45 protein-coding genes and 3 pseudogenes (1 of these 48 running past the window's edge) are annotated in these 57,671 nt (G+C 73.8%); 30 read left to right on the forward strand and 18 right to left on the reverse strand.

The features are described 5' to 3' along the window. Nucleotides 1-757: 757 nt before the first annotated feature. From TOK_RS03640 to TOK_RS03665, 6 genes are all read left to right on the forward strand, one after another. Nucleotides 758-1,327 carry a single-stranded DNA-binding protein gene (locus tag TOK_RS03640; protein ID WP_098956355.1) on the forward strand — a complete coding sequence of 190 codons (570 nt, stop codon included), beginning with the start codon at nucleotides 758-760 and terminating at the stop codon, nucleotides 1,325-1,327. Between the two features lie 91 nt (nucleotides 1,328-1,418). Beyond that, nucleotides 1,419-3,095, forward strand: coding sequence for an energy-dependent translational throttle protein EttA (ettA, locus tag TOK_RS03645; RefSeq protein WP_098956356.1), 1,677 nt, complete (start codon nucleotides 1,419-1,421; stop codon nucleotides 3,093-3,095). Nucleotides 3,096-3,178: 83 nt separating this feature from the next. After that, entirely contained in the window at nucleotides 3,179-8,083 is a 4,905-nt protein-coding gene (locus TOK_RS03650; RefSeq protein WP_098956357.1) for a hypothetical protein, read from the forward strand. Between the two features lie 135 nt (nucleotides 8,084-8,218). Next, complete coding sequence (locus TOK_RS03655; protein ID WP_098956358.1) at nucleotides 8,219-12,973, forward strand: NAD-glutamate dehydrogenase; 4,755 nt, start codon at nucleotides 8,219-8,221, stop codon at nucleotides 12,971-12,973. A gap of 31 nt (nucleotides 12,974-13,004) precedes the next feature. Further along, nucleotides 13,005-13,427 carry a thioesterase family protein gene (locus tag TOK_RS03660; RefSeq protein WP_098956359.1) on the forward strand — a complete coding sequence of 141 codons (423 nt, stop codon included), beginning with the start codon at nucleotides 13,005-13,007 and terminating at the stop codon, nucleotides 13,425-13,427. Further along, nucleotides 13,424-14,077, forward strand: a complete 654-nt coding sequence (locus TOK_RS03665) for a hypothetical protein (protein WP_098956447.1) — start codon at nucleotides 13,424-13,426, stop codon at nucleotides 14,075-14,077. The genes TOK_RS03660 and TOK_RS03665 overlap by 4 nt, the downstream gene beginning before the upstream one ends. Before the next feature lie 90 nt (nucleotides 14,078-14,167). On the opposite strand, the gene TOK_RS03670 is transcribed toward TOK_RS03665, so the two are convergent. From TOK_RS03670 to TOK_RS03695, 6 genes are all read right to left on the reverse strand, one after another. Continuing rightward, complete coding sequence (locus TOK_RS03670; protein WP_098956448.1) at nucleotides 14,168-15,727, reverse strand: glycoside hydrolase family 13 protein; 1,560 nt, start codon at nucleotides 15,725-15,727, stop codon at nucleotides 14,168-14,170. 78 nt (nucleotides 15,728-15,805) lie between these two features. Further along, nucleotides 15,806-16,186 carry a globin gene (locus tag TOK_RS03675; RefSeq protein ID WP_098956360.1) on the reverse strand — a complete coding sequence of 127 codons (381 nt, stop codon included), beginning with the start codon at nucleotides 16,184-16,186 and terminating at the stop codon, nucleotides 15,806-15,808. Between the two features lie 27 nt (nucleotides 16,187-16,213). Beyond that, nucleotides 16,214-17,233: a mechanosensitive ion channel family protein gene (locus tag TOK_RS03680; protein ID WP_098956361.1), complete on the reverse strand. Its 1,020-nt coding sequence runs from the start codon at nucleotides 17,231-17,233 to the stop codon at nucleotides 16,214-16,216. After that, nucleotides 17,230-19,359: a prolyl oligopeptidase family protein gene (locus tag TOK_RS03685; protein WP_098956362.1), complete on the reverse strand. Its 2,130-nt coding sequence runs from the start codon at nucleotides 19,357-19,359 to the stop codon at nucleotides 17,230-17,232. Before TOK_RS03685 ends, TOK_RS03680 begins: the two co-directional genes overlap by 4 nt. A gap of 145 nt (nucleotides 19,360-19,504) precedes the next feature. Beyond that, complete coding sequence (locus TOK_RS03690) at nucleotides 19,505-20,191, reverse strand: pyridoxamine 5'-phosphate oxidase family protein (RefSeq protein ID WP_098956363.1); 687 nt, start codon at nucleotides 20,189-20,191, stop codon at nucleotides 19,505-19,507. A 59-nt stretch (nucleotides 20,192-20,250) separates the two neighbouring features. After that, on the reverse strand, nucleotides 20,251-20,865 hold the full coding sequence (locus TOK_RS03695; RefSeq protein WP_098956364.1) for an isochorismatase family protein: 615 nt from the start codon (nucleotides 20,863-20,865) through the stop codon (nucleotides 20,251-20,253). 69 nt (nucleotides 20,866-20,934) lie between these two features. Here TOK_RS03695 and TOK_RS03700 point away from each other — a divergent pair, with 69 nt between their 5' ends. The 6 genes and pseudogenes from TOK_RS03700 to TOK_RS03715 all read left to right on the forward strand — a co-directional run bounded on the left by TOK_RS03700 (nucleotide 20,935) and on the right by TOK_RS03715 (nucleotide 25,098). Next, nucleotides 20,935-21,828 carry an oxaloacetate decarboxylase gene (locus TOK_RS03700; RefSeq protein WP_098956365.1) on the forward strand — a complete coding sequence of 298 codons (894 nt, stop codon included), beginning with the start codon at nucleotides 20,935-20,937 and terminating at the stop codon, nucleotides 21,826-21,828. 102 nt (nucleotides 21,829-21,930) lie between these two features. Further along, nucleotides 21,931-22,038 (forward strand): annotated as a pseudogene (locus TOK_RS33755) (acyl-CoA dehydrogenase family protein); the annotation flags it as partial. A gap of 134 nt (nucleotides 22,039-22,172) precedes the next feature. After that, a pseudogene (locus TOK_RS33760) lies at nucleotides 22,173-22,247 on the forward strand (hypothetical protein); the annotation flags it as partial. A gap of 108 nt (nucleotides 22,248-22,355) precedes the next feature. Beyond that, on the forward strand, nucleotides 22,356-22,841 hold the full coding sequence (locus TOK_RS33765; protein WP_253258161.1) for an AMP-binding protein: 486 nt from the start codon (nucleotides 22,356-22,358) through the stop codon (nucleotides 22,839-22,841). Next, a complete protein-coding gene (locus TOK_RS33770; RefSeq protein ID WP_253258171.1) occupies nucleotides 22,841-23,983 on the forward strand; it encodes an acyl-CoA synthetase in 1,143 nt (380 codons plus the stop codon). The genes TOK_RS33765 and TOK_RS33770 overlap by 1 nt, the downstream gene beginning before the upstream one ends. A 17-nt stretch (nucleotides 23,984-24,000) precedes the next feature. Then, on the forward strand, nucleotides 24,001-25,098 hold the full coding sequence (locus tag TOK_RS03715) for a D-alanine--D-alanine ligase family protein (RefSeq protein ID WP_098956366.1): 1,098 nt from the start codon (nucleotides 24,001-24,003) through the stop codon (nucleotides 25,096-25,098). Nucleotides 25,099-25,201: 103 nt separating this feature from the next. Here the strand turns inward: TOK_RS03715 and TOK_RS03720 are convergent, their stop codons facing one another. Together TOK_RS03720 and TOK_RS03725 are read right to left on the reverse strand one after the other, a co-directional pair. Beyond that, entirely contained in the window at nucleotides 25,202-25,786 is a 585-nt protein-coding gene (locus TOK_RS03720; RefSeq protein WP_098956367.1) for a DUF3515 domain-containing protein, read from the reverse strand. Nucleotides 25,787-25,790: 4 nt separating this feature from the next. Next, nucleotides 25,791-26,027 carry an Lrp/AsnC ligand binding domain-containing protein gene (locus tag TOK_RS03725; protein ID WP_098956368.1) on the reverse strand — a complete coding sequence of 79 codons (237 nt, stop codon included), beginning with the start codon at nucleotides 26,025-26,027 and terminating at the stop codon, nucleotides 25,791-25,793. 155 nt (nucleotides 26,028-26,182) lie between these two features. Between TOK_RS03725 and TOK_RS03730 the strand changes: the two genes are divergently transcribed. Further along, entirely contained in the window at nucleotides 26,183-27,133 is a 951-nt protein-coding gene (locus tag TOK_RS03730; RefSeq protein ID WP_098956369.1) for a thiamine-phosphate kinase, read from the forward strand. Between the two features lie 33 nt (nucleotides 27,134-27,166). Here the strand turns inward: TOK_RS03730 and TOK_RS03735 are convergent, their stop codons facing one another. The 8 genes and pseudogenes from TOK_RS03735 to TOK_RS03770 form a co-directional block, all read right to left on the reverse strand. Beyond that, nucleotides 27,167-28,456: a (Fe-S)-binding protein gene (locus TOK_RS03735; RefSeq protein WP_098956370.1), complete on the reverse strand. Its 1,290-nt coding sequence runs from the start codon at nucleotides 28,454-28,456 to the stop codon at nucleotides 27,167-27,169. Then, nucleotides 28,453-29,634: an FAD-binding oxidoreductase gene (locus TOK_RS03740; RefSeq protein WP_098956371.1), complete on the reverse strand. Its 1,182-nt coding sequence runs from the start codon at nucleotides 29,632-29,634 to the stop codon at nucleotides 28,453-28,455. The genes TOK_RS03735 and TOK_RS03740 overlap by 4 nt, the downstream gene beginning before the upstream one ends. A gap of 3 nt (nucleotides 29,635-29,637) precedes the next feature. Next, nucleotides 29,638-31,089: an FAD-binding oxidoreductase gene (locus TOK_RS03745; protein ID WP_098956449.1), complete on the reverse strand. Its 1,452-nt coding sequence runs from the start codon at nucleotides 31,087-31,089 to the stop codon at nucleotides 29,638-29,640. 90 nt (nucleotides 31,090-31,179) lie between these two features. Next, on the reverse strand, nucleotides 31,180-31,881 hold the full coding sequence (locus TOK_RS03750) for a GntR family transcriptional regulator (RefSeq protein WP_098956450.1): 702 nt from the start codon (nucleotides 31,879-31,881) through the stop codon (nucleotides 31,180-31,182). 60 nt (nucleotides 31,882-31,941) lie between these two features. Next, nucleotides 31,942-32,154 (reverse strand): annotated as a pseudogene (locus TOK_RS03755) (DinB family protein); the annotation flags it as partial. 52 nt (nucleotides 32,155-32,206) lie between these two features. Beyond that, nucleotides 32,207-33,592: a (Fe-S)-binding protein gene (locus TOK_RS03760; protein WP_098956372.1), complete on the reverse strand. Its 1,386-nt coding sequence runs from the start codon at nucleotides 33,590-33,592 to the stop codon at nucleotides 32,207-32,209. Next, complete coding sequence (locus TOK_RS03765) at nucleotides 33,589-34,731, reverse strand: FAD-binding oxidoreductase (RefSeq protein WP_098956373.1); 1,143 nt, start codon at nucleotides 34,729-34,731, stop codon at nucleotides 33,589-33,591. The genes TOK_RS03760 and TOK_RS03765 overlap by 4 nt, the downstream gene beginning before the upstream one ends. A 29-nt stretch (nucleotides 34,732-34,760) precedes the next feature. Next, nucleotides 34,761-36,215: an FAD-linked oxidase C-terminal domain-containing protein gene (locus TOK_RS03770; RefSeq protein WP_098956374.1), complete on the reverse strand. Its 1,455-nt coding sequence runs from the start codon at nucleotides 36,213-36,215 to the stop codon at nucleotides 34,761-34,763. Between the two features lie 263 nt (nucleotides 36,216-36,478). Here TOK_RS03770 and TOK_RS03775 point away from each other — a divergent pair, with 263 nt between their 5' ends. The 10 genes from TOK_RS03775 to TOK_RS03820 all read left to right on the forward strand — a co-directional run bounded on the left by TOK_RS03775 (nucleotide 36,479) and on the right by TOK_RS03820 (nucleotide 46,387). Beyond that, a complete protein-coding gene (locus TOK_RS03775; RefSeq protein WP_098956375.1) occupies nucleotides 36,479-38,671 on the forward strand; it encodes a malate synthase G in 2,193 nt (730 codons plus the stop codon). A gap of 289 nt (nucleotides 38,672-38,960) precedes the next feature. Continuing rightward, the gene (gene mbhE, locus TOK_RS03780; RefSeq protein ID WP_253258162.1) at nucleotides 38,961-41,327 is read left to right on the forward strand and encodes a hydrogen gas-evolving membrane-bound hydrogenase subunit E; all 2,367 of its coding nucleotides are present in this window, start codon (nucleotides 38,961-38,963) and stop codon (nucleotides 41,325-41,327) included. Next, nucleotides 41,324-41,887: an MnhB domain-containing protein gene (locus TOK_RS03785; RefSeq protein WP_098956376.1), complete on the forward strand. Its 564-nt coding sequence runs from the start codon at nucleotides 41,324-41,326 to the stop codon at nucleotides 41,885-41,887. The genes mbhE and TOK_RS03785 overlap by 4 nt, the downstream gene beginning before the upstream one ends. Continuing rightward, a complete protein-coding gene (locus tag TOK_RS03790; RefSeq protein ID WP_256387953.1) occupies nucleotides 41,884-42,366 on the forward strand; it encodes a Na(+)/H(+) antiporter subunit C in 483 nt (160 codons plus the stop codon). The genes TOK_RS03785 and TOK_RS03790 overlap by 4 nt, the downstream gene beginning before the upstream one ends. Before the next feature lie 8 nt (nucleotides 42,367-42,374). Beyond that, nucleotides 42,375-43,901: a Na+/H+ antiporter subunit D gene (locus TOK_RS03795; RefSeq protein ID WP_098956452.1), complete on the forward strand. Its 1,527-nt coding sequence runs from the start codon at nucleotides 42,375-42,377 to the stop codon at nucleotides 43,899-43,901. Next, on the forward strand, nucleotides 43,898-44,443 hold the full coding sequence (locus TOK_RS03800; protein WP_098956377.1) for a Na+/H+ antiporter subunit E: 546 nt from the start codon (nucleotides 43,898-43,900) through the stop codon (nucleotides 44,441-44,443). The genes TOK_RS03795 and TOK_RS03800 overlap by 4 nt, the downstream gene beginning before the upstream one ends. Next, the gene (locus tag TOK_RS03805) at nucleotides 44,440-44,706 is read left to right on the forward strand and encodes a monovalent cation/H+ antiporter complex subunit F (protein ID WP_098956378.1); all 267 of its coding nucleotides are present in this window, start codon (nucleotides 44,440-44,442) and stop codon (nucleotides 44,704-44,706) included. The genes TOK_RS03800 and TOK_RS03805 overlap by 4 nt, the downstream gene beginning before the upstream one ends. Next, nucleotides 44,703-45,173: a monovalent cation/H(+) antiporter subunit G gene (gene mnhG / locus TOK_RS03810; protein WP_098956379.1), complete on the forward strand. Its 471-nt coding sequence runs from the start codon at nucleotides 44,703-44,705 to the stop codon at nucleotides 45,171-45,173. The genes TOK_RS03805 and mnhG overlap by 4 nt, the downstream gene beginning before the upstream one ends. Nucleotides 45,174-45,182: 9 nt before the next feature. Beyond that, the gene (locus tag TOK_RS03815; RefSeq protein WP_098956380.1) at nucleotides 45,183-45,707 is read left to right on the forward strand and encodes a gamma carbonic anhydrase family protein; all 525 of its coding nucleotides are present in this window, start codon (nucleotides 45,183-45,185) and stop codon (nucleotides 45,705-45,707) included. Then, the gene (locus tag TOK_RS03820; protein WP_098956381.1) at nucleotides 45,707-46,387 is read left to right on the forward strand and encodes a uracil-DNA glycosylase; all 681 of its coding nucleotides are present in this window, start codon (nucleotides 45,707-45,709) and stop codon (nucleotides 46,385-46,387) included. Before TOK_RS03815 ends, TOK_RS03820 begins: the two co-directional genes overlap by 1 nt. Before the next feature lie 175 nt (nucleotides 46,388-46,562). Here the strand turns inward: TOK_RS03820 and rpmB are convergent, their stop codons facing one another. After that, on the reverse strand, nucleotides 46,563-46,754 hold the full coding sequence (gene rpmB / locus TOK_RS03825) for a 50S ribosomal protein L28 (RefSeq protein WP_098956454.1): 192 nt from the start codon (nucleotides 46,752-46,754) through the stop codon (nucleotides 46,563-46,565). A 147-nt stretch (nucleotides 46,755-46,901) separates the two neighbouring features. On the opposite strand from rpmB, the gene TOK_RS03830 reads away from it, so the two are divergent. Then, complete coding sequence (locus TOK_RS03830) at nucleotides 46,902-48,557, forward strand: DAK2 domain-containing protein (RefSeq protein ID WP_253258172.1); 1,656 nt, start codon at nucleotides 46,902-46,904, stop codon at nucleotides 48,555-48,557. A gap of 47 nt (nucleotides 48,558-48,604) precedes the next feature. Next, complete coding sequence (gene recG / locus TOK_RS03835) at nucleotides 48,605-50,791, forward strand: ATP-dependent DNA helicase RecG (RefSeq protein ID WP_172457394.1); 2,187 nt, start codon at nucleotides 48,605-48,607, stop codon at nucleotides 50,789-50,791. 17 nt (nucleotides 50,792-50,808) lie between these two features. On the opposite strand, the gene TOK_RS03840 is transcribed toward recG, so the two are convergent. Beyond that, nucleotides 50,809-51,510 (reverse strand): DUF2786 domain-containing protein, encoded by a 702-nt coding sequence (locus TOK_RS03840; RefSeq protein WP_098956384.1) that lies wholly within the window; start codon nucleotides 51,508-51,510, stop codon nucleotides 50,809-50,811. Nucleotides 51,511-52,041: 531 nt separating this feature from the next. On the opposite strand from TOK_RS03840, the gene TOK_RS03845 reads away from it, so the two are divergent. From TOK_RS03845 to TOK_RS03865, 5 genes are all read left to right on the forward strand, one after another. Next, entirely contained in the window at nucleotides 52,042-55,419 is a 3,378-nt protein-coding gene (locus TOK_RS03845; RefSeq protein ID WP_098956385.1) for a pyruvate carboxylase, read from the forward strand. A 7-nt stretch (nucleotides 55,420-55,426) separates the two neighbouring features. Further along, a complete protein-coding gene (gene rsmD, locus TOK_RS03850; RefSeq protein ID WP_098956386.1) occupies nucleotides 55,427-55,990 on the forward strand; it encodes a 16S rRNA (guanine(966)-N(2))-methyltransferase RsmD in 564 nt (187 codons plus the stop codon). 22 nt (nucleotides 55,991-56,012) lie between these two features. Further along, the gene (gene coaD / locus TOK_RS03855; RefSeq protein WP_098956387.1) at nucleotides 56,013-56,495 is read left to right on the forward strand and encodes a pantetheine-phosphate adenylyltransferase; all 483 of its coding nucleotides are present in this window, start codon (nucleotides 56,013-56,015) and stop codon (nucleotides 56,493-56,495) included. Between the two features lie 135 nt (nucleotides 56,496-56,630). Next, nucleotides 56,631-57,389, forward strand: coding sequence for an ATP synthase F0 subunit B (locus TOK_RS03860; RefSeq protein ID WP_172457391.1), 759 nt, complete (start codon nucleotides 56,631-56,633; stop codon nucleotides 57,387-57,389). 79 nt (nucleotides 57,390-57,468) lie between these two features. After that, nucleotides 57,469-57,671, forward strand: the beginning of a protein-coding gene (locus TOK_RS03865) for a DUF177 domain-containing protein (RefSeq protein WP_098956389.1). Its footprint extends 379 nt past the window's final position; the window shows 203 of its 582 coding nt (coding positions 1-203); it begins with the start codon at nucleotides 57,469-57,471; the stop codon falls past the right edge of the window.

Consider the following 57,671-nt stretch of genomic DNA (forward strand, 5'->3'; position numbering starts at 1 on the left):
TGAAATTCAGGGGAATGGTTTCGGACTTCGGTCCGGAACCATTCCCCTTTTTTTTTTGTGCCCATTTTCAGGGCTACTGATCATTCGCGGCGGTCCGAGAGTGTGCGGGTCTCATGTTGGGCGTGCCGGCGGCGGGTTGGGTGGTTCGCATCGAACCGACGCCGCTTTGCCGCATCATCGACACCCGAGCCGGTTTGCGACATGGTGAGGCCGCGCAGCGGGTAGCCCGGGTGCCGGAATCGACTGTCGTCGACCGCTCGGCGTTGCGCAGGTCGCAGCGGACGACAAACCGACCCGCAAGTCGCTCGATCAGCTCGTCTTCCCCAGAAACGACAGGTCGTGCCGAGAAGCAGCCGCGCAGGGTCGCCCGGCGTGCCTGAGGTGACGTCGGACAGCGCGACGTCACCGACCGGAACGGGAGTCTCCCCGCGGGGAGACCGCGCGAGGCGGTGCGAGGTGCGACTCGTCGTTCTCGCCGGTGACGCCGGCGGGGCCCGATCGGTCGGTGGTGCCCGGAGGTGGATGGGATGCGTTGCCGCCGTTGGGTGATCGATCGTGGGACGGACCCCGGGCAGCGTCGTGGTCCCGGGCCGGGGAGGGCATACCGGGACGACAGTTCGGGCGTCGCCGGTTCGGGTTCGCCGCAGGTTGTCCACAACGATGTCAGCTGTCCCCAGATCGCGCCGGCGGACGCCCGGGGCCGCCCCCGCTCGCGATGATCGTTCCCAGACACCCGGTCCGAACAGGGAGAACAACGGTGAACGAGATCTACACGACCATCGTGGGCAACGTGGCATCGACGCCGATGCGCCGACGGACGGCAGACGGCACCGACCTGGCCAGCTTCCGGCTGGCCAGCAACGTCCGGCGCTTCGACCGCGACGCCGGCGAGTGGGTGACCTCGGGGACGTCGTACGTGACGGTCACCGCGTGGCGCCGGCTGGGCGTGAACGTCGGTGCGTCGTTCGTGAAGGGCGACCCGGTGGTGGTCTACGGCCGCCTGTCGACGCGTGAGTACACCACGAAGGAGGGCGACAGCCGGATCGACGTCGAGATCGACGCGAACGCGATCGGCCCTGACCTGTCGCGCTGCACCGCCGCGGTGTCGCGTCCGCGACCGCAGTCCGGAGTGCCCGGTTCCGATGCGGCGCAGGACCTCCCCGCCCCGAGAGACGGGGACGCGTCGGACGAGGAGGTCGACGGTGAGCTCGACGAAGAGCTGAGGATTGCGATCGCGGACGACGTCGAGGCGCACGCCGACGGCGCCCCGACGGAGGTCTCCGACGACCCGTGGAGCCTCGCTGCACAGCCCGCGACGGTCGGCTGACCTGGTTCCGGCCGGCATCCGGGCGGTGCCTCGTGCCCGCCCGGGTGCACCGGACAACGGCGTCGTCAGGAGCGTTACTACCATCGGGCTCGTGCCGGAGTTCATCTACACCATGAAGAACGTGCGCAAGGCGCACGGAGACAAGGTCATCCTCGACAACGCCTCGATCAGCTTCTATCCAGGGGCGAAGATCGGTGTGGTGGGCCCCAACGGCGCGGGCAAGTCCAGCGTGCTGAAGATCATGGCGGGTCTGGACCAGCCGAACAACGGCGAGGCCTTCCTCGCCCCTGGGGCCACCGTCGGAATCCTCCAGCAGGAGCCACCGCTCAACGAGGAGAAGACCGTCCTCGGGAACGTGGAGGAGGGCGTCGGCGATACGAAGGTCAAGCTCGACCGCTTCAACGCGATCGCCGAGCAGATGGCCACCGACTACTCCGACGAGCTGATGGAGGAGATGGGCAAGCTCCAGGAGGAGCTCGACCACGCCGACGCGTGGGACCTCGACTCCCAGCTAGACCAGGCCATGGACGCGCTGCGCTGCCCGCCGGGCGACCTCCCCGTCACCAACCTCTCAGGCGGTGAGCGCCGCCGCGTCGCGCTCTGCAAGCTGCTGCTGTCCAAGCCCGACCTCCTCCTGCTCGACGAGCCCACCAACCACCTCGACGCCGAGAGCGTGCTGTGGCTGGAGCAGTTCCTGAGCTCCTACCCCGGCGCCGTCCTGGCCGTCACGCACGACCGCTACTTCCTCGACAACGTCGCTCAGTGGATCCTCGAGATCGACCGCGGCCGCACCTACCCCTACGAGGGCAACTACTCGACCTATCTGGAGAAGAAGGCCGAGCGGCTCGCCGTCCAGGGCAAGAAGGACCAGAAGCTCGAGAAGCGGCTCAAGGACGAGCTGGCCTGGGTGCGGTCCAACCCGAAGGCGCGCCAGGCCAAGTCCCGGTCGCGGCTCGACCGCTACGAGGAGATGGCTGCCGAGGCCGAGCGGCACCGCAAGCTCGACTTCGAGGAGATTCAGATCCCGCCCGGCCCGCGTCTGGGCAGCACGGTCGTCGACGTCTCGCACCTCGACAAGGGTTTCGACGGCCGCCAGCTGATCAAGGACCTGTCGTTCACGCTCCCGCGCAACGGCATCGTCGGGGTCATCGGCCCCAACGGCGTCGGTAAGACGACGCTGTTCAAGACGATCGTCGGGCTGGAGCACCCGGACTCGGGTGAGGTCAAGGTCGGCGAGACCGTCTCGCTGTCCTACGTCGACCAGAACCGCGGCGGGATCGACCCGAAGAAGAACGTGTGGGAGGTCGTGTCCGACGGGCTCGACTACATCCAGGTCGGTCAGGTCGAGATGCCGTCCCGGGCGTACGTGGCGGCGTTCGGGTTCAAGGGGCCGGATCAGCAGAAGCCGGCCGGGGTCCTCTCCGGTGGCGAGCGCAACCGCCTCAACCTGGCGCTCACGCTCAAGATCGGCGGCAACCTGATCCTGCTCGACGAGCCCACCAACGACCTCGACGTCGAGACCCTGGGGTCGCTGGAGAACGCTCTCGAGCAGTTCCCCGGGTGCGCCGTGGTCATCTCCCACGACCGGTGGTTCCTCGACCGAGTCGTGACCCACATCCTCGCCTGGGAGGGGACGGACGAGAACCCGGCGTCCTGGTTCTGGTTCGAAGGAAACTTCGAGGCCTACGAGAAGAACAAGGTCGACCGGCTCGGAGCGGAGGCGGCGCGTCCGCATCGCGTGACGCACCGTAAGCTGACTCGTGACTGAGAGCGATCCCGCGTCGGCGCGGTGATCTTCGTAAGGCGTGCCGGTCGGTCCCCGGGGTGCCTCGTTCCGCGGGAGGCTGCTGCGTGTCGACGGTCAGGTCCGGACGTGGGACGGACACCTCGGATCCGGCTCAGGCGCTGCTCGTCGCCGCGGCCGGATCGCGGTGGTCCCGTCCGGACCTGACGGCCACGTTCGGCCGTCTCGCGGCCGAGCAGGCCCGCGACGATGCGACGTGGGTCCTCGCCGCGGGGTGGACGCTGCACGGGCGTGCAGCCATCGGCGACGCCCGCGACGAAGCTGCCGCGGTGCTCACACAGCTCGAGGGCGGCGTCCGGCGCGACTTGGCTCGGGGCGCCGACGGTGCACGGCTACGGGCCGAGCTCGCCGGGGTCGCCCGCGACCACGGTTCGGCGGGCGTCGCGCGGCTCCTGCTCGACGGGTTGCTGCGCGACGCCTCGACTCCCGTCGACGTCCGGTTCGACGCGCTGGTGGCGCGCGCACGGGCGTCGCTGTCCGACGGGCCGGACAGGCTCGAGCAGCTGCTCAGCCCTATCGACGCCGTGGCACGCGAGGTCGCGGGCAACGCCGCCGCGGCGACCGCGGAGCTGTTGCGGGCCGCGGCCGAGCGGGCGCACTCGCGCCACCACATCGCCGCCGACCGCGCCCGAGCCGCCATGGGCCTGCTGGGCTGGCGCCGCGACCGTCCCACCGAGGCGACCGAGTCCGACCACCTCACCGCCGCGCTGGCGACCCAGTGGATCGGCGCCCTCCTCGACGCCGGAGCGATACGTGAGGCCCGGGCTGCCGCCGACGAGGTCGCGCCCCGGCTCGACGTCGACGGCCTCGCGAGCCGCCAGCTCGCGCAGCTGCGGCTGACGTGCGCGCGGGCGACGTCGCGTCCGTCCGGCACCATCGACGCACTGGAGCGGGCCGCAGCCGATGCCGGCGCGGCCGGTGCTCCCGACCTCGAGAGTGCCTGCCGCGCCGCACTCGCCGAACTCCACGAGGCCTCGGGCAGGCTCGGCCAGGCGCGGTCGCAGCTGCGGCTGCGCAGGCGGTCCGACGAGGACGACCGACGGCGGGCCGAGGAGTTCCGTGCCGGTGCACCGCTGCTCGCCGCGCTGGCCGACACCCGCCCGGGTACCGGGACGAGGTCCGGGCGCCCGGCCGCTGCTCGCCGCACCGACAGGACGTCCGTCGGCACGCGGGTCCCCGAAGCCGTCGGCGCCGCCCACCGTGACCCCGCGGGAGCGCGGACGGACCCGCGGGGCGTCGACCGCCCTGGCGCGCGACAGGCGCCTCGCGGCCGCCCCGGGGGCGGGCCGGGGCCGTCGCGGGACGTGCTGTCGGGGACGGTCCTCGACTCGGCGGTCCCCGTCGCGCACGACCCCGAGGTCGGGACGCCGCTGGCCCCCGACACCGCCGCGGATGCCGGGACGACCGCAACGGCGCCGGGTGCCGACGCGGGGACCGGCCCGACCTCCCGCCGCCGGCGGGTCGAGAACCCCGTCCGGGCCGACCGCGGTCGGCCCGCAGTGGACGACACACCCGCAACCGGACGTGTCTCCGGGCTGTCGACCGGCCCGCGCGGAACCCGGCCCGATGGCTCCGACAGTGGCCTCCCGCCGGGCAGTGGCCTCCCGACGGGCAGTGGCCTCCCGACGGGCAGTGGCCTCCCGACGGGCAGTGGCCTCCCGACGGTGAGTGGTGTCCCCACGGGCAGCGGCTCCGCTACGGGCAGTGGCCTCCCGACGCGCAGCGCGACCGAGGCCGCGCCCAGTGCCGTCAGCCGGCGCACCTCCCGGATGTCGTCGCCGATGGGCGATGCGTTGATGGCAGAGCTGCGCCGCGCCGGGACCCTCACCGACGAGGCCTGGGACGACCGTGAGGAGGCGTCGCGATTCCGGAGGTGGAGCACCGAGGTCGCGGCCGCGGTCGAACGGGCGGCACCCCCGCGCAGGGACCCGGCCCCCTCCGAGCCCCTGAGTGCGCGGGCGGAGGGCGCCTCGCCTGCGCTCGCCGTGTCCGACGCCGCCGCCGATGCCGCGGCGTGGCTCGCCAAGGCGATCGCCGAGATCGACGAGGTGTGGGGCCGGCCCGAGGAGAAGGCAGGTCGCCGACGGCGGGCGTCGGCCGACGAGGAGCCGGCGGCGACGGGTCGGCGCCGCCGGGCTGCCGCCGACGACGCGCCGAGCGCCCCCGCTCCCGGGGGCCGGCGTCATCGCGCCCCCGCCGACGAGGTCGCTGGTGTCGAGGTGGCGACGGGACGGCGGCACCGTGCTGCCGAGGACGCGACGGCTCCTGCGCCGGGCGAGGCCGCGCCCGAGACGCACGCTCCGAAGTCAGGCGGGCGACGTCGCCGGGCCGACGGTGAGCCGGCGACGGTCGCCGCCGAGCCACCGGGACTCGGTACGACGCGCAGCGCCCGGCAGCATCGGGCTGCGGACGCGGCCGTCGTCGGTGTGGAGACCGATGCCGCGGCGATGGCACTGGCACGGTGGTACCCGCGGTCGCCGATCGAGGAGTCGGCACTGCGGGCGGTCGCCAGGGAGCGCGAAGCCGCGGCCGGGCCGGAGGTCGGGGAGCGTGAACCGGTCGGCGACGGTCCCCCGGACCGGGACGAGCGGACGCCCACTCGGGCCTCCCGCCGCGCGCGGCGGGAGGCTGAGGAGCGGCGCGAGACCGTTGGTCGTGCCCGGGGCAGCCACAGGGCTGGGAACACGGACGACACCGAGGTTCGCAGGCAGACCGGGCACCGCGGCGCACATGTAGGTCCCGGGCACGACGACGAGCCGCCCGGCGGGCTCGGCGATCCGGCCCCGCGCGGCGACGACGAAGTGCGCGACGGGTTCGCCGGTACGAGCCCGCATGCCGGGCGCGACGGGAATCGCCTGGGCGCCGATCTCCGTGGCGACGCCCGGCACGGCGAACGCGTGGGCGGCCACCGACGAGCCGAGGACCAGGGTTCGCGCGGAGACAGCGCGGACGGCAGCCACGACCGCGACCCGCTCGACGTCCTGGACCCGCTGGGCGACCGGGAGCGAGCGGGGGACGCGGGTGCGGACTGTCGCGGGCACGTGAACGGCCATGGCCGCGCCGATCGCACCGGCGGGCGAGGCAGCGGTTCCGACGCACCGGGCCCCCTCCGCCCACCGCGCCGGAACCAGGCATCGGACGGTGGCCAGCGGTCGGACGGCGGCCAGCGGTCGGACGGCGGCCAGAGGTCGGACGGCGGCCAGAGGTCGGACGGCGGCCAGAGGTCGGACGGCGGACAGGCGTCGGACGGCGGCCAGAGGTCGGACGGCGGCCCGGCGCCCGACAGCGGCCGGGTGTCCGGGCGCGGCCGGACATCGAGCCGCGGACGCGCCCAGACCCTCGTGGACCCGCTCGTCGAGGACGTCGAACCCGCTACCCGCGCTGTGGAGCATGCCGTCGGCGAGGTGTCGGTCGTGGTGGACCTCGTGTCGGGGGACCAGCGGGTCGGCGGGTCGGCGGCGTCGGTCGCGTTGCGGCGCATCGCGCGCCGGGCCGGAGCGACCCTGCCCACGGGTGCGACCCTGCGGGGCGGGGAGAACGTCGTGACCGTCGGGTTCCCCGGCCTCGACCGCGCGGGGGCTGTGGCGTGGGTGCATTCCGTGCTCGAGGACCTCGCGGCCGGTCTCCCGGCGGCGCGCGAGCTCGACGGTGCGTTCCTGCGGGCCGCGGTCGTCGGCGCCGACGGGGTGCGCGGGGCACAGATCCTGCACAACCTGGGGACGCACCCGGTCGCGCGGCCCGTGACCGAGACCGGCGGGAACCCGGTGGAACGCGTCGCGGCAGCGCGGGCGGCGCGTCGGATGACACGACCCCGGGACCGTTCCGGCGCCGAGGACACGATGCAGTTCGGACCCGTTGCAGGAGGGCCCGTTGCCGGAGGGCCCGTTGCCGGAGGGCCCGTTGCCGGAGGGCCCCTTGCCGGAGGGCCCCTTGCCGGACAGCCCGGCGACGGACTCCGCGCTGGCCCGGGTCTGCCGCCGGGCCCGGCAACGGAACCCACAGCCCAGCACGGCGGTCGGCAGCGCCCCGGGCGGCACCGGGATCACGGCCTCGATGCCGCCGCCTCCGCACCCGGTGACGACGATCTCGGACAGGGAGGCGGTGGACGACACCGCGGCCACCAGACCGACCGCGGGGGCCCGCGCGCCTCGGTTGCCGCGGCCGGAGCGGCTGTCGGGGAGGGAACGGCCGGCAGGGCCGGAACAGGTGCCGGAGCCGGAACGGCTGCCAGGGTCCGAACACCTGCCAGGGTCCGAACACCTGCCGGGGTCCGAACACCTGCCGGGGTCCGAACACCTGCCGGGGTCGGAACAGCTGCCGGAGTCGGAACAGCTGCCGGAGTCGGAGTGGCTGCGGGGGCCGCAACAACGGCCGGAGGCGGACCGGCTGCCGGAGCCGGTACCGCTGCCGGAACCGGACCGGGCGCTGGTGACGCCGACGGCGCGGGGTTCGGAGAGGTCGCCGGAACCGGAGGACAGGCTGCCGGAGTCGGAGTCGGAGTCGGAGTCGGAGTCGGAGTCGGAGCGGGCGCCGGGCCCGGAGCGGCGGACGGGCTCGGAGCGAGGGACGGCGAGGCGCAGGTCGTCGACGTCGACATCCTCGATCCACGTCCGGCGGACGGTGGCCGGCGCCGGCTGCGGCCCGACCCGCAGGACGGCCCGGCCTGTGACCCTCCTCGTGCCGCACCCACCGGGGGCCGGCGCCGTCGACGGGACACGGACGCCGTGGCCGACCCCGTGGACGGGAGCGAACCCGCCGCCCCGGCCCCGGCGCCGTCGGCCGGCCGACCTCCTCAGGGCCCGCCCGGCGCCGAGCCGGCACCGCAGGGTGACACGGCAGAACCGGCACCGCAGGCCGACACGGCAGAGCCGGCGGACGAGGAGCCGGACATCGAGTCGCTCGGCCTCGCGGATCTCCTCGCGGGTGCGATGGCCGCGTACCGGGGGATGTGAACAGACGTCGACCGGCGCGGGCAGGGCCGTGTGGCTCCACCGGATGTCCACGGGCGGGCCGGGACCGCGGGGGTCGATCATCCGCGCGCACCCTAGGGTGAGGCGTCAGTCATCGACCGACTGGAGCCACGCCTGATGAGCAGGACCGGATCCGACGCCGGAACCCTCGACGCGGGCGATTCCGCCTCGCGTCCCGACGCAGCCCACGCGAGTGACGAGCCGGGTGACGCGCTCGGCCGCGTCTATCTGCGGCAGACGGCCGTCGAGGACGATCGGGCCACCCCCGCTGAGCGGCCCGACCCGGCGCGGCTGGCGGCGCGGGCGAGCGAGGTCGCGGCGACCCGGGTTCCGGGCGAGTCGATCGTGCGGGTGTCGCGGGAGCAGGGCGGTCCGTCGGTCGACATCGTCACCGACGACATGCCCTACCTCGTCGAGTCGGTGCTCTTCGCGGTGCGGCACGCGGGCGGGGAGGTGGCGCGGCTGGTGCACCCGGTCGTCGTCGTGCGCCGCGACGGTTCCGGTGCCCTGCGTGAGGTGCTCGACACCGCGGACCCGGACGCGCCACCGGCGGGTGCGCTGGTCGAGTCGTGGATGCACGTCGACCTGGCGGCCCCGGTGTCGGACGCCGACGTGCTGCGCGACGAGGTGCTCGCTGCGCTGCGCGACGTGCGTGACGTCGTCGCCGACGGGCCGCCGATCGCGGATCGGGCGCGTCGGGTCGCGGACGGGCTGGCCGCGTCGGCGCCGGCGGCGGGCCGGGCGGCCTGGAACTCCGCCGACGTCGCCGATCTGCTGCGCTGGCTCGCCGACGGCCACTTCACGTTCCTGGGCTACCGCCACCACGTCGTCACGGCGGACGGGACGTCGCGCCCCGACGCCCACTCGGCGCTGGGTGTGCTGCGCGGCCTGCCACCCGTCGGTGACGGCTTCGCGTGGGCGGGGCAGGCGGAGCTGGAGCAGCTCGTCTTCACCCGCGCGGAGATCCCGGGCCGGGTGCTGCGCCCGGTGCACCCCTGCTACGTCGGCGTGCGGACGTTCGACGCGCACGGGCGCATCATCGGCGAGCACCGGTTCGTCGGCATGCTGACGGTCTCGGCGACCCATGAGGACGTCCTGGACATCCCGCTGATCGAGCGCCGGGTGCGGCGGGCGATCGGCCTGGCCGGGTTCCCGCTGGCGTCGTACTCGGGGCAGCGGATGCTCGAAGTCGTCTCGGGGCTACCGCGCGAGGAGCTGTTCGGCACCTCGGAGCAGGTGCTGTGCGACATCGCGCTGGGCGTGCTCAAGGCCGCGGGCCGGCGCGGGGTGCAGGTGTTCCTGCGTCCCGACCCGTACGGCCGGTTCGTGTCGTGCCTGGTCTACGTCCCGCGCGACCGCTACACGACGGCGGCGCGGCTCGCGATGGCGGCGGTGCTGCGGGAGCGGCTCGGCGGCACCGACGTCGACTACACGGCGCGGGTGAGCGAGGCGAGCCTGGCGCTGGTGCAGTTCACCGTGCACCGCGATCCGACGGCGGCGGCCCACGAGCTGCCCGATCCGGTGAGGCTCGCCGACGAGCTGGCCGAGGCGATCCGCACGTGGGACGACCGGCTGGTCGCGACGTTGGGCGCCGTCGCGGTGCCGGAGCTGCTCGCGGGGATCCCGGACTCGTACAAGGCGTCGGTGGGGGCCGCGCAGGCGGTCGAGGACCTGAGGCACGTGCTGTCGCTGGAACCGGGCGGCTTCGCGGTGCGTCTGTACACGAGCGGCGCCGACGGAAGGAGCGGGGAGAAGCGGTTCACGCTCTACCTGGCCGACGCGCCGGTGACGCTCACCGCGGTGCTGCCGGTCCTGCAGCAGCTGGGTGTCGAGGTGCTCGACGAGCGGCCCGCCGAGTTCGTGCGTCCCGACGGCCACCGCTGCTGGGTCTACGACTTCGGGCTGGCCCTCGCGGGGAGCCCGTGGCCGACCGGCGACGGCTCCGGTGGCTTCTGCGCGGCGTTCTCGGCGGCCTGGCGCGGCGACACCGAGACCGACCGTTTCAGCGCGCTCGTGCTGGGTGCGGGCCTGCACTGGCGGGAGGTCGCGCTGCTGCGCGCCTACGGCCGCTACTCGCGTCAGCTCGGCAGCCTGTTCGGACAGAACTACCTGGCCGACGTGCTGCACTCCCACCCCGAGATCGCGCGCGGGCTCGTGGCGCTGTTCCGGGCCCGGTTCGACCCGGCGCCGGAGGCCGACGCCCGCACCGCCGCGACGGAGGCGGCGCTGGGGCACGTGACGTCGCTGATCGACGACGTCGCGGGGCTCGACGCCGACCGCATCCTGCGCGGCTACCTCGGCATGATCACCGCGACGTTGCGCACCAACTGGTTCCGCGACCGGCCGTTCTTCTCGTTCAAGATCGACCCGGCGGCGGTGCCGGACATGCCCAGCCCGCGGCCGAAGTTCGAGATCTTCGTGTACTCGCCGCGGGTCGAGGGCGTGCACCTGCGGTTCGGGCCTGTCGCGCGCGGCGGGCTGCGCTGGTCGGACCGCCCGCAGGACTACCGCACCGAGATCCTGGGACTGGTCAAGGCGCAGGCGGTGAAGAACGCCGTGATCGTGCCGGTGGGGGCGAAGGGCGGGTTCGTCGTCAAGGCGGCGCAGCCCGCGCCCGCTGAGGTCGAGGCCTGCTACCGGACGTTCGTCTCGGGCCTGCTCGACGTCACCGACAACCTCGTCGACGGCGCCACCGTCCCGCCGCCCGACGTGGTGCGTCACGACGGGGACGACGCCTACCTGGTCGTCGCGGCGGACAAGGGCACGGCGCGGTTCTCCGACGTCGCCAACGACGTCGCGGCGAGCTACGGCTTCTGGTTGGGCGACGCGTTCGCGTCCGGCGGGTCGGTCGGCTACGACCACAAGGCCATGGGCATCACCGCCCGCGGCGCGTGGGAGTCGGTGAAGCGGCACTTCGCCGAGACGGGCATCGACACCCAGAGCCACGACTTCACCGTCGCCGGGATCGGGGACATGTCCGGCGACGTGTTCGGCAACGGGATGCTGCTGTCCGAGCACATCCGGCTCGTTGCGGCGTTCGACCACCGGCACGTGTTCGTCGACCCCGACCCGGACGCGGCGCGCGGGATCGCCGAACGGCGGCGGCTGTTCGCGCTGCCCCGGTCGTCGTGGGACGACTACGACCGGTCCGCGATCTCGGCGGGCGGCGGGGTGTGGCCGCGGACGGCGAAGTCGGTCCCCGTCGGCCCGGAGATGCGGGTGGCGCTGGGGCTGGCCGACGGTGTCGTGAAGCTGAGCCCGCCGGAGCTGATCCGGGCGATCCTGCTGGCCCCGGTCGACCTGCTGTGGAACGGCGGCATCGGCACGTACGTCAAGGCTTCGACGGAGTCGCACCCCGACGCCGGCGACAAGGCCAACGACGCGATCCGCGTCGACGGCCGCGAGCTGCGGGTCGCGGTCGTCGGGGAGGGCGGCAACCTGGGCCTCACCCAGCGCGGCCGCATCGAGTTCGCCCGCGCGGGCGGCCGGATCAACACCGATGCCATCGACAACTCCGCGGGCGTCGACTGTTCCGACCACGAGGTCAACATCAAGATCCTGCTCGACGGGGTCGTCGCCGCGGGCGAGCTCGACCGGCAGGCCCGCAACGAGCTGCTGGCCGAGATGACCGACGAGGTCGCCGCGCTGGTCCTCGACGACAACCGCGACCAGAACGCGGTGCTCGGGGTCGGCCGCTCGCACGCCGCGGCGATGGCCAACGTGCACCGGCGCATGGTCGCGGACCTGGCCGAGCGCACCGGCCTCGACCGGCACATCGACGTCCTCCCCGACGACGACGAGTTCGCCGCCCTGGAGGCCGCCGGGCTCGGGCTGACCAGCCCGGAACTGTCGACGCTGCTCGCGCACGCCAAGCTCGACCTCACGCACCGGCTGCTCGGCACGGAGCTGACGGAGGTGCCCGCCTTCGCGGGCCTGCTGCCCGGCTACTTCCCGGAGCCCCTGCGCCGCCGCTACTCCCGGCCCATCGCGGCGCACCCGCTGCGACGCGAGATCGTCGCGACGATGCTGGTCAACGAGATGGTCGACGGTGGTGGCACGTCGTACGCGTTCCGGCTGGCCGAGGAGCTGTCGGCGGGTGTCGACGAAGCGGTCCGTGCCTACACGGTGTCGACCGCGGTGTTCGGGCTCCCCGAGCTCTGGGCGCAGGCGCGGGCGGCGGACATGCCCGTCGCGCTCGCCGACCGGGTCGTCCTGGAGTCGCGCCGCCTGCTCGACCGGGCGTCGCGCTGGTTCCTCACCAACCGGCCTCAGCCCCTCGCCGTCGGCGCGGAGACGGCCCGCTTCAGCGAGGTCGTCCGGGAGCTGTCGGGTCGCGTCGGCGGCCTGCTGCGGGGGCCGGAGGCCGCCGCCGTCGCCACGTCGACCGACGCCCTCGTGGCCGACGGGGTGCCTGCCGACCTCGCCCGGCGCTCCACCGAGCTCATGTACTCGTTCGGCCTGCTCGACGTCGTCGACCTCACCGAGCTGTCCGAGCGCGACCGGGAGCCGCGCGAACCCGTCGAGGTCGCCGCGATGTACTTCGCGATGTCGGCGCACCTCGGGGTCGACCTGGCCCTGACCTCGGTGACGGCGCTCGAACGGGGCGACCGCTGGCACGGCCTCGCCCGGCTGGCGCTGCGCGACGACCTGTACGCGTCGCTGCGTGCGGTCACCCTCGACCTGCTGCGCGAGGCGCCGCCCGGCACCCCGCCCGACGAGGCGATCGCGTTGTGGGAGAAGACGAACGCCTCACGGCTCGTGCGGGCGCGGGCGGCGCTGGAGGAGATCGGCGGCAAGGGCGCCGCGGGTGGACGGCTCGACCTCGCCACGCTGTCCGTCGTCGTGCGGCAGCTGCGCGGACTCGCCCGCTGAGCCCGCCGGCGCACCTGAGAGGCTGTGCGACGTGGCTCGTTTCGTCGCTCACGTCCCGCTTCGCTGGACCGACCAGGACGCCTACCGGCACGTCAACCATGCCCGCGCGGTGACGCTGCTCGAGGAGGCCCGCATCGACCTGGTCTTCGAACGGGCGCGCACCTCGGGCGCGGGGACGTTCGCCACCGGTCTGCTCGTCGCCGGGCTGGAGGTCCAGTACAAACGCCAGATCCCCTACCGGGCGGAACCGCTGCGCGTCGAGATGTGGGTGCGTGACGTGCGGGCCGCGTCGTTCACGATCGGCTATGAGATGCACGACGGCCCCGACGGCTCCGATCCCGTCGCCGTCACCGCCCGCACACACATGGCGTTGTTCGACCTCGAGGCGAACCGGCCGCGACGTCTTTCGGCCGAGGAACGCGCGTTCCTCGGGGAGTGGGGGGAGAGCTCGTGAGCTCGTTGACACTGGCCGACTCCGCCGAGCGCGACGACCTCGGCGCGTTCACCGCACGCCTCGTCCGTCTGGAACCCACCTCGCTGGTGCGGCTGCGGACCCGTGGGGACAAGCTGACCGCCTGGGCGGCCACCCCGTTCGACGTGCTCGCCACCCGCTCGGTGCGCGGCACCTGCGACCCCGCGGAGCTGACGGTGTCGGCGCAGGGGCTGCTGACGTCGCTGGCCGTGGAACGCGGTGAGACCGTCGACCCCGGCCCCGCCGCGGGCCTCTGGGGGACCGACGTGCCGCCGGACGACGGCTGGGCTGTCGTCGACACCGTGCCGGCCGCCGAGCTGGAGAAGCTCACCGAGCGGGGCCTGGCGCTGGCCCGGGAGCACGCCGGTCCGATGGGTCCGCCCGCGTCGCTGCTCGACCAGACGGTGCTGACCGTCGACAACGGCGCCGGCCCGCCGGTGCGCATCCCGATGCGCTGCCTGTTCGCGTTGTCGGGCATGGGGTTCCTGGGTGGTGCCGACACGGGCACCGACGAGGGCCCCGGCGGTCCGGTGGTGCGGGTCTCGGCCACGGGTTCGTGGCTGCGGATCGACGCCCGTTTCGGCGCGGTCGTCCGCCGCCGCGTCACGGCCCTGCCCCTGTTCGCGAGCTGAGCCCCTGTTCGCGAGCTGAGCCTCTGTTCGCGAGCTGAGCCCCGGCCCCGGCCCCGGTCCTGCAATGGGAGAGGGCAGGCGCGGATCGGGTCAGGCCAGCCAGGCAGCCGTGTCCGGGGGGAGCCGGCCGTCGTCGGTGAGGGGGCCGCTGGTGACGAGGACGTCGCCGGGCGGGAGGGGGACGGGGGTGTCGGAGGTGTTGAGGGCGCACGCCAGGGTCGTGCCGCTGCGCCGGAACGCCAGGCAGCCCTCGGGGGCGCCGTACCACTCGACGCGGGTGCGCCGGTCGTCGTCGACGACGAAGCCCGGGTGGGTGTGCCGCAGCTCCAGGGCGTGCCGGAACATCGACAGCGTCGAGCCGGTGTCCTCCAGCTGGTCGGCGGCGGTGAGCGCGTCCCAGTCCGCGGGCATGGGCAGCCACGGAGTGCCGGAGCTGAAGCCGTAGGCCGGGCCGCCGCCCTCCCAGGGGACGGGGATGCGGCAGCTGTCGCGGCCGCGTTCGGTGTGCCCGGAGCGTTCCCACACGGGGTCCTGCAACGCCTCGTCGGGGACGTCGACGTCGGGCATACCGAGCTCTTCGCCGTTGTAGACGTACACCGACCCCGGCAGGGCCAGCATGACCAGCGCCATCGCGCGGGCCCGGGCCAGCCCGGCCGCGCCGCCGCCGTAGCGGGTCACCGGGCGGGAGACGTCGTGGTTGGACAACGTCCACGTGGGGCGGGCGCCGACGGCGTCGACGGCGTCGATGGAGTGCTCGATGGCCTCGCGGACGGCGGCGGCGTCGAACGGGGTCTGCAGGAGCCGGAAGTTGAAGGCCTGGTGCAGCTCGTCGGGGCGGACGTAGCGGGCGAAACGTTCGTCGTCGCGCACCCAGATCTCGCCGACGGCCATCCGCCCCGGGTAGTGGTCGAGGACGGCGCGGACCATCCGGTGCACGTCGTGGACGTCGTCCTGGTCGAAGCGGGGGTCGCCGTCGGTGTTGGCGAGCAGCTCGGTGCGGGCCTGCGGGTCGTCGGGCAGGCCCTCGGGCTTGGCCATGCCGTGGGCGACGTCGATGCGGAAGCCGTCGACGCCGCGGTCGGCCCAGAACCGAAGGGTCTTGTCGAGGTCGGCCCAGACCTCGGGGTTGGTCCAGTTGAGGTCGGGCTGCTCGGGGGCGAAGAGGTGCAGGTACCACTCGTCGTCACCGACGCGCTTCCACGCCGGGCCACCGAAGATGCTCTGCCAGTTGTTGGGCGGCTCGTCGCCGTGCTCGCCGAGGCCGGGCCGGAAGTGGAAGCGCGCGCGCTCGGGGCTGCCGGGTGCGGAGTCGAGCGCGGCCCGGAACCACTCGTGCTCGGTGGACGTGTGGTTGGGCACCAGGTCGACGATGATCTTCAGGCCGTGCCGGTGGGCGTCCTCGACGAGGGCGTCGAAGGCGGCGAGGTCACCGAAGACGGGGTCGACGTCGCGGGGGTCGGCGACGTCGTAGCCGTGGTCGGCCATGGGGGAGCGGTAGAACGGCGTCAGCCACAACGCGTCGACACCCAGCAACTCCAGGTAGCCGAGCCGGCTGCGCACTCCGTCGAGGTCGCCCACACCGTCGCCGTCGGAGTCGGCGAAGCTGCGGACGTATACCTGGTAGACCACCGCGTCACGCCACCACTGCACCCGGACATCCTGCCATCCGCAACCGACGCGGAGCGTGACGAAACCCGTCACGGACGGGTGATGAAGGCTGCGGAGGCCTCAGAAATCGGCGTTGACCATGCTCGCAGCCGCGTATGTGATGTAGGCCCAGAACTGCTCGCGGTGGGCGTCGTCCATGCCCGACTCGTCGACGGCGACGCGCATGCACCGCAGCCAGGCGTCGCGCTGGACGGGGCCGATCCGGAACGGTGCGTGCCGCATCCGCAACCGCGGGTGACCGCGCTGGTCGGAGTAGGTGCGGGGGCCACCCCAGTACTGCTCGAGGAACATCCGGAAGCGCACCTCGGCGGGGCCGAGGTCCTCCTCCGGGTACATCTCGCGCAGCATCTCGTCCTCGGCGACCTGCTCGTAGAAGCGCGCGACGATCCCGCGGATCGTGTCGCCGCCGACCTCGGCGTAGAAGTTCTGCGGAGTACTCACGTCACCACTATCCCTTGTCACGCACGGTCAGTTCTTCCCGCCGGTGGGTGGCAGCGCGGGTGTGCCCGCACTCCCGACCGGCGGCGGGAACACGACGGGCCGCGGGATGTGCTCCTCGTCGAGCGCGTCGGTGATCGCGGCGTTGAGCGCACGCTGCACGACGAACTGCCGGCCGGGGCTGACCTTGGCGGTGAGCCGGAGCGTGACGCCCTCGGCGGTCACCTTGTCGACGCCCAGCACCTGCACGGGTTCGAGCACGTCGCCGGAGATGTCGTCGGCGCCGAGGCGCTCGGTGGCGACGCGCAGGACGAGCTCGGTGACCTCGGTGGTGTCGACGGTGTGCGCGAGCGGCAGGTCGACCACGGCGACGGCGTAGCCCTGCGTCATGTTGCCGACGCGGACGATCTCGCCGTTGCGCACGTACCAGAGGGTGCCCTTGATGTCGCGGATCGTCGTGATGCGCAGCCCGACGGTCTCGACGGTGCCGATCGCGTCCCCGACGTCGACGACGTCGCCGACCCCGTACTGGTCCTCGAGCAGCATGAACATTCCGGACAGGAAGTCGCGCACGAGGTTCTGCGCGCCGAACCCGACGGCGACGCCGACGATGCCCGCGGAGGCGAGGATCGGGCCGAGGGCGACGCCGAACTCGGCGAGGACCATGACGACGGCGATCAGCAGGATGACCGCGGAGCTGATCGACCGCAGCACCGAGGCGACGGTCTTGGCCCGCTGCGTGCGGCGGGCGGTGACGGCCTCGACGGAGCCGTTGCGCATCCGGGCGGGCGTGCGGCGCAGGATCGCCCGGGAGACCTTGCTGTCGGCGGTGCCCTCGACGAGCCGGCGGATCGCGCGGTGCAGCAGCCAGCGGGTCACGAGCGCGAGGACGACGATCAGCATGATCGCGAACGTCTTGGAGACGATCGTGTTGGCGGACTCGGCGAGGAAGTCGCTGTGCGTCCACTGGTAGAAGCGGGCGCACCAGGTGCCGGGCTCGGCGGCGCAGATCGGCTGGTCGGGGAGCAGGCCCTGGGAGTAGAGGGTCACGTCAGCTCCAGTCCGGTGTGGGCGGCGAGGAACGCGAGCTGGTCGACCGACAGCGCGACGGTCCGGGAGACGGACCGGCCGGCGTGGCCGACGTCGGTCTCGCGGCGGATCAGCACCGGCCGGGTCCCGGGGTCGCCGGCGGTGGCGTGCTGCAGCGCGGCGCACATCTTGCGGGCGTGCAGCGGGTCGACGCGGGTGTCGGACTCGAACACGGTGAACAGGACGGCCGGGTAGGCCGTGCCGTCGTGGACGTGGTGGTAGGGCGAGTAGGAGCGCAGCCAGCCGAACTCGGTCGCGTCGGCGGCGGTGCCGTACTCGTCGTTCCAGGTGCGGCCCAGCGAGAACTCCTCGTAGCGGATCATGTCGAGCAGCGGCGCCGAGCAGACGACGGCCCGGTACAGGTCGGGGCGCTGGGTGAGCGCGGCGCCGACGAGCAGGCCGCCGTTGGAGCCGCCCGTGACGGCCAGCTGCGCGGGGGTGGTGATCCCGTCGGCAACGAGGCGTTCGCAGGCGGAGTGCAGGTCGTCGAACACGTTCTGCTTGTTGCCGCGGTTGCCGGCGAGGTGCCAGGCCTCGCCCTCCTCGCCGCCGCCGCGCAGCGACACGAGCGCGTAGACCCCGCCCGCCTCGACCCACGTCAGCGCCGACGGCGTGTAGGCGGGCTCGCGGGTGATGCCGAAGCCGCCGTAGCCGGTGACCAGCGCGGGGACGGGCCCGGTGGGGGCCGTGGCCGGCCGGATGACGAACATGCGGACGGTCGTGCCGTCGGCGGAGGTGAACTCGACCTGCTCGGCGTGCACGGCGGGGACGTCGACCTCGCCGGGCGCGGCCTCCGACAGCACGGTCTCGCCGGTGGCCCGGTCGTAGCGCTGCACCTGGTAGGGGGTGACGAGGTCGGTCCAGCCGATCCAGAGCCGGCCGTGCTCGGCGGGGGTGTCGCGGTCGGCGACGGTCAGCCCCGACACCGAGCCCATGCCGGGCAGCGGGACGGTGCCGCGCGGGGTGCCGTCGAGGGCGTGCAGCACGAGCTCGGCCACGGCGTGCCGGGCGCGGACGAGGACGAGGAGCGGCTCGTCGGCGCTTCCGTCGGAGGGTTCGAGACGGCGGACCCCTTCCAGGACCGATCCGGGGTCCTCGGCCACCAGCTCACGCCAGTGCTCCCGCTGCGGGCGCTCCGGCTCGGTGACGCACAGCCTCCAGCGCGGCGCGCCGTCGGTGGTGAGCACGTAGAGCAGCCCGTCGCGCTCGACCCACGCCGCGGCCTGCACGTCGTCGTCCTGGGTGAGGACCGGGACCAGCTCGCCCGTCGTGCCGTCGCTGTGCAGGGAGGCGATCCACACGCTGTCCCTGCGTGCGGTCCCGACGTTCGCTGACACGACGAGCCAACGCCCGTCGCGGGAGACGCGCACACCGTAGTAGTTGTGCCCGTCGTAGAGGCCGGGGCCGTCGAGGAGGACGTCGGTCGCGGTGTCGGCGCCGATGCGGTGGCGCCAGATGCGCCGGTGCAGGTTCTCCTCGCCGGCGGGCACCTCGCCGTCGGCGACCTTGCGCACGAACACGATCTCCTCGCCGCCGGGCAGCCAGGAGACATCGGAGTAGCGGCAGCGGTCGATGGGCTCCTCGACGATCTCCCCGGTCGCGACGTCCATGACGTGCAGCACCGAGTTCTCGTCGCCGCCGCGCGAGACCTGGTAGGCGAGCCGGCGGCCCTCCAGGTCGGGCACCCACGAGTCGAGGGTGGTGAGGCCGTCGGGGTCGAGGACCATCGGGTCGAGCAGGACCCGCTCGACGCGTCCGCCGTCGGGTCCCGGTTCGCGGACCAGGACGACGGCGTGCTCCTGCCCCGGCGTGCGCCGCACCAGGAACGCACGCCCGGCCCGCCACAGCGGAGCCGACACCGAACCGGCGTCGAGCAGGCCGCGCAGGCGCGTGGCGAGCCGGTCGCGGCCGGGCAGGCCGGTCAGCTGCGCGGCGGTGAGCTCGTCCTGCGCCGCCGACCACGCGACGGTGCGCGCGTCGGCCGGGTCCTCCAGCCAGCGGTAGGGATCGGCGACGTCGTGGCCGTGCAGCCGGTCGACGAGGTCGAGACGCTCCGCGGGCGGGTAGGGGGAGTTCGCGCTGCTCACGCGGGCCGAGGTTACGGGAGCGCCCCGGGCGTCCCGTCACCCGTCGTGACCAGCGCCGATCCCGGTCGCGTCACTGCGCCGAGTCCGACGTGAGGCTGCTGGATCCGTGGTCGGGACCAGGCTCAGGTCGAACTCGGCGGTCGTGTCAGGGGCGGGCCTGTGACGATCGACGCGTTGTCACGTGCTCCGGTGTCGTCGGGGTGCCGGGGATCAGGTCGGGCGCCGGCTCGGCCTCGCCGAAGACCGTGCGCACCGGCAGGACCCCCGCCCAGTAGGCGGGGTTCGCGACGTCCTCGTCGTCGTCGCCGGGCGGGCCGGTGCGCACCTTGACGCTGGCCTCGGCGAGGTCGAGCGCCAGCACGCTGGTGGCGGCCATCTCCTTGCGCGACGGAAGCCGGGCGTGGTCCCACGAGCCGGGCGCCAGCTGCTCGACGAGCGCCTGCAGCCCGTCCATCCGTTCCTGCTCGTCGGTGAGCAGGCGGGCGGTGCCGTGCACCACCGCGGACCGGTAGTTCATCGAGAAGTGGAACACCGACCGCGCGTAGACGACGCCGTCGAGGTGGGTGACGGTGACGCACACCGGCATGCCCTGCGCCGCCGCGCGCAGCGTCGACGCCCCGGTGGATCCGTGCAGGTAGAGGGTGTCGCCGTTACGGCCGTAGCCGGTCGGGAGCACGATGGGCGCGCCGTCGAGCACGATCCCGAGGTGGCAGACGATCCCGGCGTCGAGGACGGCGTAGAGATCGTCGCGGTCGGTGCGGGCGCGCTCGGCGAGGCGGCCCAACGAGCTGCGGGGGGTCGACGACAGGGGTGTGGTGGAGGTGGCGCTCACCGTCCCAGCCTGCCCCGACCCTCGTGAGCGGCGATAGTCGTTATAGCGACCATCGCCGCTCACAGGCGCGCCAGCGCGTCTTCCAGCGAGACGACGTCGGCGTACTTGGCGTCGAGGTCGGCGAGGTTGGACTCGTGCAGTGCGGCCGACCGGTCCGCGCACGCGTCGCGCACGACCATCGGCCGGAACCCGGCCGAGAGCGCGTCGGTCGCCGAGGCCCGCACACAGCCCGACGTCGACACCCCGCACACGACGAGCGTGTCGATCCCCGCCGTCACCAGCCGCGGCGCGAGCGAGGTGCCCAGGAACGCCGACGCGTACTGCTTCACGACGAGTGTCTCGCCCGGATCGGGCGCCAGCGGCGGCGCGATCTCGCCCCAGCCGCCCGCGGCGCCCTCGGCGAACACCGCGAGCGCAGGCACCTTGCGGACGAACAGCCCCGCATCGGCGAGGTCGCGGGAGTAGCGCACCACCGTCCACACGACGGGACGGCCCGCGGCGCGGGCGGCGTCGACCAGCGTGGCGCACGCGGCGAGGGCCGGGCCCGGCTCGGGCAGTGCGAACGGCCCGTCGGGCTCGGTGTAGGCGCGCACCATGTCGACGACGAGCAGCGCCGGGTGCGACCCCCAGCCGAGGCGCCCGGTGAAGGGGCCGCCGTGCGGTCCGACCGTCATCCTCCGCACGGTAGATCGCGCGCAGCCGGAGCGCGACGTACGTTCGGTGGACCGACGGACGGGGGACACATGGCAGGCGCGGATGCCACGCCGGGAGCGAGGTTGCGGGCGCTGATCGCCGCCGCCCCGCAGGACGGGCCGGTGCTCGCGCCGGGCGCCTACGACGCGCTGACCGCGCGGCTGGTCGGGCAGGCCGGGTTCGACGTCGTCTACATGACGGGGTTCGGCACGTCGGCGTCGCTGATCGGGCGGCCCGACGTCGGGCTGCTCACCGGCACCGAGATGGCCGACAACGCCCGGCGCATCGCCGCCGCCGTCGACGTCCCCGTGATCGCCGACGCCGACACCGGCTACGGCAACGCGATCAACGTCGGACGGACCGTGCGCGTCTACGAGCAGGCCGGGATCGCGGGCATCCAGCTCGAGGACCAGGTGACGCCGAAGAAGTGCGGGCACATGAGCGGCAAGCAGGTCGTCGCGCTGCCGGAGATGATCGGCAAGATCCACGCGGCCGTCGACGCCCGCCGTGATCCCGCCACCGTCGTCATCGCGCGCACCGACGCCGCCGCCGTCGACGGGGTCGACGCGGCTATCGACCGCGCCCACGCCTTCCGCGAGGCCGGCGCCGATGTGCTGTTCGTCGAGGCGCCGACGTCGGAGGCCGACATCGAGAAGGTCGCCGGTGCCCTCGCCGCCACCGCGCCGCTGCTGTTCAACTGGGCGGAGGGCGGGCGGACCCCACCGATGTCGCTGGCCCGCATGCGGGAGCTGGGCTTCGCGCTCGTGCTCTACCCGATCGGCACCCTGCTCGCGACGACGGCGGCCGTCGGATCGTTGCTGGCCACCATCCGCGCCGACGGCACCCCCGCCGCCGCACTGTCCGGTCTGCCCTCGTTCGACGAGTTCACCGACCTCATCGGCCTGCCGGAGGTGCAGGCACTCGAACAGCGCTACACCGGCTGAGCCCGGCGGGACCGGGCGTGCCGTCGTAGGGTCCGAAGGTCGTCTCCGGAAGGGGTGACCGTGACCTGGGAGCTCGACGACGAGCACCGTGAGTTCCGCGACGTGTGCCGCGGATTCGTCGACAAGGTCGTACGGCCGCACGTCGACGCCGCCGAGGCCGCGGGCGCCTTCCCCGCCGACCTGTGGAAACCGTTGGGCGACGCGGGGATGCTCGGCCTGGTCACCCCGCCTGAGTTCGGCGGCTCCGACGGTGACGCGCTGGCCGTCGCGGTACCCCGCTGCTGCCGCTGCCACCGCGATGGTCGGTCCCGGCCCGGGTCGAGGGGCTTGCCGCCGCCCGCGCGCTGGACGCCGACGGCTACTGGGAATGGGTTGCGCGCCGACAGCGCTGGACGCGGGACTGGGACACCGTCCGCACCGGCGGGGTCACCGACGCCCGCTGGTTCGACGGCGGCCTGCTCAACGTCGCCGACGACTGTGTCGACCGCTGGGCCGAGCACCCCGCGACCGCCGGCCGGGCCGCGGTCGTGTGGGAGGGGGAGCCGGGCGACACCCGGACCCTGACCTTCGCCGAGCTCGCCGACGAGGTCTCCCGGCTCGCCGCCGGGCTGCTCGACGTGGGCGTCGGCGAGGGTGACGTCGTCGCGATCTACATGCCCAACCTCGGCGAGGCCTTCACGACCATCCACGCCTGCAACCGGATCGGCGCCGTCTACACGGTGCTGTTCTCCGGGTTCGGCGAGGAGGCCGTCGCGTCGCGGCTGCAGGCGGCCCGGGCCGCGGTGGTCGTCGTCGCCGACTCGTCCTACCGGCGCGGCAAGCGCATCCCGCTGCTGGAGACGCTGCGGGCCGCCCGCTCGCGGACCCCGGGCGTGCGCGCGACCGTCGTCGTCGACCGGACCGGCGACGCCGTACCGCTGGTCGAGGGGGAGCGCTCCTACGCCGACGTCCTCGCCGCGGGCGCGGACGGCCCCCGGCGGTCCCGCTGGACCCCAACGCCCCGTCGTTCCTGATCTTCACCTCCGGCACCGAGTCGCGGCCCAAGGGCGTCGTGCACAGCGTCGGCGGGTTCCTGCTCGGCTCGTGGGCGAACGCGCACTGGCAGGTCGGGTACGAGGACGACGACGTCTACTGGGTCGCCGCCGACGTCGGCCGGCTGACGTTCCCGATCCAGGCCGTCGTCGGCGGGCTGGCGTGCGGGATGACCGTCGCATGCTTCGAAGGGGCCCTGGACTTCCCGACGACCACGCGGTTCTACGAGATCTGCGAACGCCACGCCGTCACCAAGATCCTGGCGGCGCCGACGCTGATCCGGATGCTGCGCAAGTTCGGCGACGACCTCGCCGCCGCGCACCCGCTGCCGGGCCTGAAGCTGATCACCGCGCAGGGCGAGCCGCTCGACGGCGACACCTTCGCGTGGGCCACCGACACCTTCGACGTCCCGGTGATCAACGCCTACGGCCAGACCGAGACCGGCTCGACGTGGACCTACCCGGTGTACGGGGCCGAGCCGCTCAAGGCCGGCTCGGCCGGGACGGCGGCCCCGGGGCACACGTTCGCGATCGTCGACGACGACAACAACCCGGTGCCACCCGGCGTCAAGGGCAACCTCGTGCTGACCAGCCCGTTCCCGACGTTGTGCCGCACGGTCTGGGACGACCACCAGCGCTACCTCGACACCTACTTCGCCACGTTCCCCGGCAGCTGCCCCACCAACGACGAGGCCGTCCTCGACCGCGACGGGCACATCTGGGTGCTCGGCCGCGCCGACGACGTCATCAACGTCGCCGGGCACCGCATCTCGACGATGGAGATCGAGGCCGTCGTGACCTCGGACCCCGACGTCGTCGAGGCTGCGGTCGTCGGGGTGCCGGAGGCGACCAAGGGCACGGTGCCGATTGCGTTCGTGACGCTGCGCTCCTCCTGCGAAGACGGTGTCGCCGACCGGATCCGCGCCCTCGTGGCGGCCGAGATGGGCGGCTACGCGCGGCCCGACCGCGTCTACGTCACGCCCGCGACGCCCAAGACCCGCACCGGCAAGACGATGCGCCGGCTGCTGCGCGACGTCGTCGTGCACGGCGGGCCGACCGGCGACACCTCTGCCATGGAGGACCCGTCGGCCCTGGAGGCGGTGACCGACGTCGTTCGCGGGTAGCCCTAGGGTCGTCACCCATGAGTGACGGCAGGACGAGGGTCGCAGTGGTGTTCGGCGGCCGGAGTTCCGAACACACCATCTCGTGCGTCTCCGCGGGCAGCGTGCTCGCCCACCTCGACCGGGACCGCTTCGACGTCGTGCCCGTCGGCATCACGCCCGACGGCGCGTGGGTCCTCGGCACCGCCGACCCCGACCGGCTTCGCATCGAGGGCCGCACCCTGCCCGAGGTCGACGCAGGCGGCACCGCCCTCGCCCTGCCCGGCGACCCCACCCGCGGCGGCCTCGTCCGCCTCGACCGCGACCGGGCCGGTGAGGTCTTCTCCGGCGTCGACGTCGTCTTCCCCGTGCTGCACGGCCCGTTCGGCGAGGACGGCACCGTCCAGGGTCTGCTGGAGATGGCCGGGCTGCCCTACGTCGGCTCCGGCGTCCTCGCCAGCGCCGCGGGGATGGACAAGGAGTTCACCAAGAAGCTGCTCGCCGCCGAAGGGCTGGCCGTCGGCTCGCTCGTCGTGCTGCGGCCCGGCACCGCGTCGCTGACCTCGGCGGAGAAGGAGCGCCTCGGCCTGCCGGTGTTCGTCAAGCCCGCGCGGGCCGGGTCCTCGGTCGGCATCACGCGCGTCACCTCCTGGGGCCGGCTCGACGAGGCCATCGCCGTCGCGCGGGAACACGACCCGAAGGTGCTCGTCGAGGCCGCGATCGTCGGCCGCGAGGTCGAGTGCGGGGTGCTGGAGTACCCCGACGGCAGCCTGCGCGCGAGCCTCCCCGCCGAGATCCGGCTCGTCTCCACCTCGGCCGAGTTCTACGACTTCGATGCCAAGTACCTCGACGACGCCTGCGAGTTCGACGTCCCCGCCAAGCTCGACGACGACGTCACCGAACGCCTCCGGGCCGCTGCGATCGAGGCCTTCCGCGCGCTCGACTGTCAGGGCCTGGCCCGCGTGGACTTCTTCGTCGACGACGACGGCGAGCCGATCGTCAACGAGGTCAACACCATGCCGGGCTTCACCCCGATCTCCATGTACCCGCGGATGTGGGCGGAGACCGACGTCGACTACGCCACGCTGCTCACGACGCTCGTCGAGACGGCCCTGGCCCGCGGCACCGGCCTGCGCTGACCCCCGGTCCCGGACCTCAGCCGGGTTCGACGTGGGACTGGCCCCGTTCATGATCGAACCGGTCGGGTGTCGAGCTCGGCGTGGGACGGGGTGTGGGCCCGCGTCAGCGGACGGCGATGGGCGCGGGCGGGAGGGTCGCGGTGATCGTGTCCGAGACGGCCTGCAACGGGCCGCTGCCGACGGTTGCGGGCGTCGTCACCACGACGTAGGTGCCACGGTCGACCGCGACCCAGCTCGACTGCACCGGGTTCGGGACGTCGTCGGGCAGCTGCAACCAGCTCACCCCGTTGACGACGACGAGCGCGGAGGTCGGCGTCAGCTCCTGCGGCCGCGGCAGCCCGCAGCGCAGCACGACCGGGCGCGACGGCGCGGCCCAGGCCCGGACCCCGGCAGGTGCGGGATCGGCGAGGGCCCGGGTGGGCAGGCCGGCGTCGCCACCGGGGAGCGTCGCGGGCAGGGCCGCCAGCAGTGCTGTGCAGGCGGGTCCGGAGGCGTCGGGTGCGTCGACGGGCGCGGCGGCGAGCGGCCGGGTGTCGGCCGGACCTGCGTCGGGTGCGGCGGGGCCGGTGCCCTGCCGGTTGACCAGCGCCAGCACCGCGACCGTCACGGCGAGCACGAGCGGCAGCGCGATGGCCAGCAGGACGGCGGCGGAGGGCCGCGTCCGGACGGGACCACCGGGCTGCGACACGGGCTCAGCCCAGCTTGACGACCGGGCAGGTCAGGGTGCGCGTGATGCCGTTGACGCCCTGGACCTTGGCCACGACGAGCTGGCCCAGCTCGTCGACGTCGCCCGCCTCGGCGCGGACGATCACGTCATAGGGGCCGGTGACGTCCTCGGCCGACACCACGCCGGTGATGTCCGCGATGGCGCTCGCCACGGCGGCAGCCTTGCCGACCTCGGTCTGCACCAGGATGAAGGCCTGAACCACGGCGTACTCCTCTCGAGTGCGCGCTGCCGGGCAGCGCAGGCCGCGCCTACAGGGCGCGACAAGTCGTGTCGGGTAGGAAAGTCGGAAGCCGAACCGTACCGGAGGTGCCCGCCGTGCCCACATCGTCGGCCTCCCCGTCCGAGGGAACCGAGGCGATGAACACACTTGGCGATGTCGGCGAGTTCGGCCTGATAGGCCGTGTGACGGCCGATCGTGTACAGCCGCCGAGCACGTTGCTGGGGCCGGGGGACGACTCCGCGGTCGTCGCCGCGGCGGACGGGCGGGTCGTCGCGTGCACCGATGTCCTGGTCGAGGGCGTGCACTTCCGGCTCGACTGGTCGTCCCCGGACCAGGTGGGGCGCAAGGCCGCCGCCGCGAACCTGGCCGACATCGCCGCGATGGGCGCCGTGCCGACGGCCCTGCTCGTCGGGCTGGCCTGCCCACGCGACACCCCCGTCGAGACGCTGGAGGGCATCGCGTCGGGCATCTGGGCGGAGGCGGCGTCGGCGGGGGCGGGGGTCGTCGGCGGGGACGTGGCGTCGGGGCCGGCGATCGTGTTGTCGGTGACGGCGCTCGGCTCGTTGGAGGGCCGGGAGCCGGTGACGCGCTCGGGTGCCCGCCCCGGTGACGTCGTCGCCCTGGCCGGCCGGGTCGGCTGGGCTGCGGCGGGTCTGGACGTCCTGCACCGTGGGTTCCGGTCCCCGGTCGCGGTGGTCGGGGCGCACCGGGTGCCGGAGCCGCCGTACGCCGCCGGACCGCAGGCCGCGCAGGCGGGTGCGACGTCGATGATCGACGTGTCCGACGGCCTGCTCGCCGACCTGGCGCACGTCGCGACGGCGTCCGGGGTGACGATCGACGTGTCGACGGCCGCGCTCGCGGTCCCGGCCCGGCTCGCGGAGGTCGCCTCGGCCCTGGGCGTCGACCCGCTGACCTGGCTGCTCACGGGCGGCGAGGACCATGCCCTGGTCGCGACGTTCCCGCCCGGCGCGGTCCCCGCGGACTGGGCGGTCATCGGTGGGGTCACCGACGGAGACCCCACCGTCCTGGTCGACGGCGCCCCGCACGATGGCCCCGCGGGCTGGGACCACTTCGCCCAGGACACGTGACCCTGTGAGTGGCGCTGCGCCACTCACGGGGTCTCACAGGGGGTTCACACCGCGGATCGAGGCGTCGACGAGCTGGACGGGGTGCAGGACCGGGATACCCGCGTCGAGGAATCGGCGGATCTGCAGCAGGCAGCCCGCGTTCGCCGTCACGACGACGTCCGGGGCCACCGCCTCCAGGTTCTTCGCCTTCCGTTGTCCCAGCTCCTCGGCCGTCTCGGGCTCCACCAGGTTGTAGATGCCCGCCGAGCCGCAGCACAGCTCGGCCTCCGCGATGTCGCGCAGGTCGAGGTCGGGGATGGACCGCAGGACCGCGCGGGGCTGCGAGCGGATCCTCTGGGCGTTCGAGAGGTGGCAGGCGTCGTGGTAGGCGACGCGGGTGGCGATCGGGTGCCGCGGTGCGCGTGGGCCGAGCTCGGCGAGCAGCTCGGTGACGTCGCGGACCTTGGCGCTGAACGACTTCGCGCGCTCGGCCCAGTCGGGGTCGTCGGCGAGCAGGTCGGCGTACTCCTTGAGTGTCGACCCGCACCCGGCGACGTTGGCGACGACGACGTCGAGCCGGTACCGCTCGAACATCTCGATCGTCGCGCGTGCCCGGACCAGGCCCTCCTCCTCGCGCCCCGCGTGCACCGACAGGGCGCCGCAGCACTGCCGGTCGCGCGGCACGAACACGTCGCAGCCCTCGGCGGCGAGCACCCGCACGGTGGCGGCGTTGACGTCGCCGAAGAACACCCGCTGCGCGCAGCCCGCGAGCAGCCCCACCCGCATCCGGACCGGGCCGGTGGGCCTGGTGCGCTCGGGGGTGCGCGCGAGCAGCGCGCGGACCGTGACCGGCGGCAGCAGCGACTCCAGTGCGCGCAGCCGTGCGGGGAGCCGGTCGATCAGGCCGAGCCGGTGCACGAGCGCACGCAGGCCCGTGCGCTGGTAGACGAGCCCGCCGAGCGCGGCCACCCGCAGCCGGTTCGGGTACGGGAACAGGGAGAACACCAGGCCGCGGAACAGCCGGTCGGCGCGGGTGCGCGGCACGTTGCGCTCGACCTGCGGGCGCACCGACTCGATCAGCTTGTCGTACTGGACCCCCGACGGGCAGGCCGTGACGCAGGCGAGGCAGCCCAGGCAGGAGTCGATGTGCTCGCCGAACGCCTCGTCGACGCCGATCTCGCCGCGCGCCGCGAGATCCATCATGTAGATGCGGCCGCGCGGGGACTCGGTCTCCAGCCCGGTGACGGCGAACGTCGGGCAGGTGGGCAGGCAGAACCCGCAGTGGACGCAGTCGTCGAGGACGTCGCGCCGCGGCGGATGGTGGGCGTCGTAGGAGGTGCTCACGCCGGGACTCCTTCACGAGCGGGTGCGGGGGCGAGCCAGGGGGACAGGCGTCCGGAGCCGAACCGGCCCGCGGGGTCGAAGCGCGCCTTGACCGCGCGCATGACGGCGACCGCGGGCGGCGGCGGGCCCCACAGCGGGGTGGCGGGGTCGAGGCCGTCGTGGCGCAGCACCGACACCGAGGAGCCGGCGGCGGCGTGTGCGGCGGCGAGTACCGGCTCGTGCCGGCCGCCGGTGAGGGCGACGGTGTGCACACCCTGACCGACGGAGCTGCCGGCCGCGAGGGTGACGCCGGCGGCGTCGGCGGCCGAACCGAGCGCGGCGAGGAACGCCGGACCGTCCGAGGGCAGGGTGCCCGCGCGGAGCACCGTGACGTCTCTGCCGGACGGGTCGGCGACGGTGGCGACCGCGCTCCAGGCGGCCTCCTCGTCGTCGCCGGAGAGGACGCGGGCGGCGGCGTTCCTCCCGAGCACGGCGTCGACACGCTCGCCCACGCCGTCCGGGGTGCCCTCCAGCCGCACGAGCAGGCCGGTGCCGGGCGTCCACTCGAGCGCCACGGGCTCGGTGCCGGAGGCGATCAGGTCGACGCCGAGCCGGGTGGCGGCCGCGGCGTCGGCGGGCAGTGCGACCGTGGCCGCCCTGCGCGGCAACGGATGCACCCGCAGCACCACCTCGCCGACGACGCCGAGTGTGCCGAGGGAGGAGTGGAACAGCTTGGCCAGGTCGTAGCCCGCGACGTTCTTGATGACGTGCCCGCCGGACTTCGCGACGGTGCCGTCGCCGAGCACGACGGTCACGCCGATGACGAGGTCGCGCAGCGTGCCGTAGAGCTGGCGCAGCGGGCCGCCGTCGCCGCTGGCCAGCAGCCCGCCGACGGTCGCGCCGCGGCGGATGCGCGCGGCGTCGAACGCGATGTGCTGGCCGTGCTCGCCCAGCTCGGCCTGGATGTCGGCGAGCGGCGTGCCTGCGCGGACGGCGACGGTCATGTCGGCGGGGGTGTAGCCCAGGATCCCCGACAGCGCCGTGGTGTCGACGACCGCGTCGGCCGGGTCGGGCCGCCCGCCGGTGGTCGCGGCGGTCCCCGCGGCCGTGACGAGCAACCGGGGATGTGAGGTCATGGTGTCGGCGACGACGTCGCGCAGCTCGTCGACGTCGCGCGGGGAGTGCGTGGTGGGGGGCATGCGTCAGATCCGCTCGATGAGGCCCGCCGCCTCCAGCGGGTGCGATCGGTGGGGGCCGGGACGGTCGCCGCACAGGCGTGGCGTCGGCAGCAACTTGCCCGGGTTGCAGATGTCGTCGGGGTCGAATGCCCTGCGCAGCAACGTCATCGTCGCCAGATCGGCCTCGTTGTACTGGCGCGGCATGGAGCAGGCCTTGTCGGTGCCGATGCCGTGCTCACCCGAGAGCGACCCGCCGAGGTCGACGCACAGCTCCGCGATCGCCGTCGACAGGTGCTCGGCGCGGTCGTGCTCGCCGGCCTCCTCGCTGTAGAGCACCAGCGGGTGCAGGTTGCCGTCGCCGGCGTGGAAGACGTTGGCCACCCGCAGGCCCGCCTCGTCGGCCATCTCCGAGATCCGCACGAGCGCCTCGGCGAGCCGGGTGCGGGGGACGACGCCGTCCTGCACGAAGTAGTTCGGGCTGATCCGCCCGACCGCGGCGAACGCGGCCTTGCGCCCCTTCCACATCGCGGCCCGCGACTCGGGGGTCGGCGCGATGAGCAGCTTCGTCGCGCCGTTGTCCTTGCAGAGCTGCTCGATCTCGGCGAACTGGGTCGCGACCTCGGCAGGTGGCCCGTCGAGCTCGACGAGCAGCGCCGCCGCGGTGTCGAGCGAGTAGCCGGCCTGCACCGACGCCTCGACGGCTTCCAGCGCGAGCTGGTCCATCATCTCGACGGCCGCGGGCACGATCCCCGCCGCGATCATCCCGGTGACGGTGTCGCCCGCCTGCTCGACCGACGGGAAGTCGGCGACGAGCGTGCGCACCACCGTCGGCTTCGCCAGCAGTTTCACGACGATCTTCGTGACGATCCCGAGCGTGCCCTCCGACCCGATGAACGCGCCCAACAGGTCGTAGCCCGGTTGGTGCGGAGACGGGCCGCCGAGGGTGGTGAGCGTGCCGTCGGGCAGCACGACCTCGATCTCGTGGATGTGGTGCACGGTGAACCCGTACTTGAGGCAGTGCGCCCCACCGGAGTTCTCGGCGACGTTGCCGCCGATCGTGCACACCTGCTGGCTCGACGGGTCCGGCGCGAAGTAGAGCCCGTGCTCGGCGACGGCCTTGCTGACGTCGAGGTTCGTCACGCCGGGTTGGACGACCGCACGCCGGTTCTCGACGTCGATCTCCAGGACCGCGCGCAGCTTCTGCAGCGAGATGACGACCCCCTCGGCGACCGGCAGCGACCCGCCCGACAGGCACGTCCCGGCACCGCGCGCGACGAACGGGACCGTGTGCCGTGCGCACACCCGCACCGCCGCCGCGACCTGCGCGGTGTCGACGGGCAGCAGGACGAACTCGGGGACGACGCGGTATCCGGTCAGTCCGTCGCACTCGTAGGAGCGCAACGACACCGGGTCGTCGAGCACCGCGTCGGCACCGAGTGCCCTGACCAGCTCCGCACGCAGATCGGCGTGCTTCATCGCGACCTCCCGGCCCCTCATGCACAACTGAGATACAAGTCGTGTGCGACGATAGCCTCGACGTTCCCCGCCGACAAGTGGCGTTGCGGATCAGTCGACGGTGAGCGGCCCGGGGGTGCCGACGGCCAGGCCGAGCGCCATCACGGTCCCCGACAGGTGCGCGCGGACGGCGTCGAGCAGCGCGTCGAGGTCGCCGGCGCGCACGGCCGCCGCGATCACGGTGTGCTCCTCGACGATCGTCGCCGTCCGGCGCGGGTCGCGCACCGCGGACTCGCCGATCATCCGCAGCTGCCGGTCGCGCAACGACGAGTACACGTCGGCCAGGATCGCGTTGCCGGCCGCCTCGACCAGCACGGTGTGGAACGCGCGGTCGGCGTCGAGGAACCCGCGCAGGTCGTCGGCCGCGGCACGCTGGCGGTCCAGCTGGGCGTCGAGGCCGTCGCCGATCCTCGCCCGTGCCGCGTCGTCGCCGTGGCACGCCGACCGGGCCGCGAACTGCTCGATCACCAGCCGCGCCTCCATGACGGCGCGGACCTCCTCGGGCGACACGGGTACGACCAGCGCACCCCGCTGCGGATAGAGCCGCAGCAGCCCTTCGGCCTCCAGGCGCAGGAACGCCTCGCGGACCGGGGTGCGCGACATGTCCAGCGCCGCCGCGACCTCGCCCTCGCTGATGAGGTCGCCACCGCGGAAACCGCCGGTCAGGATCGCGTCCTTCACGTACTCCAGCGCGCGGGTCTTGGCGCTGCCCCGGGGCGCGCGGGCACGTGCGGCGTCGCTCGCCACAGCCATCACGCTCCGCTCCGCACCCGTCCGACAGGTGCCGCGGACCTTATCCGAGCCTGCTCACGTCCCGAACACCCCGACGACGATGTGCGCCAGCCGCCACGCGATCGTCGTGAACGGTGCCGGGTCGGGCCCGGGGAACGCGACGTCGACGGTCCACGGCCCGGCACCCGGCTGCGGCGCCTCCGACGACGGGTCCCGCGGCCGGACGTTCCAGCACCCCGGCGCGGGTTCCCACAGGTACTCGGAATCGGTGAGGCCGTCGAGCCTGGGCGGCACGACGCCGGCCCAGTGCCGGTCGAGCTGCGCGGAGCGGGATCACCGGGCGGGGTCAGCGGCGGGGGACAGGGACCCCGCGGATGCTGGCGTCGAGGAGCTGGACGGGGTGCAGCAGGGGCAGGTCCCCGCCGCCCAGGTGCTTGCCCATCTGCAGCAGGCAGCCCGGGTTGGCGGTGACGACGACATCGGGTGTCACGGCCCGGACATTGGCGGCCTTGCGGGCGCCCAGCTCGTCGGCGGCCTCGGGCATGATCATGTTGTAGATGCCCGCGGAGCCGCAGCACAGGGCGGCCTCCGGGATGTCGAGCACCTCGATGCCGGGGACGCTGCGCAGCACGTCGCGGGGCTGGGTGCGGACCCCTTGGGCGTGCCCGAGGTGACAGGCGTCGTGATAGGCGACGCGGGCCTCGACGGGATGGCGCGGGGCGCGGGCGCCGCCGTCGGCGAGCAGGTCGGCGAGCACCTCGTGGACGTCTCGCACGGCGGCGGAGAACGTCGCGGCCCGGTCCGCCCACGCGGGGTCGTCGGAGAGCAGGTGCCCGTACTCCTTCATCGACGACCCGCAGCCGGCGACGTTGGTGACGACGTGGTCGACCCCCGAGGCGAGCAGCGCCTCGAACGTCTCGATGGTCCGCTTGGCCCGGGTCAGCGCCGAGGGCTCCCGTCCGGCGTGCAGCTCCAGTGCGCCGCAACAGCTCTGGTTGCGGGGAACGATGACGTCGGCGCCCTCGGCGGCGAGCACCCGGACGGTGGCCTCGTTGACACGGTGGAAGAACACGTCCTGCACGCAGCCCGACAGCAGTGCGATGCGGGCACGGCGCTCGCCGACGGCCGGGGTGACCGCGGGCAGCGTCGCGAACGCCTCCCGCACGGTCACCGGCGGCAGCAGCGACTCCATTGCGGCGAGCCGGGACAACCTGGTGCCGCGCAACCGTTCCGTGCCGCGGTCGACGAACCTCCGCACGGCGGGCACCCGGGCCAGCCGCTGGTACAGCGCGCCGGGCAGAGCGGCGGCGCGCAGCCGTCGCCGGTAGGGGAAGAGGGCGAAGATCGCGTCGCGGAAGAGCCGGTCGTCGGTGTCGCGGGTGACGTTGCGCTCCACCTGCGGGCGCACCGACTCCAGCAGCCGGTCGTACTGGACGCCCGACGGGCACGCCGTCACACACGCCATGCAGCCCAGGCAGCGGTCGATGTGGGTGGCGAAGGAGCCCTCGATCGGGATCTCGCCCTTCTCGGCGAGGTCCATCAGCAGGATCCGGCCGCGTGGGGAGTCCATCTCCTCGCCCCACAGCTGGTAGGTGGGGCAGGTGGGCAGGCAGAACCCGCAGTGCACGCAGTCGTCGAGCAGGTCGCGCTCGGGCGGGCGGTGCGGGTCGAACGCGCTGGGCCCGGTGCGCGGGATGTTGGTGTGCGCCGAACCTGCGGGGGTGGTGCTCATCGCGCGTCCTCCGGGAGCCACGGGGAGAGCCGGCCGGGTTCGAGCCGGCCGTCGGGGTCGAGGGTGCGCTTCACCGACCGCAGCAGCGCGACGGCCGACGGTGGCGGCCCCCACGCGTCGCCGGTGAACCCGTCGGGCCGGTCGCGCAGGACCGAGGTGCCGCCTGCGGCGTGGACCGCGGCGTGGGCGTCGGCCACAGCCTCGACGGGCATCGAGACGGTGGCGACGCCGGTACCCGGACCGGCTGCGACGCCCACGGCACCCGGGACCGATCCGACGAGCGCGGCGAGCCGTGACGGCCGGACGCCGATGCGCAGCACCGCCCGGCCGGCGGTGCCGCGGACGGCGGCGGCGTGGGCGTCCCACTCGTCGGCGTCGACCTCCGAGGAAGCGGCACCGAGGGTGGCGCGCAGCCGGTCGACGCGCCGCGGCAGGGCGCCGACGGTGCCCTCCATGCGGACGAGGAGCCTGCCGTCACCGGTCGCGGACCCGTGGCTGTACCACTCGACGGCGGCGGGGTCGAACGGTTCGGCGAAGACGCGGGCTGCGTGTGCGGCGGCGTCGGCGAGGGTGCAGCCGAGCGCGAGGGTCGTCGAGGCCTGGGGCAGGGGGTGCAGCCGCAGCACGATCTCGGCCGCCACGCCGAGCGTGCCGTAGGAGCCGTGGACCAGCTTGGCCAGGTCGTAGCCGGACACGTTCTTGATGACGTGCCCGCCGGTGCGGGCGACGGTGCCGTCGGCGAGCACGATCGTCATGCCGATGACGAGGTCGCGCAGGGTGCCGTGGACGAGTGCGGCCGGCCCGCCGTCCGCGGTGGCGACGAGCCCGCCGACGGTGGCGCCGCGTGCGGCGCGGGCGGCGTCGAACGACACGTGCTGGCCCTGGTCGGCGAGCTCGGCCTGCAGGTCGGCGAGGGGGGTGCCGGCGCGGACGGAGACGGTCATGTCGCCGGGGTTGTGGGTGATGATCCCGGTGAGGCCGCCGACGTCGATGATCGTGTCGACGGGCCGTCGCTCACCTGCCCAGGCGGCAGCGGTGCCGGCGCCCGTGACGCCGATGGTGCCCGCGGAGTCGAGCACGGCGTCGCGGAGCGTGGCGAGGTCGCCGGGGCGGACCGTGGTGGGGGTCGCGCGCGTCATGTGAGTGCTCTCCCAGAGCTCCGAGGTGGTCAGAGGCGGTCGATCAGGCCGGACTCCTCCAACGGGTGCGGGCGGTACCTGCCGGGACGTTCGCCGCACAGCCGTGGCGTGGGCAGCACCTTGCCGGGGTTGCTGATGCGGTCGGGGTCGAACGCGCTGCGCACCCGGTCCATCGTCGCGAGGTCGACCTCGCCGAACATCGTCGGCATCGAGCAGGCCTTGTCCGTGCCGATGCCGTGCTCACCCGAGAGCGCCCCACCCATCTCGACGCACAGCCTCGCGATCGCCGACGACAGGTGCTCGGCGTGGTCGGTCTCGCCGGCGGCGGCGCTGTAGAGGACGAGGGGGTGCAGGTTGCCGTCGCCGGCGTGGAAGACGTTGGCCACGCGCAGGCCCGCCTCGTCGCCCATCGCGGCGATCCGGGCGAGGGTCTCGGCGAGGCGGGTGCGGGGGACGACGCCGTCCTGGACGAAGTAGTCGGGGGAGATTCGCCCGACCGCGGCGAAGGCGGCCTTGCGGCCACGCCAGATCGCGGCGCGCTCGTCGACCGACCCGGCGATGTGCAGCCGGGTGCAGCCGTGCCGGTCGCAGATCTCCTTGACCTGCTCGAACTGGACCTCGCACTCCTCGGCGGGCCCGTCGAGCTCGACGACGAGCGCCGCGGGGGTGCCGACGGTGTAGCCCGCGTGCACGGCCTCCTCGGCGGCCTCGATGGCGAGGGTGTCCATCATCTCGACGGCCGCGGGCACGATCCCGGCGGCGACGACGTCGCTGACCACGTCGCTCGCCGCCTCGACGGACGGGAAGTCGGCGAGCAGGGTGCGGACGGTCTCGGGGGCGCGCAGCAGCCGCACGGTGATCGACGTCGCGATGCCGAGCGTGCCCTCGGAGCCGAGGAACACCCCGCGCAGGTCGGGGCCGGACTGTTCCGCGGTGTCGCCGCCGAGGGTGACGACGGAGCCGTCGGGCAGCACGACCTCCATCGACAGCACGTGGTTGGTGGTGAACCCGTACTTGAGGCAGTGGGCGCCGCCGGAGTTCTCGGCGACGTTGCCGCCGATGGTGCAGACCTGCTGGCTCGACGGGTCGGGCGCGTAGTAGAGGCCGTGCGGTGCGGCGGCGGCGGTGACGTCGAGGTTGGTGACGCCGGGCTCGAGGGTGGCGCGGCGGTCGACCGGGTCGACGTCGAGGACCCGGTTGAGCCGGGCGAGGGAGATCACGATGCCGTCGGCGACGGGCAGCGCCCCGCCCGACAGGCCGGTCCCGGCGCCGCGGGCGACGAACGGCACCCGGTGCTCGGCGCAGGCGCGGACCGCGGCGGCGACGGCGGCGGCGTCGCGGGGTAGGACGACGAGGTCGGGGACGACCCGGAAGCCGGTGAGACCGTCGCACTCGTAGGCGCGGCGTCCGACGGGGTCGTCGATGACGTTGTCGGGCCCGACGGCTCGGGCCAGCGCGGCGCGCGTCGCGTCGTCGAGCGCCATGAGGGCACCTCCGCGTCCTTGCGTGGTCGTCCGGCAACCGTAACGCCCCCGGTGGGCGGGCGCGGGTGCAGAACCCGGGCCCCGCAGGCCCGGCGAGGGCGCCCGACCGACGGCCGGGAGCTACCACACGATGAGTCCCGAACGCATCCCCCGGGTACGAGGTGTCAACAGGTGGACGAGGGCGCCAATTTCCACGTTGCGGAATCCACTGTCCATTGTTAGATCTATGATGGGCAGCATCGAGAAGAAGGGCGGATCCCCCGATGGGCGCAACACCGACCGTTCGAGGTACGGGCAGGGCGCCCGACGCGCACGAGGCGGCCCTGCAGGTCGATCCCGCGCTCGAGGCGTTCGTCCGCGACGAGCTGCTGCTGGGTCTCGACGACCTCGACCCCGACACGTTCTGGGCGACGTTCGCCGCGCTGAACCGCCTGTTCCAGCGACGCACCGCGGAGCTGCTCGCCCGCCGCGACGACTTGCAGCGCCAGGTCGACGGCTGGCACGCCGCGCACCCCGGCCCGCTCGACGAGGCCGGCCGCGACGAGTACGCGGGCTTCCTGACCGACATCGGCTACCTCGTGCCCGAGGCGGAGCCCCGGCTCACCGTCACCGGCGTCGACACCGAGATCGCCGAGCTCGCCGGTCCCCAGCTCGTGGTCCCCTCGACCGTGCCCCGGTACGCACTCAACGCCGCGAACGCCCGGTGGGGATCGCTGTTCGACGCCCTCTACGGCACCGACGTCCTGCCGCTGGACCACGAGCTCGCGAAGGGTTACGACGAGGCCCGCGGCGCCCAGGTCATCGCGGAGGCCGACCGGCTGCTCGACGAGCTGTTCCCGCTCGCCGACGGCTCGCACGCCGACGTCGGGGCCTACACCGTCACCGACGGCAGCCTCGCCCCGGCGCTCGCCGACCCCGCGCAGTTCGCGGGCCACCGCGGCGACGCGGCGTCCCCGACCGCGGTGCTCCTGCGCCGCAACGGCCTGCACGTCGAGCTGACGATCGACCCCGAGAGCCGGGTCGGGCGCGGCCACCACGCCGGGGTCGCCGACGTCGTGTGCGAGTCCGCGGTCACGACCATCGTCGACCTCGAGGACTCGGTCTCGACCGTCGACGGCGAGGACAAGGCCAACGCCTACCGCACGTGGCTGGGCCTGATGAACGGCAACCTCGTGTCGAGCTTCGAGAAGGGTGGCCAGACGGTCACCCGCCGCGCCGAGCCCGACCGCGAGCACACGGCGCCCGACGGCTCCACCGCGACGCTGCCCGGCCGTTCGACCCTGCTCGTGCGCGTCGTCGGACACCACATGCGCACCGACGCCGTCCGCACCGCCGACGGCGAGCCCGTGGGCGAGGGCCTGCTCGACCTGTTCGTCGCCGTCACCGCTGCCCTGCACGACCTGCGTGACCTCGGCGCGCACCGCAACAGCCGGACCGGCAGCGTCTACGTCGTCAAGCCCAAGCAGCACGGACCCGAGGAGGTCGCGCTGACCGTCGACATGTTCGCTGCCGTCGAGGAGGCGCTGGGGCTGCCCGGGTGCACGGTCAAGATCGGTGTGATGGACGAGGAGAAGCGCACCTCGGTCAACCTGTCGGCCTGCGTGGCCGCCGCGTCGGACCGGATCATCTTCGTCAACACCGGGTTCCTCGACCGCACCGGCGACGAGATCCACACCTGCTTCGCGGGCGGCCCGGTCGTTCCCAAGGGGGACATGAAGTCGCAGACCTGGTTCGGCGCCTACGAGGACCGCAACGTCGACGTGGCGCTGCGCGCCGGGTTCGGCGGCACCGCGCAGGTCGGCAAGGGCATGTGGGCCAAGCCGGCCGCGATGCGCGAGATGCTCGAGACCAAGATCGAGCAGCCGCGCGCGGGCGCCGACTGCGCCTGGGTTCCCTCACCGACCGCCGCGACCCTGCACGCACTGCACTACCTGCGGGTCGACGTCGGAGCGCGCCAGGACGAGCTGGCGTCGCGGCCGTTGACCGACCGGTCGCTGCTGCTCGCCCCGCCGCTGCTGGGCGGTGACCGCCCGTCGGCGGAGACGGTCCGCCACGAGCTGGAGACCAACGCCCAGTCGATCCTCGGCTACGTCGTGCGCTGGGTCGACCTCGGCGTCGGCTGCTCGACCGTGCCCGACCTCGACGGTGTCGGGCTGATGGAGGACCGCGCCACGCTGCGGATCTCGTGTCAGCTGCTCGCCAACTGGCTCGCCCACGGCATCGTCGACGAGCAGACCGTACGCGAGACCTTCGCCCGGCTCGCCGCGTTCGTCGACGAGCAGAACGAGGGCGAGCCGGGCTACCGCCCGATGACCGCCGACCTCGACGCCAGCCCGTCCTTCCAGGCCGCGCTCGAGCTCGTGTTCACCGGCCGCGAGGAGCCCAACGGCTACACCGAGCCCATCCTCACCGCGTGGCGGCGCACGGCCAAGAAGGCGGCCGCGCAGGGTCGCTGACGAGCACGTTCACCGCGGGGGTCGCGGCGTCGCAGGTGCGGCGCTGCGGCCCCCGCGGTGTCGTGGCAGGTAGGCTGGGCCGAGCCGGTCGGACGCGAAGGTCCCCGTCCGCGACCGGCAGCCCATCCGACAGCCGACCCGACGGTGACCCGACAGCCGGGCCGGCCGGCCGGACCGCGCCCCCTCGCGGACCGTGCCGTCCGAGCAGTCCGCGTGATCGCACGGTGCCACCCGCCCCCGCGGCGGGAGGCGGTCCTGCCCGCGTGCCGGGACGCCGCAAGGAGGTGCCTTGCTGCTCGCGCTCGTCCTCGCACATCTGGTGCCGGCCTGTGTGCTGCCCGCCGTGGCGGCCCGCAGCACGCGCGCCGCGTTCGGCCTGGCAGCGGTCCCACCGGCCGTGACGCTGGGCTGGGCGCTCGCGATGGCGCCCGCGGTGCTCGGCGGCGGGGCGGTGACGCAGTCGGTGGCCTGGGCCCCGGCCCTGCACCTGACGTTCGACGTGCGCCTCGACGCACTCGCCCTGGTGATGATCGTGCTGGTCTCCGGGCTGGGCGCGGTCATCCTCGGCTACAGCGCTTTCTACTTCGGCCGCCGCAGCCCCGACGCGGGTCGCACGAGCGCGCTGCTGCTGTTCTTCGCCGGCGCGATGCTGGGCCTCGTCGTCGCCGACGACCTGCTGACGCTCTACGTGTTCTGGGAGCTGACATCGATCGCGTCGTTCCTGCTCGTCGGGCAGAGCGGCCTGCACCGCGTCAACCGCCGCGCCGCCGTGCAGGCGTTGCTGGTCACGGTGTTCGGCGGGCTGTCGATGCTGCTGGGGTTCGTGCTCGTCGGCGAGGCAGCGGGCACCTACCGGATCTCCGAGATCGTCGCCGCACCCCCGACGGGCGGGGTCGTCACCGCGGGGATCGTGGCGATCCTGTTGGGCGCGTTGACCAAGTCGGCGCAGGCACCGTTCCACCCGTGGCTGCCCGCGGCGATGGCCGCGCCCACCCCGGTCAGCGGCTACCTGCACGCGGCGTCGATGGTCAAGGCCGGGGTGTTCCTCGTCGCCCGGCTCTCGCCGGCGTTCGCGGGCAGCGCCGAGTGGTGGCTGCCGCTGGTCGTCCTCGGGTTGACGACGATGCTCATCGGCGGCTGGCGTGCCCTCGGCGCCACCGACCTCAAACGGCTGCTCGCCTTCGGCACCGTCAGCCAGCTCGGTTTCCTGATGGTGCTCTTCGCCGTCGGCGGGCGGCTGGCGGCCGTCGCCGGGGCCGCGCTCCTGCTGGCGCACGGCCTGTTCAAGGCGACGCTGTTCCTCGTCGTCGGCACCGTCGACAAGGTCACCGGCACCCGCGAGACGGGCGCCCTGTCCGGGCTGGGCCGCGCGATGCCGGGGCTCGCCGCCGCGTCCGTGCTCGCCGCCGCGTCGATGGCCGGGATCCCGCCGCTGCTGGGGTTCGTCGCCAAGGAGGCCGCCTTCGAGGCGTTCCTGCACGAGGGCGACGCCCGGGGCTGGATCGTGCTGGCCGGGCTCGTCGCCGGGTCGATCCTCACCGTCGCCTACAGCGCCCGGTTCCTGTGGGGGGCGTTCGCCACCAAACCGGGGATCGACGTCACCGTTCCCAAGAAGGCCTCGCCCGGCCTGACGGTGCCGCTGTGGATCACCGCGGGCGCCGGGCTGGTGCTGGGGCTGATCGCGCCCGTCGTCGCGCCGCTCGTCGAGGGCTACGGCGACACCCTGCCCTCCCGCGACGCCGCCGAGGCCGGCTACCATCTCGCGCTCTGGCACGGCTGGAACCTCGCCCTCGCCCTGTCGGGCGTCGCGCTCCTCGGCGGCCTCGCGCTGCACGCCGGTCGCGCCCGCGTCGACGCGCTCACCCACGCCCTGCACCACCCGGTCTCCGCGCAGCGCGGCTACGAGCTCGTCGTCTCCGGCATCGAACGCGTCGCCGTGCTCGTCACCGGCCGGCTGCAGGCCGGTTCGCTGCCGTTCTACCTTGCCGCGGTGCTCCTCATGGTGCTGGCGCTGCCCGGCGTCGCGCTCGTCACCGGCTGGGCCTGGCCCGCCGACGCGCCCGTCGTCCACCAGTGGATGCAGATCCCGCTCGGCCTGGTGGTCGTCGTCGCGGCGCTGGCGCTCGTCCGCGCGCACCGCCGGTTCACCGCGGTGCTGCTGGTCGGCGCCGTCGGCTACGGCATCGGCGGGCTGTTCATCGTCGACGGCGCCCCCGACCTCGCGCTGGCCCAGTTCCTGGTGGAGACGCTCGCCGTCGTCGCGTTCGTGTTCGTCCTGCGCCGGCTGCCCACCCACTTCACCGAGCGCCGCCGCCCCCGGCGCAGCGTCCAGATCCGCAAGGGCGTGCTCGCGGGCGTCGCCGGGGTCACCGTCGCCCTGTTCGGCCTCGTCCTCTCCGGCGCGCGTACCGCACCCGCCACCACCAGCGACGAGTTCGTCCGGCTCGCCCCCGAGGCCGGGGCCACCAACGTCATCAGCGCGATCCTCGTCGACTTCCGCGCCCTCGACACCGTCGGCGAGATCACCGTGCTGCTCGTCGCCGCCGCGGGCACCGCGAGCCTCGTGCTGGCCACCCGCCACGACCGCCGCCGCAAGGGCAAGGTCACCCGCAGCGGCGCCGGCACCCCCGCGCACGAAGAGGAGGTCCTCGGATGACCGCCACCCCCGACACCCGCGTTCCCTGGGACCGCTGGGACGCGCCCGCCGAGGACTGGATGCTCTCCGGCGAGTGCCCCGCGGGCACCGAGCGGACGCTCCTGCTCGAGCTCGCCGCCCGCATCCTGTTCCCGACCGTCCTCGTCTTCTCGCTGTACCTGCTGCTCGTCGGCCACTACGGGCCCGGCGGCGGGTTCTCCGGCGGGCTCGTCGCCGGGCTCGCTTTCGTGCTGCGCCACATCGCGGGCGGCGGCAGCGACGGCGCCCAGATCGGAGCCAGGATCAAGGTCCGCCCGCCCGTCCTCGTCGGCATCGGGCTGGCCGTCGCCGTCGTCACCGCGCTCGTCCCCGCCGCGTTCGGCGCGCCCGTGCTCGCCTCGGTGAAGGTCGGCTTCCACCTCCCGCTGCTCGGCGACATCGAGATCGTCTCCAGCCTCGCCCTCGACATCGGCGTCTACCTGCTGATCATCGGGGTCGTCCTCGACCTGCTGCGCTCACTCGGCAGCGGCATCGAGCGCGACGCCCGCGAGGCCACCTCCGACCAGACGGGGGCCGCGTGACCACCCTGAGCCTCGCGATGGCCGCGGTCGTCGCCGTCCTGTACTCCGTCGGGTTCTACCTGCTGCTGCAGCGGTCGCTGATGCGCGTGCTGCTCGGCGTCGTCGTCCTCGGGCACGGCGCGAACCTGCTGCTCCAGCTCGCCGGTGGCCCGCCGGGGCGGCCCCCGATCCTCGACGGCAGCACCGACACCGCCGGCATGGCCGACCCGCTGCCGCAGGCGCTGGCCCTCACCGCCGTCGTCATCACCTTCGCCATGACGACGTACCTGCTCGCGCTGGGCTACCGCTCCTGGGTGCTCGTCGGGCACGACGAGGTGCAGGACGACCTCGAGGACCGCCGCATCGCACGCCGCCGCACCGTCAAGGCGTCGATGGGCGAGGAGCTCGTCGACCGCGGCGACGAGGCCGGGGTCGACCCCGGCTCGGCAGCGGCATCGGACGACCCGGTGGCCCAGGCCCCGGCGGGGGACCGCACGTGACCGCCTCCATGCTGCCCGCCCTGCCCGTGCTGCTGCCGCTGCTCGGGGCCGCCGCGACCGTCGTCGCCGGCCGCTCCGCGTGGGCCCAGCGCGCCATCGGCATCACCGTACTGAGTGCCGTCGCCGCCGTCGCCGTGGTGCTGCTGGTCATGGCCGACCGCGGCGGACCCGTCGTCGCCGAGATCGGCGGCTGGCCCGCGCCCGTCGGCATCGTGCTGATCGCCGACCGGCTCTCGGCCCTGCTGCTGCTGATCTCGACCGTCGTCACCCTCGCGGTCCTCGTCTACGCCATCGACCAGCGGATCGTCGACTACGGCAGGCGGACCGCCTCCACGACGTTCCACCCGATCTTCCTGGTGCTCTCCGCCGGGGTGTCGCTGGCCTACCTCACCGGCGACCTGTTCAGCCTGTTCGTCGCGTTCGAGATCATGCTTGCCGCGTCCTACGTGCTCATCACCCGGCGCACCGACGCCACCCGCATCCGCTCCGGCATGACGTACGTGATCATCAGCCTGGCGTCGTCACTGCTGTTCCTGACGACGGTCGCGCTCGTCTACGCCGCCACCGGCACCGTCAACCTCGCCGACCTGGCCACCCGCGTCGCCGAGCTGCCCACCGGGCTGCAGACGGTCCTCGCGATGCTGGTCGTCGTCACGTTCGGGATCAAGGCGGCCATCGTGCCGCTGCACTTCTGGCTGCCCGACAGCTACCCCAACGCGCCCGCGCCCGTCACCGCCCTGTTCGCGGGCCTGCTCACCAAGGTCGGCATCTACGCGTTGCTGCGCACCCGCACCCTGATCTTCCCCGAGGGCCATCCCTCGACGCTGCTGCTCGTGCTCGCCGCCGTCACCATGATCGTCGGCGTGCTGGGCGCACTCGCGCAGAACGACCTCAACCGGCTCCTGTCGTTCCTGCTGGTCAGCCACATCGGGTTCATGATCTTCGGGCTCGCCGTCTCCGACGCGCAGGGCGTCGCCGGCACCGCGCTCTACGTCGTCCACCACATCACCGTGCAGGCCACGCTGTTCCTCGTCTCCGGCCTCATCACCCGCCGCACCGGGACCGTGTCGATCGACGCCATGGGCGGCCTCGCCAAACGGGCCCCGCTGCTCGCGGTGCTCTTCGCGATCCCCGCCCTGACCCTGGCCGGGGTGCCGCCCACGTCGGGGTTCGTCGCCAAGCTGGCGCTGCTCCAGGCCGGGGCCGACAACGGGCCCGGCACCGCGGTCGTCGCCGGCGTCGTGGTCCTGGCCAGCCTGCTGACCCTCTACGCCGTCGTCCGCGTGTGGGTGCGGGTGTTCTGGGGCGAGCCGAAGGAACCGCTGCCCGACCCCGACCCGCACGACGACCTCGTCGTCGGCACCGCACGGACCTCCATGCCCATGTATGCGGCGTCCGCCGCGCTCGTCGTCGTCAGCCTCGCGATCGCCGTGGCCGCCGGACCGCTCTCCGGCATCACCTCCCGGGCCGGTGACGACCTCGTCGACCGCACCCCCTACCGCACCGCGGTGCTCGGGAACGGGGGTGCGCCGTGAGACGCCGGCTGACGCAGCTGTTCTGGCTCACCGTCGTCTGGGTGCTGCTCTGGGGGACGCTCAGCCCGGCGACCATCGTCGGCGGAGTGATCGTCGCGGGCATCGTGACGTGGCTGTTCCCGTTGCCGCCCATGCGCGACCACGTCCCCCTCCGGCCGTTGCGACTGCTCGCGCTCGCCGGGTACATGGCCGTCGACATGTTCCGCTCCGCGGCCGGCGTCGCCTGGGAGGCGGTGTGGCACGGGCCCCGTGCCCGCGCCGGCATCGTCGCAGTCCCCCTGCTGAGCGGGTCCGCCCGCGCCGTCGCCCTCATCGCCGGTGCCGTCACCCTGTCCCCGGGCAGCTACGTGCTCCAGATCGACCGGGGCCGCGGCACGTTCTGGGTCTACGCGCTGGGCATGCGTGGCGAGGGCGACGTCGAGCGCGTCCGCCGGGCGATGCTCCTCATGCAGCGCAAGGTGATCGCCGCCGTCGGCACCGCCGGCGAGCTGGCCGACTGCGACCGCGGCATCGCCGCGGCCGGGACGGAGAAGACCCCATGACCGTCGTGTTCACCGTGACCCTCGCGATCCTCGCCGCCGCGGGCCTGCTGACGATGCTGCGGCTGCTGCGCGGCCCCACCACCCTCGACCGGATCACCGCCCTCGACGTGCTCGCCGTGCTGATCGTCTGCGGGGGCGCGGTGTACGTCGCGATCAACCGGGACGGCTCCAACATCCCGCTGCTCGCCGCGGTCGCGCTCATCGGGTTCGTCGGCTCGGCGACCGCGGCGCGGCTCGTCGAGCGGGGGGAGCGGCACCGGTGACGGTCGTCGACGTCGTCACGGCGGTGCTCCTGCTGACCGGGGCGCTGTCCTGCCTGCTCGGCGCGCTCGGGCTCGTCCGGTTCCCCGACGTCCCCTCCCGCCTGCAGGCCGCCACCAAACCGCAGACCCTCGGGCTGCTGCTGATCCTCGTCGGCACCGCGATCCGGCTGGAGTTCGAGAGCGCCGCGACCCTGCTGCTCGTCGTCCTCTTCCAGATCTTCACCGCGCCAGTGATCTCCCAGATCGTCGGCCGCTCCGCCTACCGAGCGGGAACGCTGCGCAGCGACGAGCTCGTCGTCGACGAGCTGGCCGACCCGATGGCCCGCGACGACCTGCGTGCCGCCGGTACGCCCGTTGCCGACGTTGCTGTTGCCGACGTTGCTGTTGCCGACGTTGCTGTTGCCGACGTCCCTGCTGACGACGTGCCCGGCCCGGCCCCGCGCCCGGATGGCGAGGGCCCGTCCTAAGCTCCCGGGGTGCCCATCTACGCGCTCGGCGACCTGGAACCCGACATCCACCCCGACGCCTACGTGCACCCCGACGCCGTCGTCATCGGTGACGTGCGCCTGGGCGCCGAGGCGACGGTCTGGCCCACGGCCGTGCTGCGCGGCGACGACGGCCACATCGTCGTCGGGGCCCGCACCAGCATCCAGGACGGCACGATCATCCACACCACGGCCCGGCAGCCGACGCTCATCGGCGACGAGGTCACCGTCGGCCACAACGTGCACATCGAGGCCGCCGACATCGGCAACCGGGCCCTGATCTCGTCGGGCTCGGTCGTCCTCAACGGTTCCGTCGTCGGCGAGGGCGCGGTCGTCGCCGCCGGCGCCGTGGTGTCACCGAACGCCGTGATCCCGCCGTGGACGATGGCCCTGGGCATCCCCGCCCGCGTCCGCGAGGGCTACGAGGTCCCCGCCGACCGCTGGGAGTACGCCGTGCACTCCTACGTCGAACGCGGCAAGCGGTTCCGCGCCGGCCTGCGTCTCCTGGAGTCCTGATGGCCGCCAAGCCGCTGCACGAGGTCGTCGAGGCAGGCTGGGCGCACGCCCTCGAACCCGTCGCGCCCGTCGTCTCCGACATGGGTGAGTTCCTGCGCGCCGAGATGGCCGCGGGCCGCCGCTACCTGCCCTCGGGCGCGAACATCCTGCGCGCCTTCACCAACCCGTTCGACGACGTGCGTGTCCTCATCGTCGGGCAGGACCCCTACCCGACGCCGGGGCACGCCGTCGGGCTCTCGTTCTCGGTGGCGCCCGAGACGCGCCCGGTGCCGCGCTCACTGGCCAACATCTTCCGCGAGTACAGCGACGACCTCGGTCACCCCACCCCGGCCACCGGCGACCTGACGCCGTGGGCCGAGCAGGGCGTACTGCTGCTCAACAGGGTCCTGACGGTCGAGCCCGGCACCCCCGGCTCGCACCGCGGCAAGGGCTGGGAGGCGGTCACGGAGCAGGCGATCCGCGCGCTCGTGGCCCGCGACGCGGAGCCGATGGTCGCGATCCTGTGGGGCCGCGACGCCCGTGATCTCGTACCACTGCTCGAGGACGTGCCCTGCATCGAGTCGGCGCACCCGAGCCCGATGTCGGCCGACCGCGGCTTCTTCGGCTCCCGTCCCTTCAGCCGCGCCAACGACCTGCTGGAGGAGATCGGCGGCGAGCCCGTCGACTGGAAGCTGCCCTGACCGCCGGCCCCTCGGCACGTGCGGCGAGCACAACCCTCGCCGAGCTCGACATCCGACTGGTTCGATCATGGTCGCGACCAGCCTGATGTCGAGCTCGGTGGAGGGTCGTCGGCCCGGCATGCGACAGGGCGGCCCCACCGGAGTGGGACCGCCCTGTCGAGATTGCGTCGAGGCGTCAGCCGCGCGCGACCTTGCCGGCCTTCAGGCACGACGTGCACACGTTCTGGCGGCGGCGGTTGCCGCCGTCGTCACGGGTGCGCACGGTCTGGATGTTCGGGTTCCAGCGGCGGTGGGTGCGGCGGTGCGAGTGCGAGACGGACATGCCGAAGCCCGGACCCTTGCCACAGACGTCGCAGACGGCAGCCACGTCGATCACTCCTGCAGTAGACGAGATGTTCTGGTCGCGGGAGCCTGCTGCACGAACGCAGCAGTACCCCGCAGGTTCCATCAGAGTACCCAGCCCGCCCGACGCACCGCACACCGCCCGGTCGCTACCCTCGCGGACGTGCCCCCGATGATCGACGCGGCCCTGCTCAGCCGGTGGACCGCGGAGTCGGCGGCCGGCCTCGAACGGCGCTGCGCGGAGATCGACGACATCAACGTCTTCCCCGTCGCCGACGGCGACACCGGAACCAACATGCTGCTGACGATGCGCGCCGCGGGCGACGAGCTGCGCCGCCGCTACCGCGAGGACGGGGGCCCGCTGGCCCCGGGCAGCCCCGGGTGCGCTGAGGCGGCGGCTGCGCTGGCCCGTGGGGCGCTGGTCGGGGCCCGCGGCAACTCGGGCGTGATCCTGTCGCAGGTGCTGCGCGGGTTCTCCGAGGCGATCGGCGAGGCCAGGGGCGCGCTCGACGCGGCCGTCCTGCGCACGGCGCTGAGCCGGGCGCACCGGCTGGCCCGCGCGGCCGTGGCGCGGCCGCGGGAGGGCACGGTGCTCAGCGTGCTGGCCGCGGCGGCGCAGGCGGCCGTCGACAGCACGGCGGAGTCGCTCACCGACGTCGCGTCGGCGTCGGCGGTGGCCGCGGCGGAGGCGTTGCGGGCCACCACGGCGCAGCTGCCGGAGCTGGCCCGCGCGGGGGTCGTCGACGCGGGTGGGTACGGGCTGCTCGTCGTCCTCGACGCGCTCGCGACAACGTTGGGCCGGCCCGCGGACGAGGCGCCGTCGCCACCTCCGCCGCCGCGCACCCGGACCGCCCGCGGCACCGAGGCCCTGACCACCGACCGGGAGAGCGGCTCGGACCGGTTCTCCTACGAGGTGATGTTCCTGCTCGACGGCACCGACGACGCCCGGGTCACGACGTTGCGCGCGGAGCTGGTCGCCGTCGGCGACTCGGTCGCGGTCGTCGGCGACGGCACCCCGGGCGGGGCAGGGCTGTGGAACGTCCACGTGCACTGCAACGACGTCGGTGCGGCAGTCGAGGCGGGGATCGAGGCGGGCCGTCCGCACCGGGTCACGGTGATGCGCTTCGCCGACCAGGTCGCCGCGTCGGGCGCCGACGGGCGGTTCACCCGCGACCGCGCGGTGCTGATGGTGGTGGCCGGGCCGGAGGTGGCGGAGCTGGCACGGGAGTCGGGCGCCGACGTCGTGGAGGCCGGGGACCCCGCCCCGGACGCCGACGACCTCGCCGCGGCACTGGCCGGGACCCGGGCCCGGCACGTCGTGATGCTGCCCGGCGACCCGGAGCTGACGGCGCACGCCGAGCGGGCGGCGTCGGCGGCGCGCCGGGTCGGGCAGGAGGTCGTCGTGATCCCGACGTCGTCGGTGCTGCAGGGGCTCTCGGCGCTCGCGGTGCACGACGCCACGCGCCGCCCGGGCGACGACGTCGTCGCGATGGCCGAGGCCGCGGCGGGGACGCGCACGGCAGGGCTGCTCGTCGCCGAGTCCGAGGCGCTGACGTGGGTGGGGCGCTGCGCACCCGGTGACGTGCTGGGCATCAGCGACGGCGAGGTCGTCCTCATCGCCCCGGACCTTTCCGTCGGGGCCCTGTGGTTGGCTCACCGCATGCTGACGGCAGGGGGTGAGCTGGTGACGGCGCTACTGGGTGCCGAGGCCGACGCCGAGCTGGGCGCACACCTGGCCGACGACCTGCGCCGCACCCACCCGGAGGTCGACGTGCTGGTGTACCGGGGCGGCCAGGCCGACTATCCGCTGGTCCTGGGGGTGGAATGACCCTGCGGATCGCGGAGGCCGGGAGCGGGCCCGAGGGCGGGGTCGACATGGACACCCCGCTGGACGGGCCGCTGGGCAGGAAGGCGGCCGAGGCGCTGGCCGCGCGGCTCGACCTGCACACGGTGGGCGACCTGGTGCGGCACTACCCGCGCCGCTACGTCGACCGCGGCACGCTGTCGGACATCTCCGGCCTGGAGCTGGGCGAGCACGTCACCGTGGTCGCGAAGGTCGAGAAGGCGACGCTGCGGGAGATGCGGAGCCGCCGCGGCAAGCTGCTCAACGTCGTGATCCGCGACGACAAGGGCGGCCGGCTCTCGTGCACGTTCTTCAACGGCTACAAGGTCTCCCACGTGCTCACGCCCGGGGTGCGGGCGCTGTTCTCCGGCAAGGTCGGAGTGTTCCAGAGCCAGCTGCAGCTCACCCACCCCGAGTTCGAGCCGCTGGAGGAGGGCGAGGACATCCGGCCGTTCGTGTCGGTGTACCCGGCGGTCGACAAGCTCAACTCCTGGGACATCGCCCGCTGCGTGCGCCAGGTCCTCGACCTGCTCGACGACCCGACCGACCCGCTGCCCGAGGAGATCCGCCGCGCCGAGAAGCTGCCCGAGCTGGGCCGGGCGCTGCGCCGCATCCACCTCCCGGAGTCCGACGCCGACCATCACGCGGCCCGTGCCCGGCTGGTGTGGGACGAGGCGCTGGGCGTGCAGCTCGCGCTGGCGGTGCGGCGGCTGCACTCGCGGGAGCGGCCCGCGGCGGCGAGTCCGCCCCGGCCCGGCGGCATCCTCGACGCGTTCGACGCGCGGCTGCCGTTCACCCTGACCGACGGGCAGCGCGCCGTCGGCACCGAGATCGCGGCCGACCTCGCGCGCGAGGCCCCGATGAACCGGCTCGTGCAGGGCGACGTCGGCGCGGGCAAGACGATCGTGGCGCTGCGGGCGATGCTCCAGGTGGTCGACGGCGGCCGGCAGGCCGCGCTCCTTGCGCCCACCGAGGTCCTGGCCGCGCAGCACGCCCGGTCGCTGCGCGGCATGCTCGGGCCGCTGGGTCGTGCCGGCGAGCTCGACGGCGCGGACGGCGCCACCCGGGTCACCCTGCTCACCGGTTCGCTGGGCACGGCGGCTCGCCGGCAGGCGATGCTCGACGTGCAGTCGGGGGCGGCGGGGATCGTCGTCGGGACGCACGCGCTGATCCAGGACAAGGTGGGTTTCGCCGACCTGGGCCTCGTGGTGGTCGACGAGCAGCACCGCTTCGGTGTCGAGCAGCGGGACGCGTTGCGCGGCCGCGGCGAGCGCACCCCGCACATGCTGGTGATGACGGCGACGCCGATCCCGCGGACGGTGGCGATGACCGTCTACGGCGACCTGGAGGTCTCGGCGCTCACCGAGCTGCCCCAGGGGCGCTCACCGATCAGCACGACCGTCGTCCCGGCGGGGGAGAAGCCGTCGTGGCTGGAGCGGGTGTGGCAACGCATCCGCGAGGAGGTCGCACAGGGCCACCAGTGCTACGTCGTCTGCCCGCGGGTCGGCGGCGACACCGGTAAGGGCAGCGGTATCGAGGACGCCGACCTCGTCGACCTCGACGACCCCGACATCGGGGCCGACTCCGACGACGGCGCCCGCCGGCCCCCGCTCGCTGTGCTCGAGGTCGCCCCCCGGCTGGCCGAGGGCCCGCTCGCGGGACTGCGCCTGGGCATCCTGCACGGCAAGCTCCCCGCCGAGGAGAAGGACGCCACGATGCGGTCCTTCGAGGCAGGCGAGCTCGACGTCCTGGTGGCGACGACGGTGATCGAGGTCGGGGTCGACGTCCCCAACTCCACCGGGATGATCATCCTCGACGCCGACCGGTTCGGGCTGTCGCAGCTGCACCAGCTGCGCGGCCGGGTCGGACGTGGGCAGGCGCCCGGGGTGTGCCTGCTGGTCACCGACATGCCGGCCGGGACGACCGCGCGGGACAGGCTCGACGCGATCGCCTCGACCACCGACGGGTTCGAGCTCGCCCGGCTCGACCTGGAGCTGCGCCGCGAGGGCGACGTGCTGGGCTCGGTGCAGTCGGGCAAGCGGTCGACGCTGAAGCTGCTGTCGCTGCTGCGCCACGAGAAGGTCATCGAACGGGCCCGCGCCTACGCGAGCGACATCGTCGCCCGCGACCCGGAGCTGGCGGGGCATCCGGGGCTGCGCACACTGGCCCGCCAGGTCGTCGGCGACGACGAGCAGGCCGAGTACCTGTCGAAGGTCTGAGACCGGGGGTCGCCGGGTCAGGCGGGCAGCTGGCCGCGGGCCTCGGACTCCAGGGCGGCCACGGCCGTCCTCGGGAGGTGGATGACGCCCGCGCGGTCCAGCCTGCCCAGCTCCGAGCGGGCCTTGGCGTAGGCGGCGAGGCGCTCGGCCTCGTTGTCGGAGTCGCGTGCCGTCGTCAGCAGCTTGACGATGCGCTCGACGGTGCTGCGCTCCTCCGGCGACAGGTTCGACAGCCGGATGCGCTCGGCGGCGTCGATGGCCGCGCGCCACGCCCGGTCGGCGCGCTCGACGGCCGTGACGAACTGGGCGGCGTGCGAGTCGGGCGGGCGGGTGTCGGTCTCCAGGGCCTGCGCCTCGGCGAACGCGTCGACGAACCGGGCGGTGCTGGGCACGCCGACGTCGCACAGCGCGGGCAGCCGCAGCACGGCCATCGGGTCGCACTCGAATGCCGCGTAGTGCTCGCGGAGCGCGTCGAACCGGGACTTCGCGGCCTGCCACGGCGGCGGCTCGGGGCGGCGCGGGGGCGGCGCGTACGCGCGTGGCGGGTGTGGGACGGCCCGGGTGCCGTGGCCGACGAGGGCGTGCCGGCGGTTGCGGTGGCCGGCCGCGATGACGCTGACGAGGATGAGCGCGGGGAAGATCATCCCGCCGCTCACCCAGCCCATCAGCAGCAGCGGCGGCGCGGCCATGATCAGCAGGAACGGCACCATGAGCAGCACGGGCGAGACCCGCGGACCGTGTCCGTGGCGCGGGTGTCCGGGGCCCTGCAGCGGGCCGGCACCGTGCCCGCCGCGGCGCCGGTCGTGGAGGGGGTCGCCGCTGCCGCCGGGACCGCGGCGCCGTCGTCCCGGTGGCGGGACGGACCTGGCCGCCCACCCTGCCCGCGCGCGAGACCGTCCCATGACTCCTTGGTACCCGAACCGGAGCCGTTCGCGCATCGTCGTGCGGGGGAATCCACGCCCGATCGGCTGCTCCGAGCGGGTATCGCGGCAGATCGCGGCGTTCGCCCGGTCGGCCGCACCCCTCAGCGGCCTCTCAGCCTCCTGCCGCTCCCGAGGGACCCGGGCAGGACCCCGGCTCGCACGCACCGCGACGGTGGGCGGAGTCGCGTCGCGGTGCGCGCGCGTTGCGGTCGCGTCAGGTGTCCCTGCGGCCCCGACCGGCGGCGGAGGGGTCGTGAGACGATCTCGTCCGCATCCGGGAGCCACCGCACCCGGACGTGTCGTGGTCCCCCCACCCCAGGGAGTCTGATGTTCGGCAAGGTGTTGGTCGCCAACCGTGGCGAGATCGCGATCCGCGCGTTCCGCGCCGCGTACGAGCTCGGTGTCACCACCGTCGCCGTGTACCCGTACGAGGATCGCAACTCGCTGCACCGGGCCAAGGCCGACGAGTCCTACGAGATCGGCGAGCGCGGGCACCCCGTGCGGGCGTACCTGTCGGTCGACGAGATCGTCGCGGCAGCGCAGCGTGCGGGCGCCGACGCCATCTACCCCGGCTACGGCTTCCTCTCCGAGAACCCGGACCTGGCCGAGGCGTGCGAGGCGGCGGGCATCACGTTCGTCGGCCCGCCGGCCGACGTCCTGCACCTCACCGGCAACAAGGCCCGCGCGGTCGCCGCCGCCCGGGAGGCGGGCGTCGCGGTGCTGCAGTCGAGCGAGCCGGGCACCGACGTCGACGCGCTCGTCGCGGCGGCCGACGAGATCGGCTTCCCGATCTTCGTGAAGGCCGTCGCGGGAGGTGGCGGCCGCGGCATGCGCCGGGTCGCCGAGCCGGGCGACCTGCGGGACTCGATCGAGGCCGCGATGCGCGAGGCCGAGTCGGCCTTCGGCGACGCGACAGTGTTCCTGGAGCAGGCCGTCGTCAACCCGCGCCACATCGAGGTCCAGATCCTCGCCGACGCCGACGGCAACGTCGTGCACCTCTACGAGCGGGACTGCTCGGTGCAGCGCCGCCACCAGAAGGTCATCGAGATCGCCCCGGCGCCGAACCTGGACCCGGAGCTGCGCGACCGCATCTGTGCCGACGCCGTGGCGTTCGCCCGCCACATCGGCTACGTCAACGCGGGCACCGTGGAGTTCCTGCTCGACGAGCGCGGCAAGCACGTGTTCATCGAGATGAACCCCCGCATCCAGGTCGAGCACACCGTCACCGAGCAGGTCACCGACCGCGACCTGGTGATCGCCCAGCTGCGGATCGCGGCGGGGTCGACACTGCCGTCGCTGCGGCTCACCCAGGACCAGGTGCAGCTCACCGGAGCAGCGCTGCAGTGCCGCGTCACCACCGAGGACCCCGCGAACGGGTTCCGTCCCGACACCGGCACGATCAGCGCCTACCGCTCCCCGGGCGGCCCGGGCGTGCGCCTCGACGGCGGCACGACCCACACCGGGGCCGAGGTCAGTGCCCACTTCGACTCGATGCTGGTCAAGCTCACCTGCCACGGGCACGACTTCGGCAACGCGGTGCGCCGCGCGCGCCGGGCGATCGCGGAGTTCCGGATCCGCGGGGTGTCGTCGAACCTGCCGTTCCTGGCCGCGGTGCTCAACGACCCCGACTTCCAGGCGGGCCGGGTCACCACGAGCTTCATCGAGGACCGCCCGCACCTGCTCAACGCCCGCCCGTCGGCCGACCGCGGCACGCGGCTGCTGAACTACCTGGCCGACGTCACCGTCAACAAGCCGAACGGGCCGCGCCCCAAGGTGGTCGAGCCTGCCGAGAAGCTGCCGCGGGTCGACCTCAAGGCCCCGGCCCCCGACGGCTCGCGCCAGCTGCTGCGCGACCTCGGCCCGGAGGGCTTCGCCGTCCGGCTCCGCGAGCAGACCGCGGTCGCGGTGACCGACACCACGTTCCGTGACGCGCACCAGTCCCTGCTGGCCACCCGGGTGCGCACCCGCGACCTGCTGGCCGTCGCCCCGTACGTGGCGCGCACCGCGCCGCAGCTGCTGTCGCTGGAGTGCTGGGGCGGCGCCACCTACGACGTCGCACTGCGGTTCCTCGCCGAGGACCCGTGGGAGCGCCTCGCCGCGCTGCGCGAGGCCGTGCCGAACCTGTGCACCCAGATGCTGCTGCGCGGGCGCAACACCGTCGGCTACACGCCGTACCCGACGGAGGTCACCGACGCGTTCGTCGCGGAGGCCGCCGAGACCGGGATGGACATCTTCCGGATCTTCGACGCGCTCAACGACGTCGAGCAGATGCGCCCGGCGATCCGGGCGGTCCGCGAGACCGGGACGGCCGTCGCGGAGGTGGCCCTCTGCTACACCGCCGACCTGTCCGACCCGGGGGAGACGCTCTACACCCTCGACTACTACCTGCGTCTGGCCGAGCAGATCGTCGACGCCGGAGCGCACGTCCTGGCGATCAAGGACATGGCGGGTCTGCTCCGCCCGCCGGCGGCGAAGACGCTGGTCACGGCGCTGCGTGAGCGGTTCGACCTGCCGGTGCACCTGCACACCCACGACACCGCGGGCGGCCAGCTCGCCACCCTGGTCGCGGCCATCGACGCCGGTGTCGACGCGGTCGACGCGGCGGTCGCCTCCATGGCGGGGACGACGAGCCAGCCGTCGCTGTCCGCGCTGGTCGCGGCCACGGACCACACCGGCCGGGCGACCGGCCTGTCCCTGCAGGCCGTGGGCGACCTGGAGCCGTACTGGGAGGCGGTCCGCAAGGTGTATGCGCCCTTCGAGTCGGGCCTCGCATCCCCGACCGGGCGCGTCTACCACCACGAGATCCCCGGCGGCCAGCTGTCGAACCTGCGTCAGCAGGCCATCGCGCTCGGCCTCGGCGACCGCTTCGAGCTGATCGAGGACTGCTACGCCGCCGCCGACCGGATGCTCGGCCGGCTGGTCAAGGTGACGCCGTCGTCGAAGGTCGTCGGTGACCTGGCACTGCACCTGGTCGGCGCGGGCGTCGACCCGGCCGACTTCGAGTCCGACCCCGCCAAGTTCGACGTGCCCGACTCGGTGATCGGCTTCCTGCGCGGCGAGCTGGGCGACCCGCCCGGCGGCTGGCCCGAGCCGTTCCGCACCCGCGCGCTGGAGGGCCGCAAGCCCGAGCACGAGCCCGCCGACCTGTCGATCGACGAGCGTCGCGGCCTGCGCGACGACCGCCGCACGACGCTCAACCGGCTCCTGTTCCCCGGCCCGACGCGGGAGTTCGAGACCCACCGCGAGGACCACGGCGACACCAGCGTCCTGTCGACCAAGGACTTCTTCTACGGCCTCGAGCCGGAGGTGGAGCACATCGCCAAGCTGGAGCGCGGCGTCGACCTCATCATCGAGCTGGAGGCCATCTCCGAGCCCGACGAGCGCGGCATCCGCAGCGTCCTCACCACCCTCAACGGCCAGCTCCGGCCGGTGTCGGTGCGCGACCGCTCGGTGGCCACCGACGTCAAGGCCGCCGAGAAGGCCGAGCGCGGCAACGACAGCCACGTCGCCGCCCCGTTCGCGGGCGTGGTGACGCTGCAGGTCGGCGACGGCGACAAGGTCGACGCCGGGCAGACCGTCGCGACGATCGAGGCCATGAAGATGGAGGCCTCGATCACCGCGCAGAAGGCGGGCACGGTCGGCCGGCTCGCGATCGGCAAGGTCCAGCAGGTCGAGGGCGGCGACCTGCTGATCGAGCTGTCCTGACGACGACGTGACCCGGATCATCGCCGGCCGTGCGGGGGGACGGCGCCTGACCGTGCCCCCGCGCGGCACCCGGCCCACGTCGGACCGGGTGCGCGAGGCCCTGTTCAGCGCGCTCGACGCCGACCCGGGTCTCGACGGCGCCCGCGTGCTCGACCTCTGCGCGGGGTCAGGCGCACTGGGACTGGAGGCGCTCTCGCGCGGTGCGGCGCACGCCGTGTTCGTCGAGTCCGACCGGAAGGCCGCGAACATCTTGCGGCGCAACGTGTCCGAGATCGGTCTCGGCGGCGAGGTCGTCGCCACCACGGTGGCGACGGCACTGGCCGGCGCCCCCCGCGGGCGGTTCGACGTCGTGCTCGCCGACCCGCCCTACACCGTGCCGGACGACGAGATCGCGGGCTGGCTCACGATGGCGGCCCGGGGCGGCTGGCTCGCCGAGGAGACCGTCGTCGTCGTCGAACGCGCCGCCCGCTCGGGTGCTTTCGGCTGGCCGGAGGGCTTCGACGGGCTGCGTGAGAGGCGTTACGGGGACACGGTGCTCCACCTCGGGGTCCGGTACGGTCCGGCCTCGTGAGCTCCCCGACGCTGGTCGTGCGATGAGGCGCGCCGTCTGCCCCGGTTCGTTCGACCCGGTCACCCTGGGCCATCTCGACATCGTGGCGCGGGCCTCGGGCCTGTTCGACGAGGTCGTGGTCGCGGTGCTGGTCAACAAACGCAAAGAGGGCCTGTTCACCGTGGACGAGCGCATGGAGATGCTGCGCGAGACGACGGCCGACCTGCCCAACATCCGGGTCGACTCGTTCCACGGGCTGCTCGTCGACTACTGCACGACCCACGACGTCCGCGCGATCGTCAAGGGCCTGCGCGCCGTCACGGACTTCGACTACGAGCTGCAGATGGCGCAGATGAACCAGCGCCTCTCCGGCATCGACACCCTCTTCATGTCGACGACGCCGGAGTTCAGCTTCCTGTCCAGCTCGCTGGTCAAGGAGGTCGCGACCTACGGCGGCGACGTGTCGCACCTGCTGCCGCCGACCGTGCACCAGCAGCTGCTCGACAGGCTCGCCGAGCGCGCCTGACGCACTCGGGACGACCGCGCCGCGACTTGTACCCGATCGCGTTGGCGCGCAACCACACATCACCCGGTCGGAACTTGACACGCGGGGCAGCGGCAATCCGGCGTCCGGCGGCGTCGTGATGCGAGGATGCGGGGCGTGTACCGGGTCTTCGAGTCGCTCGACGCGTTGGTGACGGTCGTGGAGGAAGCGCGCAGCCTCCCCATGACCGCAAACTGCGTGGTGCCGCGTGGTGACGTCCTCGAACTTCTCGACGATGTCCGGGAGGCGATCCCCGGCGAGCTCGACGACGCCCAGGACGTCCTCGACCGTCGCGACGAGATCGTCGCGACGGCTCAGCAGGAGGCCGACGAGACACGCGCCACGGCCACCGACGAGGCCGAGCGAATGCTCCTCGAAGCCCGTGAGGAGGCCGAACGGCTCGTGGCGGCCGCCCGCGAGGAGGCGGAGCAGACCGTCGCGCAGGCGCGCCACGAGGCCGAGCGCACCGTGTCGGAGGGGCGGCGCATCCATGCCGAGACGACCGACCGGGCCCGGTCCGAGGCCGAGCGGCTCGCCGAGGCCGGCCGCGCCGCCCACGACCGCTACATCGCCGACGGCCAGGCCGAGCAGGCCCGCCTCGTCTCGCAGTCCGACGTCGTGCAGGCCTCCAGGGCGGAGGCGGCGCGGATCGTCGACGCCGCCGACGGCGAGGCCGACCGGCTGCGCCGCGAGTGCGACGGCTACGTCGACGCCAAGCTTGCCGAGTTCGAGGACAGCCTGACCAAGGCGCTGCGCACCGTCAGCCGAGGGCGCAGCCAGATCTGGCGGCAGGGCTCGCCCAACGGCACCCCGGCGCCGTCGCTGGGGCGCAACGGCTCCGGCATGAGCGGCACCGGGATGGACCTGATCGACTGACCCGCGCGGACGCCGCGCGGGGGGTCATGGGGCCGGGCGTCGGCCCGCCGTGGACGAGCGGACTATCCTGGTCCCGGTCATGAAGAACATCGACGCCAGGCCCGCCAAGCACGACCCGCAGAGCCCTTGGGCCTTCAGCACCCGCGAGCTCCGCCGCCGTGCCGGCACCATGCGCACCGTCTCCCGCGAGATCCCCGCGCCCGGAACGTCCGACGGCGTCATCGGGATCGAGGGCGTCTTCGCCGTCCCGGAGGGGGCCCCCGTGGTCCTCGAGCTGTCGCT

The organism is Pseudonocardia sp. N23 (assembly GCF_002583555.1).
Classification (GTDB): domain Bacteria; phylum Actinomycetota; class Actinomycetes; order Mycobacteriales; family Pseudonocardiaceae; genus Pseudonocardia.

Coding starts and splice junctions, on each gene's coding strand:
- TOK_RS03655 (WP_098956358.1), top strand. CDS start 8,219: ATGAGCAGGACCGGATCCGACGCCGGAACCCTCGACGCGGGCGATTCC.
- TOK_RS03695 (WP_098956364.1), bottom strand. CDS start 20,865: ATGACGGTCGGACCGCACGGCGGCCCCTTCACCGGGCGCCTCGGCTGG.
- TOK_RS03700 (WP_098956365.1), top strand. CDS start 20,935: ATGGCAGGCGCGGATGCCACGCCGGGAGCGAGGTTGCGGGCGCTGATC.
- TOK_RS03715 (WP_098956366.1), top strand. CDS start 24,001: ATGAGTGACGGCAGGACGAGGGTCGCAGTGGTGTTCGGCGGCCGGAGT.
- TOK_RS03730 (WP_098956369.1), top strand. CDS start 26,183: ATGAACACACTTGGCGATGTCGGCGAGTTCGGCCTGATAGGCCGTGTG.
- TOK_RS03740 (WP_098956371.1), bottom strand. CDS start 29,634: ATGCCCCCCACCACGCACTCCCCGCGCGACGTCGACGAGCTGCGCGAC.
- TOK_RS03745 (WP_098956449.1), bottom strand. CDS start 31,089: ATGAAGCACGCCGATCTGCGTGCGGAGCTGGTCAGGGCACTCGGTGCC.
- TOK_RS03750 (WP_098956450.1), bottom strand. CDS start 31,881: ATGGCTGTGGCGAGCGACGCCGCACGTGCCCGCGCGCCCCGGGGCAGC.
- TOK_RS03760 (WP_098956372.1), bottom strand. CDS start 33,592: ATGAGCACCACCCCCGCAGGTTCGGCGCACACCAACATCCCGCGCACC.
- TOK_RS03765 (WP_098956373.1), bottom strand. CDS start 34,731: ATGACGCGCGCGACCCCCACCACGGTCCGCCCCGGCGACCTCGCCACG.
- TOK_RS03770 (WP_098956374.1), bottom strand. CDS start 36,215: ATGGCGCTCGACGACGCGACGCGCGCCGCGCTGGCCCGAGCCGTCGGG.
- TOK_RS03775 (WP_098956375.1), top strand. CDS start 36,479: ATGGGCGCAACACCGACCGTTCGAGGTACGGGCAGGGCGCCCGACGCG.
- TOK_RS03785 (WP_098956376.1), top strand. CDS start 41,324: ATGACCGCCACCCCCGACACCCGCGTTCCCTGGGACCGCTGGGACGCG.
- TOK_RS03795 (WP_098956452.1), top strand. CDS start 42,375: ATGCTGCCCGCCCTGCCCGTGCTGCTGCCGCTGCTCGGGGCCGCCGCG.
- TOK_RS03805 (WP_098956378.1), top strand. CDS start 44,440: ATGACCGTCGTGTTCACCGTGACCCTCGCGATCCTCGCCGCCGCGGGC.
- TOK_RS03820 (WP_098956381.1), top strand. CDS start 45,707: ATGGCCGCCAAGCCGCTGCACGAGGTCGTCGAGGCAGGCTGGGCGCAC.
- TOK_RS03830 (WP_253258172.1), top strand. CDS start 46,902: ATGATCGACGCGGCCCTGCTCAGCCGGTGGACCGCGGAGTCGGCGGCC.
- recG (WP_172457394.1), top strand. CDS start 48,605: ATGGACACCCCGCTGGACGGGCCGCTGGGCAGGAAGGCGGCCGAGGCG.
- TOK_RS03845 (WP_098956385.1), top strand. CDS start 52,042: ATGTTCGGCAAGGTGTTGGTCGCCAACCGTGGCGAGATCGCGATCCGC.
- coaD (WP_098956387.1), top strand. CDS start 56,013: ATGAGGCGCGCCGTCTGCCCCGGTTCGTTCGACCCGGTCACCCTGGGC.